Annotated in this window: 45 protein-coding genes and 2 pseudogenes; 19 read left to right on the forward strand and 28 right to left on the reverse strand. The window is 71.2% G+C overall.

The features are described from left to right. The 11 genes and pseudogenes from ACZ573_RS36105 to ACZ573_RS36155 all read right to left on the reverse strand — a co-directional run. Positions 1-311: pseudogene (locus ACZ573_RS36105) on the reverse strand (sulfate ABC transporter substrate-binding protein); the annotation flags it as partial. A 214-nt stretch (positions 312-525) separates the two neighbouring features. Beyond that, positions 526-1866 carry a sulfate adenylyltransferase subunit 1 gene (locus tag ACZ573_RS36110; RefSeq protein WP_471312734.1) on the reverse strand — a complete coding sequence of 447 codons (1341 nt, stop codon included), beginning with the start codon at positions 1864-1866 and terminating at the stop codon, positions 526-528. A gap of 2 nt (positions 1867-1868) precedes the next feature. After that, positions 1869-2807 (reverse strand): sulfate adenylyltransferase subunit CysD, encoded by a 939-nt coding sequence (gene cysD / locus ACZ573_RS36115; protein ID WP_471312736.1) that lies wholly within the window; start codon positions 2805-2807, stop codon positions 1869-1871. Further along, on the reverse strand, positions 2804-3349 hold the full coding sequence (gene cysC, locus ACZ573_RS36120) for an adenylyl-sulfate kinase (protein WP_471312738.1): 546 nt from the start codon (positions 3347-3349) through the stop codon (positions 2804-2806). The genes cysD and cysC overlap by 4 nt, the downstream gene beginning before the upstream one ends. A 38-nt stretch (positions 3350-3387) precedes the next feature. Next, positions 3388-4101 (reverse strand): phosphoadenylyl-sulfate reductase, encoded by a 714-nt coding sequence (locus tag ACZ573_RS36125; RefSeq protein WP_471312741.1) that lies wholly within the window; start codon positions 4099-4101, stop codon positions 3388-3390. Then, positions 4098-4286: a hypothetical protein gene (locus ACZ573_RS36130; protein ID WP_390173573.1), complete on the reverse strand. Its 189-nt coding sequence runs from the start codon at positions 4284-4286 to the stop codon at positions 4098-4100. The genes ACZ573_RS36125 and ACZ573_RS36130 overlap by 4 nt, the downstream gene beginning before the upstream one ends. Next, the gene (locus ACZ573_RS36135; protein ID WP_471312743.1) at positions 4283-5989 is read right to left on the reverse strand and encodes a nitrite/sulfite reductase; all 1707 of its coding nucleotides are present in this window, start codon (positions 5987-5989) and stop codon (positions 4283-4285) included. The genes ACZ573_RS36130 and ACZ573_RS36135 overlap by 4 nt, the downstream gene beginning before the upstream one ends. A gap of 215 nt (positions 5990-6204) precedes the next feature. Then, positions 6205-6288 carry a putative leader peptide gene (locus ACZ573_RS36140; protein ID WP_471312811.1) on the reverse strand — a complete coding sequence of 28 codons (84 nt, stop codon included), beginning with the start codon at positions 6286-6288 and terminating at the stop codon, positions 6205-6207. A 225-nt stretch (positions 6289-6513) separates the two neighbouring features. Continuing rightward, positions 6514-7077 (reverse strand): GNAT family N-acetyltransferase, encoded by a 564-nt coding sequence (locus tag ACZ573_RS36145; RefSeq protein ID WP_471312745.1) that lies wholly within the window; start codon positions 7075-7077, stop codon positions 6514-6516. Positions 7078-7082: 5 nt separating this feature from the next. Further along, positions 7083-8345, reverse strand: a complete 1263-nt coding sequence (locus ACZ573_RS36150; protein ID WP_471312813.1) for a GAF domain-containing protein — start codon at positions 8343-8345, stop codon at positions 7083-7085. A 358-nt stretch (positions 8346-8703) separates the two neighbouring features. Further along, entirely contained in the window at positions 8704-10347 is a 1644-nt protein-coding gene (locus ACZ573_RS36155; protein WP_471312748.1) for an acyl-CoA dehydrogenase family protein, read from the reverse strand. A 17-nt stretch (positions 10348-10364) separates the two neighbouring features. On the opposite strand from ACZ573_RS36155, the gene ACZ573_RS36160 reads away from it, so the two are divergent. Then, positions 10365-11480 (forward strand): YihY/virulence factor BrkB family protein, encoded by a 1116-nt coding sequence (locus ACZ573_RS36160; protein WP_471312750.1) that lies wholly within the window; start codon positions 10365-10367, stop codon positions 11478-11480. 53 nt (positions 11481-11533) lie between these two features. Here the strand turns inward: ACZ573_RS36160 and ACZ573_RS36165 are convergent, their stop codons facing one another. Continuing rightward, a complete protein-coding gene (locus ACZ573_RS36165) occupies positions 11534-12367 on the reverse strand; it encodes a class I SAM-dependent methyltransferase (protein ID WP_471312752.1) in 834 nt (277 codons plus the stop codon). A gap of 187 nt (positions 12368-12554) precedes the next feature. Between ACZ573_RS36165 and ACZ573_RS36170 the strand changes: the two genes are divergently transcribed. After that, positions 12555-13292: a helix-turn-helix domain-containing protein gene (locus ACZ573_RS36170; RefSeq protein WP_471312755.1), complete on the forward strand. Its 738-nt coding sequence runs from the start codon at positions 12555-12557 to the stop codon at positions 13290-13292. Here the strand turns inward: ACZ573_RS36170 and ACZ573_RS36175 are convergent. Then, complete coding sequence (locus ACZ573_RS36175; RefSeq protein ID WP_471312756.1) at positions 13223-13624, reverse strand: VOC family protein; 402 nt, start codon at positions 13622-13624, stop codon at positions 13223-13225. The genes ACZ573_RS36170 and ACZ573_RS36175 overlap by 70 nt on opposite strands. A gap of 76 nt (positions 13625-13700) precedes the next feature. Next, a complete protein-coding gene (locus ACZ573_RS36180) occupies positions 13701-14168 on the reverse strand; it encodes a hypothetical protein (protein WP_471312760.1) in 468 nt (155 codons plus the stop codon). A gap of 177 nt (positions 14169-14345) precedes the next feature. Here ACZ573_RS36180 and ACZ573_RS36185 point away from each other — a divergent pair, with 177 nt between their 5' ends. From ACZ573_RS36185 to rsgA, 4 genes are all read left to right on the forward strand, one after another. Then, positions 14346-15623, forward strand: a complete 1278-nt coding sequence (locus ACZ573_RS36185) for a sensor histidine kinase (protein WP_471312762.1) — start codon at positions 14346-14348, stop codon at positions 15621-15623. Next, on the forward strand, positions 15611-16267 hold the full coding sequence (locus ACZ573_RS36190; RefSeq protein WP_471312764.1) for a response regulator transcription factor: 657 nt from the start codon (positions 15611-15613) through the stop codon (positions 16265-16267). The genes ACZ573_RS36185 and ACZ573_RS36190 overlap by 13 nt, the downstream gene beginning before the upstream one ends. After that, complete coding sequence (locus ACZ573_RS36195) at positions 16264-17097, forward strand: DUF4097 family beta strand repeat-containing protein (protein WP_471312766.1); 834 nt, start codon at positions 16264-16266, stop codon at positions 17095-17097. The genes ACZ573_RS36190 and ACZ573_RS36195 overlap by 4 nt, the downstream gene beginning before the upstream one ends. A 261-nt stretch (positions 17098-17358) precedes the next feature. Continuing rightward, the gene (gene rsgA, locus ACZ573_RS36200) at positions 17359-18474 is read left to right on the forward strand and encodes a ribosome small subunit-dependent GTPase A (protein ID WP_471312768.1); all 1116 of its coding nucleotides are present in this window, start codon (positions 17359-17361) and stop codon (positions 18472-18474) included. Positions 18475-19127: 653 nt separating this feature from the next. Here the strand turns inward: rsgA and ACZ573_RS36205 are convergent. The 5 genes from ACZ573_RS36205 to ACZ573_RS36225 all read right to left on the reverse strand — a co-directional run bounded on the left by ACZ573_RS36205 (position 19128) and on the right by ACZ573_RS36225 (position 23115). Further along, entirely contained in the window at positions 19128-19499 is a 372-nt protein-coding gene (locus ACZ573_RS36205) for a PPOX class F420-dependent oxidoreductase (RefSeq protein ID WP_301365351.1), read from the reverse strand. Positions 19500-19552: 53 nt separating this feature from the next. Next, positions 19553-20956 carry a hypothetical protein gene (locus tag ACZ573_RS36210; RefSeq protein ID WP_471312771.1) on the reverse strand — a complete coding sequence of 468 codons (1404 nt, stop codon included), beginning with the start codon at positions 20954-20956 and terminating at the stop codon, positions 19553-19555. A 402-nt stretch (positions 20957-21358) separates the two neighbouring features. Beyond that, the gene (locus ACZ573_RS36215; protein ID WP_471312773.1) at positions 21359-21544 is read right to left on the reverse strand and encodes a hypothetical protein; all 186 of its coding nucleotides are present in this window, start codon (positions 21542-21544) and stop codon (positions 21359-21361) included. 86 nt (positions 21545-21630) lie between these two features. Further along, positions 21631-22113, reverse strand: a complete 483-nt coding sequence (locus ACZ573_RS36220; RefSeq protein WP_471312774.1) for a DUF456 domain-containing protein — start codon at positions 22111-22113, stop codon at positions 21631-21633. A gap of 24 nt (positions 22114-22137) precedes the next feature. Continuing rightward, complete coding sequence (locus ACZ573_RS36225) at positions 22138-23115, reverse strand: helix-turn-helix domain-containing protein (protein WP_471312815.1); 978 nt, start codon at positions 23113-23115, stop codon at positions 22138-22140. 197 nt (positions 23116-23312) lie between these two features. Between ACZ573_RS36225 and ACZ573_RS36230 the strand changes: the two genes are divergently transcribed. Then, a complete protein-coding gene (locus ACZ573_RS36230; protein WP_471312776.1) occupies positions 23313-23465 on the forward strand; it encodes a hypothetical protein in 153 nt (50 codons plus the stop codon). A 102-nt stretch (positions 23466-23567) separates the two neighbouring features. Then, on the forward strand, positions 23568-24953 hold the full coding sequence (locus tag ACZ573_RS36235; protein WP_471312778.1) for a protein phosphatase 2C domain-containing protein: 1386 nt from the start codon (positions 23568-23570) through the stop codon (positions 24951-24953). 41 nt (positions 24954-24994) lie between these two features. On the opposite strand, the gene ACZ573_RS36240 is transcribed toward ACZ573_RS36235, so the two are convergent. Both ACZ573_RS36240 and ACZ573_RS36245 read right to left on the reverse strand, forming a co-directional pair. Next, positions 24995-25432: a glutaredoxin domain-containing protein gene (locus ACZ573_RS36240; protein WP_471312780.1), complete on the reverse strand. Its 438-nt coding sequence runs from the start codon at positions 25430-25432 to the stop codon at positions 24995-24997. A gap of 25 nt (positions 25433-25457) precedes the next feature. Further along, on the reverse strand, positions 25458-26723 hold the full coding sequence (locus tag ACZ573_RS36245; RefSeq protein ID WP_471312782.1) for an MFS transporter: 1266 nt from the start codon (positions 26721-26723) through the stop codon (positions 25458-25460). Between the two features lie 79 nt (positions 26724-26802). Here ACZ573_RS36245 and ACZ573_RS36250 point away from each other — a divergent pair, with 79 nt between their 5' ends. The 3 genes and pseudogenes from ACZ573_RS36250 (at position 26803) to ACZ573_RS36260 (ending at position 28531) form a co-directional block, all read left to right on the forward strand. Then, positions 26803-27324 (forward strand): CGNR zinc finger domain-containing protein, encoded by a 522-nt coding sequence (locus ACZ573_RS36250; RefSeq protein ID WP_471312784.1) that lies wholly within the window; start codon positions 26803-26805, stop codon positions 27322-27324. A 6-nt stretch (positions 27325-27330) separates the two neighbouring features. Further along, positions 27331-27943 (forward strand): annotated as a pseudogene (locus ACZ573_RS36255) (thiamine pyrophosphate-dependent enzyme); the annotation flags it as partial. A 129-nt stretch (positions 27944-28072) separates the two neighbouring features. Beyond that, the gene (locus tag ACZ573_RS36260) at positions 28073-28531 is read left to right on the forward strand and encodes an ATP-binding protein (protein ID WP_471312787.1); all 459 of its coding nucleotides are present in this window, start codon (positions 28073-28075) and stop codon (positions 28529-28531) included. 40 nt (positions 28532-28571) lie between these two features. Here the strand turns inward: ACZ573_RS36260 and ACZ573_RS36265 are convergent, their stop codons facing one another. Both ACZ573_RS36265 and ACZ573_RS36270 read right to left on the reverse strand, forming a co-directional pair. Beyond that, positions 28572-29630 (reverse strand): DUF2637 domain-containing protein, encoded by a 1059-nt coding sequence (locus ACZ573_RS36265; RefSeq protein ID WP_471312789.1) that lies wholly within the window; start codon positions 29628-29630, stop codon positions 28572-28574. 208 nt (positions 29631-29838) lie between these two features. After that, positions 29839-30699 (reverse strand): (2Fe-2S)-binding protein, encoded by an 861-nt coding sequence (locus tag ACZ573_RS36270; RefSeq protein ID WP_471312791.1) that lies wholly within the window; start codon positions 30697-30699, stop codon positions 29839-29841. Between the two features lie 101 nt (positions 30700-30800). On the opposite strand from ACZ573_RS36270, the gene ACZ573_RS36275 reads away from it, so the two are divergent. Then, on the forward strand, positions 30801-31505 hold the full coding sequence (locus ACZ573_RS36275) for a GntR family transcriptional regulator (RefSeq protein ID WP_471312817.1): 705 nt from the start codon (positions 30801-30803) through the stop codon (positions 31503-31505). A gap of 52 nt (positions 31506-31557) precedes the next feature. Here ACZ573_RS36275 and ACZ573_RS36280 read toward each other — a convergent pair whose 3' ends face one another. Both ACZ573_RS36280 and ACZ573_RS36285 read right to left on the reverse strand, forming a co-directional pair. After that, a complete protein-coding gene (locus ACZ573_RS36280) occupies positions 31558-32334 on the reverse strand; it encodes a hypothetical protein (protein ID WP_351154413.1) in 777 nt (258 codons plus the stop codon). A 177-nt stretch (positions 32335-32511) separates the two neighbouring features. Beyond that, on the reverse strand, positions 32512-34191 hold the full coding sequence (locus ACZ573_RS36285; RefSeq protein WP_351154389.1) for a PucR family transcriptional regulator: 1680 nt from the start codon (positions 34189-34191) through the stop codon (positions 32512-32514). Positions 34192-34444: 253 nt separating this feature from the next. Here ACZ573_RS36285 and ACZ573_RS36290 point away from each other — a divergent pair, with 253 nt between their 5' ends. The 7 genes from ACZ573_RS36290 (at position 34445) to ACZ573_RS36320 (ending at position 44175) form a co-directional block, all read left to right on the forward strand. Next, positions 34445-35341 carry an FAD binding domain-containing protein gene (locus ACZ573_RS36290; protein WP_030715117.1) on the forward strand — a complete coding sequence of 299 codons (897 nt, stop codon included), beginning with the start codon at positions 34445-34447 and terminating at the stop codon, positions 35339-35341. Between the two features lie 2 nt (positions 35342-35343). Continuing rightward, positions 35344-35949, forward strand: a complete 606-nt coding sequence (locus ACZ573_RS36295; RefSeq protein ID WP_030010045.1) for a (2Fe-2S)-binding protein — start codon at positions 35344-35346, stop codon at positions 35947-35949. A gap of 2 nt (positions 35950-35951) precedes the next feature. Next, positions 35952-38354, forward strand: coding sequence for a xanthine dehydrogenase subunit D (pucD, locus tag ACZ573_RS36300; protein ID WP_471312794.1), 2403 nt, complete (start codon positions 35952-35954; stop codon positions 38352-38354). Positions 38355-38674: 320 nt separating this feature from the next. Continuing rightward, complete coding sequence (locus ACZ573_RS36305) at positions 38675-40138, forward strand: NCS2 family permease (RefSeq protein WP_030010047.1); 1464 nt, start codon at positions 38675-38677, stop codon at positions 40136-40138. 104 nt (positions 40139-40242) lie between these two features. Next, positions 40243-41394, forward strand: coding sequence for an XdhC family protein (locus ACZ573_RS36310; protein ID WP_471312798.1), 1152 nt, complete (start codon positions 40243-40245; stop codon positions 41392-41394). 130 nt (positions 41395-41524) lie between these two features. Then, positions 41525-42790, forward strand: coding sequence for a YncE family protein (locus tag ACZ573_RS36315; RefSeq protein WP_471312800.1), 1266 nt, complete (start codon positions 41525-41527; stop codon positions 42788-42790). Between the two features lie 152 nt (positions 42791-42942). Beyond that, entirely contained in the window at positions 42943-44175 is a 1233-nt protein-coding gene (locus ACZ573_RS36320) for a GNAT family N-acetyltransferase (RefSeq protein ID WP_471312802.1), read from the forward strand. Between the two features lie 55 nt (positions 44176-44230). On the opposite strand, the gene ACZ573_RS36325 is transcribed toward ACZ573_RS36320, so the two are convergent. From ACZ573_RS36325 to ACZ573_RS36335, 3 genes are all read right to left on the reverse strand, one after another. Then, a complete protein-coding gene (locus ACZ573_RS36325) occupies positions 44231-46447 on the reverse strand; it encodes a terpene synthase family protein (protein WP_471312805.1) in 2217 nt (738 codons plus the stop codon). A 538-nt stretch (positions 46448-46985) separates the two neighbouring features. Then, positions 46986-47753, reverse strand: coding sequence for a barstar family protein (locus ACZ573_RS36330; protein WP_471312807.1), 768 nt, complete (start codon positions 47751-47753; stop codon positions 46986-46988). A gap of 32 nt (positions 47754-47785) precedes the next feature. Next, positions 47786-55057 carry a ricin-type beta-trefoil lectin domain protein gene (locus ACZ573_RS36335; RefSeq protein ID WP_471312809.1) on the reverse strand — a complete coding sequence of 2424 codons (7272 nt, stop codon included), beginning with the start codon at positions 55055-55057 and terminating at the stop codon, positions 47786-47788. Positions 55058-55703: the final 646 nt, after the last annotated feature.

Consider the following 55703-nt stretch of genomic DNA (forward strand, 5'->3'; position numbering starts at 1 on the left):
GCTTCGATCTCGGACGGGCCGGCGTTGAAGGACTGCGGCTTGATCTTGGTGCCGCTCAGTTCCTTCTCGATCAGGCCTTCCTGGAGGCCGACCAGCGCGGTGGCGTGCGTCAGGTTGGGGAAGTACCCGATACGGACCTCGGAGGCGGACAGCTTCTTGCCCGCATCGGCCGCGTCGGCGGCCTTCGGCTCGTCCTTCTCGGCCTCGGAGCCGTAGCCGCAGGAAGCGAGCGCACCGATCAGGAGCGGCAGGGCGGCGGCGGCGACGATGCCGCGGCGGAGGGCGGTGCGGGTGCTGGCGGTGGCAGGCACGGGAGGACTTCCTCTCGTGACGGCGTCATCTCATGACGCGCGTCTTCGTTCGTGGAGCAATGGCGGATACGGCCGGTGGGGGGTGTGGGCGCGCGTGCGGTGCGCGTACGTCATCGCGCACATCGCGCAACCCCTCCCTGGCCGCTGCCGAGGGCGCCGCTGCCTACGCGGCCGCCCTCCTTCGCGAAGCTGGAGAAGATGTCGGGGAGCATGGCTAGAAGTCCCAGCCTTCCTCGTCGGCCTGAACGGTCGTCTCGGCCTTGGAGGCGAAGGACTCGCCCGCCATGCCGGCCGCCAGCGTCGTGCCGTCGGCCGGGTCGATCAGCAGGAAGGACCCGGTGCGGCGGGAGTCGGCGTACGCGTCGAGCGCGAGCGGCTCGGCGGTGCGTACGACGACACGGCCGATGTCGTTGGCCACCAGCTGCCCGGGGTCCGGGTGCTGGGACAGGTCGTCCAGGGTCAGCCGCGAGGGGATCTCCTTGACGATCGCCTTGACCGTGCGCGTCGTGTGCTTGATCAGCACCCGGGCGCCGACCGAGAGGGGCTGGTCGGCCACGTGGCAGACCGTCGCCTCGACGTCCTGCGTGGTGGCCGGGGCGTTCGCGGACGGCGCGATCAGGTCGCCGCGCGAGATGTCGATGTCGTCCTTCAGCCGCAGGGTCACCGACTGCGGGGCCCAGGCGATGTCGACGCTCTCGCCGAGCGCGTCGATGCCCTCGATGACCGAGGTCCGGCCGGACGGCAGGACCGTCACGGCCTCGCCGACGCGCAGCACGCCGGAGGCGATCTGGCCCGCGTAGCCGCGGTAGTCGGGGTGCTCGGCGGACTGCGGACGGATCACGTACTGGACCGGGAAACGCGCCGGGCAGGCGGTGAGGTCGTGGCTGACCGGGACGGTCTCCAGGTGCTCCAGCACCGTGGGGCCGCCGTACCAGTCCATGTTGGCGGAGGGCTCCACCACGTTGTCACCGGCCAGGGCCGAGATCGGGATCGCGGTGATCTCCGGGACGCCCAGGTCCGAGGCGTACGCGGTGAACTCCTCGGCGATGGCCGCGAAGACCGACTCCTGGTAGCCCACCAGGTCCATCTTGTTGACGGCCAGGACCACGTGCGGGACGCGCAGCAGCGCGGCCACGGCCGCGTGCCGGCGGGTCTGCTCGATGACGCCGTTGCGGGCGTCGACGAGGACCACGGCCAGGTCGGCGGTGGAGGCGCCGGTGACCATGTTCCGGGTGTACTGCACGTGCCCGGGGGTGTCCGCGAGGATGAACCGGCGGCGCGCGGTGGCGAAGTAGCGGTACGCGACGTCGATGGTGATGCCCTGCTCCCGCTCGGCCCGCAGCCCGTCGGTCAGCAGCGCGAGGTCGGGGGCGTCCTGGCCGCGCTGGGCGGAGACGGCCTCGACGGCCTCCATCTGGTCGGTCAGGACCGACTTGGAGTCGTGCAGCAGGCGGCCCACCAGGGTGGACTTGCCGTCGTCGACGGAACCGGCGGTCGCGAAGCGCAGCAGCGTGGTCGCCGACACGTCGGCGAACTGCTCGGTGGTGCTGGTCATGTCTAGAAGTACCCTTCGCGCTTGCGGTCTTCCATCGCGGCCTCGGACATCTTGTCGTCGGCGCGGGTCGCGCCCCGCTCGGTGAGGCGGGAGACGGCGATCTCGGCGATCACGGCGTCCAGCGTGACGGCGTCGGAGTCGACGGCGCCGGTGCAGGACATGTCACCGACGGTCCGGTAGCGGATGAGACGCGTCTCGGGCGTCTCGCTCTCCTTCGGGCCGCCCCACTCGCCGGCCGTCAGCCACATGCCGCCCCGCAGGAACACCTCGCGCTCGTGGGCGAAGTAGATCTCCGGCAGCTCGATGCCCTCGCGGGCGATGTACTGCCAGACGTCCAGCTCGGTCCAGTTCGAGAGCGGGAAGACGCGCACGTGCTCGCCGGGGGCGTGGCGGCCGTTGTAGAGCTGCCACAGCTCGGGGCGCTGGCGGCGCGGGTCCCACTGCGAGAACTCGTCGCGGAGGCTGAACACCCGCTCCTTGGCGCGGGCCTTCTCCTCGTCGCGGCGTCCGCCGCCGAAGACGGCGTCGAACTTCAGGCTCTGGATCGCCTCGGTCAGCGGCACGGTCTGCAGCGGGTTGCGGGTGCCGTCGGGGCGCTCGCGCAGCTTGCCCGCGTCGATGTACTCCTGGACGGAGGCCACGTGCAGGCGCAGGCCGTGCTTGGCGACCGTACGGTCGCGGTACTCCAGCACCTCGGGGAAGTTGTGGCCCGTGTCGACGTGCAGCAGCGTGAACGGCACCGGCGCCGGCGCGAACGCCTTCAGCGCCAGGTGCAGCATGACGATGGAGTCCTTGCCGCCGGAGAAGAGGATCACCGGCTTCTCGAACTCGCCCGCCACCTCGCGGAAGATGTGCACGGCCTCCGACTCGAGGGCGTCCAGGTGCGACAGCGCGTAGGGCGCATCCGTCTCGTCGTGGACGTGTGCGACGGTCGTCGTCATGCCAGACCCCTCTCGGTGAGCAGCGCGTGCAGGGCCGAAGCCGACTCCTGCACGGTCTGCGTGTGCGACTCGATACGCAGGTCCGGGGATTCCGGAGCCTCGTACGGGTCGTCGACCCCGGTCAGACCGGAGATCTCGCCCGCCGCCTGCTTGGCGTACAGGCCCTTGACGTCACGCTCGGAGCAGACCTCGACCGGGGTGGCCACGTGGACCTCCAGGTACGAGGTGCCCCCGGCGGCGTGCCGCCCCCGGACGGCCTCACGGCTGTCGGCGAACGGTGCGATCACCGGCACCAGCGCCTTGACCCCGTTGGACGCGAGGAGCTCGGCGACGAAGCCGATCCGCTGCACGTTGGTGTGCCGGTCCTCGCGGGTGAAGCCCAGGCCCGCGGAGAGGAACTCGCGGATCTCGTCCCCGTCCAGCACCTCCACACGGTGGCCCTCGGCGCGCAGCCGCCCGGCCAGCGCGTAGGCGATCGTGGTCTTGCCCGCGCTCGGCAGCCCGGTCAGCCACACGGTGGCGCCCTGGTCGCTCACGCTCATCTGCTCTGTCTCCGTAAGTTCTTCGCCGGTCGTCGTCATCAGCCGTGCAGCCCGCACTCGGTCTTGCCCCGTCCGGCCCACCGGCCGGCCCGCGCGTCCTCGCCCTCCACCACGCGGCGGGTGCAGGGGGCGCAGCCGACGGAGGCGTAACCGTCCGTCAGCAGCGGGTTGGTGAGTACGCCGTGCTCGGCGACGTACGCGTCCACGTCGTCCTGCGTCCAGCGGGCGATCGGGGAGACCTTGACCTTCTGCCGCTTCTCGTCCCAGCCGACCACCGGGGTGTTCGCCCGGGTCGGGGACTCGTCGCGGCGCAGACCCGTCGCCCAGGCGGTGTACGCGGTCAGGCCCTCTTCCAGCGGCTTGACCTTGCGCAGCGCGCAGCACAGGTCGGGGTCCCGGTCGTGCAGCTTCGGCCCGTACTGGGCGTCCTGCTCGGCCACCGTCTGGCGCGGCGTCAGCGTGATGACGCTGACGTCCATCACGGCCTCGACCGCGTCACGGGTACCGATGGTCTCCTCGAAGTGGTAGCCCGTGTCGAGGAAGACCACGTCCACACCGGGCAGGACCCGCGAGGCCAGATGGGCGACGACCGCGTCCTCCATGGAGGACGTCACGGCGAACTCCTTGCCGAACGTGTCGACCGCCCAGCGCAGGATGTCCAGCGCCGAGGCGTCCTCCAGGTCCCGGCCCGCCCGCTCGGCCAGCTCCTTGAGTTCCCCGGCCGTGAGACGCACGTCTTGAGTGGTGGTCATATCCCGTCCCCTCCCGCTGATCCCGCTGAATCCGACCGAACGCCCCGGGCCAGCAGCCCGAGGTACTTCAGCTGGAAGGCTCGGTTGCAGGCCCTGCATTCCCACGCGCCGTGACCCGTCTCGTTGGGAAACAGGTCCTCGTCGCCGCAGTAGGGGCAGTAGAACGGTGCGGCGCGCTCGCTCACGAGAGGCTCTTCTCGTCCGCGCGGGCGACCCACGCCGCGAAGCGCTCGCCCTCCTCGCGCTGCTCCTCGTAGTGCTTGACGACCCGCTCGACGTAGTCGGGCAGACCGGCCGAGGTGACCTTGAGGCCGCGGACCTTGCGGCCGAAGCCGGCCTCCAGGCCGAGGGCGCCGCCCAGGTGGACCTGGTAGCCCTCCACCTGGTTGCCGTCGTCGTCCAGGACCAGCTGCCCCTTGAGACCGATGTCCGCCACCTGGATACGGGCGCAGGCGTTCGGGCAGCCGTTGATGTTGATGGTGAGCGGCTCGGCGAAGTCCGGCAGGCGGCGCTCCAGTTCGTCGATCAGCGAGGCGCCGCGCGCCTTGGTCTCGACGATGGCCAGCTTGCAGAACTCGATGCCGGTGCAGGCCATCGTGCCGCGGCGGAACGGGGACGGCTTGACCCGCAGGTCCAGCGCCTCCAGCGCCCCGACCACCGAGTCGACCTGGTCGGCCTCGATGTCGAGCACGATCATCTTCTGCTCTGCGGTGGTCCGCAGGCGGCCGGAGCCGTGCTGCTGGGCCACATCCGCGATCTTGGTCAGGGTGGCACCGTCCACGCGGCCCACGCGGGGCGCGAAGCCGACGTAGAACTTGCCGTCCTTCTGCTGGTGGACGCCCACGTGGTCGCGCCACTGGCCGCTCGGCTGCGCGGGCGCCGGGCCGTCGGTCAGCTTGCGCTTCAGGTACTCGTCCTCCAGGACCTGGCGGAACTTGGCCGGGCCCCAGTCGGCGACGAGGAACTTCAGGCGGGCGCGGTTGCGCAGCCGGCGGTAGCCGTAGTCGCGGAAGATCGAGATGACGCCCTCGTAGACGTCCGGAACCTCGTCCAGCGAGACCCAGGTGCCCAGGCGCACACCCAGCTTGGGGTTGGTGGACAGCCCGCCGCCGACCCAGACGTCGAAGCCGGGGCCGTGCTCGGGGTGCTCCACGCCCACGAACGCGATGTCGTTGATCTCGTGCGCCACGTCGAGCAGCGGCGAGCCGGAGACCGCGGACTTGAACTTGCGGGGCAGGTTGGAGAAGTCCTTGTTGCCCACGATGCGGCGGTAGATCTCGTCGATGGCGGGCGTGCCGTCGATGATCTCGTCCTGGGCGATGCCGGCGACGGGCGAACCGAGGATGACGCGGGGCGTGTCACCGCAGGCCTCGGTGGTGGACAGGCCCACGGCCTCCAGCCGGCGCCAGATCTCCGGGACGTCCTCGATCCGGATCCAGTGGTACTGCACGTTCTGGCGGTCGGTGAGGTCGGCGGTGCCGCGCGCGAACTCCTCCGAGATCTCGCCGATCACGCGGAGCTGCTCGGTGGTCAGCCGGCCGCCGTCGATGCGGACGCGCAGCATGAAGTACTCGTCGTCCAGCTCCTCCGGCTCCAGGATCGCGGTCTTGCCGCCGTCGATCCCGGGCTTGCGCTGGGTGTAGAGGCCCCACCAGCGCATACGGCCGCGCAGGTCGTTGGGGTCGATCGAGTCGAAGCCGCGCTTGGAGTAGATCGTCTCGATGCGTGTCCGCACGTTGAGACCGTCGTCGTCCTTCTTGAACTGCTCGTTGCCGTTGAGGGGCGTGTGGTGTCCGACGGCCCACTGGCCCTCGCCGCGGTGACGGCCGGTCTTGCGGCGCGCGGCGGCTGCGGGTGCGGCTGCGGGCGTTTCGGGGGTGGCGGCCATGGCGGTACGTCCTTCTTCGGCGGCTCGAGGCAAGGGCAGGGGGAGGCGGCGGCGCTCCCCTGCGGGCTCGGCGGCTCCGAGCGGGTGTGGCTGATTCCCGCTACGCGCCGGGGTTGCCGGCGGGCAGGGCGGTACTACGGCCTCAGGGGGCTGGCGGGTGATCGGCGCGTCCGCGGCGGCGGGGACGACGGCGATGTGCGGCGTGGCTGGTTCCGTCAGCGCGGCGGACAGATGGCGCTGGACATGCGGCCGAGGTCGACGTGCCGCCGACTCACCAAGGCAATCCCAGCTCCATTCATGGCGGAAGCGTGTCATGTGCCGATTGGAGGAGTCCACTACTGTCCACGATTCGGACGAACTCGTCTCGAACAATGGGACGATGTGACAGGGGTCACGCGTCGAAGCCGGCTCCGCCGGGCCCGGGGCTCCGCCCCGGACCCCGCGCCTCAGTCACCGGCGGGGCTGAAATCGAGCCCCGCCGGCGATCGAGGCGCGGCGGTTCTGCCGACCGGCCCCCGGAGGGGCTACGCGCCGGGCCACGGGCCGGGGGGCGGGGTCTCTTCCTTCTCTTCCGTCTCCGTCTTGAAGACCTTGAAGCCGCGCCGCTCGTAGTTGCTCATCGCCGTCGGCCCGTCCTGGCTGCACGTGTGCACCCACACCCGCCGGGTCGGCTCCCGGTCCGGCCACCGCTCCGCGAGGGACCACGCCCGGGCGACACCCACCGACAGCAGGTGCCCGCCGATGCGGCGGCCGCGGAAGTCGGGGAGGAGGCCGAAGTACATGATCTCCACCACGCCGTCGTCCTGCGGGTCGAGCTCCACGTACCCGGCCGGCGTGCCCCGGTCGTACGCGACCCACGTCTCCACCCCCGGCCGCTCCAGCTGCTCCACCCACTGCGCGCGGGTCAGGGAGAGCCGGTCCGTCCAGTGGATGTCACCGCCCACGGAGGCGTACAGGAAGCGGCTGAACTCGGGGGAGGGGACCTCCGCCCGTGCGATGGATATCTCCGGGCCCGCCGGAGCCGCCGGGACGAGGTCCGCCGGAGAGGTCATCTCCAGCGCCCATGTGGTGAGAGTGATGGTGCTCATGCAGCTCAGGGAATCATGCCGGGCCCGGTCCGGCCCAGGCGGGCCCGGACCACCGCGGGCGCGGTCGAGTGCGGGAGCAGCGCGGCCGGGTCCTCGGGCCGGATCAGCTCCACCTCCACGTCCTCCGCGAAGCGGTACGGCCGGTGGGCGAGGACGCCCGCGAGGTGGCGGCGTACGCGGGACAGCTCCGCGCGGACCGTCACCGTGCGCGTCGGATCCCCGAACAGCTCCCCGGCCAGCTCCGCCGCCGAGCGCCCCCGCGGGCTCTCGGTCAGCAGGAACAGCAGCTCCGCGTGGCGCGGGCTCAGCTCCTGCGACCAGCTCCCGGAGGGGCCGTACACCGTCGCCGACCAGCATCCCGCCCGGCTGAGGTCCAGGACGATCCGGGTCGCCGCCGTGCCGTGACGGTCCTGGGTGACCCGCAGCAGCCAGCCGCCGGGCAGCGGCTCCACCACGCACTCCCCGAGCCGCGGTACCCACACCCGGCCCGGCCCGAAGGCCTTCGGCAGCGGGATCCGCTCCGCCGGGGCCAGGCCCGTCACCGCCGCCGTCCAGCCGTTCGGGTCCACGGCCAGCGCCCGTCCCGGCAGCCGGGCCAGCAGCGGGGCCGCCACCGTCCGCAGCCGCTCCAGCGACTCCAGGTGCCGCAGCCGCAGCTCCCGCTCCGCGAGCCGGGCCACCGAACTCACCCACGCCAGCGTCGCCGGGTGCATGGTGGCCAGCGGACCGCTGACGTCGACCACGCCCAGCAGCCGCCCGTCGCGCGGGTCCCGTACGGGCGCCCCGGCGCAGGTCCAGTCGTGGTGGCTGGAGACGAAGTGCTCGGCCGAGAACACCTGCACCGGGCGCCGGGCCACGAGGGCGGTGCCCACCCCGTTCGTACCGACGACGGCCTCGTCCCAGTCGGCCCCGACCGCGAAGCCGAGCCGGTCCGCCTTGCGCAGGATGGAGGAGTGGCCCTCCCGCCACAGCAGCCGCCCGTCCGCGTCGGCGACGACCATGATGTGCAGGGCCTCGTCCAGGGCGGGCAGCAGCCCCTCGCGCAGCACCGGCAGGATCTCCCGCAGCGGTGACACGTGCCTCCGCTCCTCGGTCTCGGCGGCCGACAGCATCCGCGAGCGCGCGTCCCGGTCCGGGTGCACCCCGCCGGCCAGCATCCGGCGCCAGGACTCCGCGATCTCCGGCCGGGGCGCGGCCGGCGGGTGGTCCCCGGCCAGCGCCGCCGCCCGCACGCCCTTGAGCAGACGTGCCGCGGCCCGCGCGTCCATGGCCGAGATGCGTGCCACATCGACCGTGCTGCCTGTGGTGTCGGCCACCGGAACCTCCCCGTGCGAACAGGACGTACGACGCAAGCCGCCCGGGCGGCTTGCGCGTACCGCTTCCCCAGGCACCCCGACGGACGGCTGCCGACTCAAAGGTTGCAACGGTATGCAACTCTCGCCAAGTCCCGGTCGGCCGACCGAAACTGTCCGGACGCCGCAGAGCGGCGTGCAGGCTCCTCCTCGGGGCTTCGGATCAGGGGTGGTGCCGAGTCGGCGCGGCGCCACCCCTGTACCCGGTCGACGGGCCCGGATCCCGGCTGGGAGCGGTTTGGGGACCGCCGTGGAGCCCGACGGGGGCTCTCTCCTAGCCCTGGATCCGCGCCCGTTCCACCACCGACCGCAGGTCGAGCGTGTGCGGCAGCGTGCCGAAGGCCGCGCCCCAGTCACCGCCCAGCCGCGAGGCGCAGAAGGCGTCCGCGACCTCCGGCGGGGCCCACCGCACCAGCAGCGATCCCTGGAGCACCAGCGCCATGCGCTCGACGACCCGGCGGGCCCGTGCCTCGATCCCGTCCAGATCGGCGAGATCCGTCAGCAGGTCCTTGATGGCCGAATCCAGCCGGTGGTCCGCGCCCCGGGCCAGGCCGACCTCCTGGAGGAAGGCGTTCAGTGCGTGCGGTTCGCGCTGGAGGGCGCGCAGTACGTCCAGCGCCTGCACGTTGCCCGAGCCCTCCCAGATGGAGTTCAGCGGGGATTCGCGCAGCAGTCTGGGCAGCCCCGACTCCTCTACGTAGCCGTTGCCCCCCAGACATTCCAGGGCCTCCGCCACCATCGGCGTACAGCGCTTGGTCACCCAGTACTTGGCGGCGGGCACGGCGAGGCGCAGGAAGGCCTTCTCCTGCTCCGTCCCGGCGTCGTTGGCGCCCGCCAGGCGCAGGGTCAAGGTGGTGGCGGCCTCCGACTCCAGGGCGAGGTCGGCGAGCACGTTGCGCATCAGCGGCTGGTCGATGAGCGGTGCTCCGAAAGCAGAGCGGTGCTCCGCGTGGTGCACGGCCTGGGTCAGGGCCTGCCGCATCAGCGAGGCCGAGCCGATCACGCAGTCCAGCCGGGTCGCCGCGACCATCTCGATGATGGTCCGCACCCCGCGGCCCTCCTCACCGACGCGCCGCGCCCAGGTCCCGTCGAATTCCACCTCGCTCGACGCGTTCGACTTGTTGCCCAGCTTGTCCTTCAGCCGCTGGATCGCGAAGACGTTGCGCGTCCCGTCCGGCAGGACCCGCGGCACCAGGAAGCACGTCAGGCCGCCCGGGGCCTGCGCCAGCACCAGGAAGCCGTCGCACATCGGTGCCGAGCAGAACCACTTGTGCCCGGTCAGCAGGTACTCGCCGGACGCGTCCAGCGGCACCGCGGCCGTCGTGTTCGCCCGTACGTCGCTGCCGCCCTGCTTCTCCGTCATCCCCATGCCGAAGAGCACACCGCCCTTCTCGGCGGCCGGCCGCAGTCCCTGCTCGTACACGTGCGAGGTCAGCCGCGGCTCCCATTCGGCGGCGAGCACCGGATCGGTGCGCAGCGCCGGCACGGCGGCGTGCGTCATCGAGACCGGGCAGCCGTGCCCCGCCTCGGCCTGCGACCAGATGAAGAACCCGGCGGCCCGGCGCAGATGCCCGGCCGGACGCCCCCAGGCGTCGGTGAGCCCGGACGTCACGGCGTGCCCGAGCAGCCGGTGCCAGGACGGGTGGAAATCGACCTCGTCGATCCGGTTCCCGTACCGGTCGTGCGTCCGCAGCTTGGGCGGATTCTCGTTCGACTGCACACCCCATTCCTGGGCCTGCGCGGAACCGGCCGCGTGCCCGAGGTCGGTGAGCTCCTGCCGTACCTCGCCGAGGAGTTCGGGATCCGCGGACGCCAGGTGACGCTCGACGCCCTCGGTGAGGGCCCGATCGCCGCCGTAGACGTCGTACCCCACCAGGGGAGGGGCCTGGTTGCTGACTGTGTGGGTGGTGGCTGCCATGCGGATACCGTAAGGACGTGCAGCCAGCAAAAGAAACACCCGAGCGGATCCCAGGACGGCTCCACCGGGCCCGTGCCCTTTACCGCAACGTCTCGATGCGGAAGATGGGCTGGCTGCTGCTGAAGGACACCGTCAACTCGTGCATCGAGTACCGGATCCTCGGGCTCGCGGCCGAGGCGGCGTTCTTCACGCTGCTCTCGCTGCCCCCGCTCTTCCTGGGCCTGCTGGGTCTGCTCGGCTACGTGGACGGCTGGACGGACACCCGCACGGTCGAAAGCATCGAGGAGAACATCCTGGCGGCGGTCGGCACGGTCCTGTCCGACCGCGGCGTCAACGACATCGCGCGGCCCCTGCTCGACGACGTCACCGGGCGCGGGCGCCCCGACCTGATCTCGCTCGGCTTCGCCTTCGCCCTGTGGTCCGGATCGCGCGCCGTGAACGTCTTCATCGACACCATCACCGTGATGTACGGGCTCGACGGCCAGCGCGGCATCGTCAAGACCCGGCTGCTGGCCTTCCTGCTCTACGTCATCGCCCTGCTGATCGGCGCGATCGTGCTGCCGCTGATGGTGGTGGGGCCGGACGCGGTCGTCCGGCTGGTGCCCTGGGGCACCGAAGTGATCGCGGTCCTGTACTGGCCGACCGTGACCTTGCTGTCCATCGTCTTCCTCACGACGCTCTACCACGTGTCCGTACCCGTGCGCTCGCCGTGGATCGAGGACGTGCCGGGGGCGCTTGTGGCCCTCGCCATGTGGGTGCTGGGCTCGTTCCTGCTGCGGATCTACCTCACCAACACGGTGGAGGGACCGACGATCTACGGATCACTGGCCGCGCCCGTGGCCGTACTCCTGTGGATCGGCATCTCGGCCTTCGCGGTGCTCGTCGGGGCCGCCGTCAACGCCGCGATCGACCGCGTCTGGCCCTCCGTGGCCACGGCGGCGGCGCGCGAGGCGAACGAGCGGGCCCGGGAGGCGGAGGCCGCCCAGCTGATCGCGCGGGCCGCCGCCTGGCGGGCGATGTCGGAGGGCGAGTCGGAGGACGACGAGGACGACGCGATGCCGTCGGAGTTCCCGGAGCGGTGGTCGAAGTTCCTGCCGCCCGAGGACTACCACTCCCGGCTGCGCAAGCACTGAGCCCACCGGGCCGGACACCGGGGCGGACACCCCTCTGGGGATTGTCTTCCCGGTCAGGCCGGGCCCTTCACACCCCAGGCGGTGAGCAGGCCGGGAGAGAGTGCGGCGCACTCCGGTGACTCCAGGTAGCGGATCGCCGCGTCGATCTCCGCGTCGTCGACCAGCCCGGTGGCCGTCATCGGCCCCCGCGCGCGCTCCCACGTACCGGCCCAGAACCGGCTGATGGGGCTGCCGGGCAGCAGCGGGGGGACGAGGATCTCGGCCCCCACGGACAGCAGACCGGCCTCCCGCAGGTGCTCGGGATAGCCCGGTACCCAGGAGACGTCCGTGCCCAGGCTGTCCCCGAGCCCCTGCCACATCGCCCGCATCACCCGGCCGTACGTGGTCGCCGGCGCGGCCGGGGTGGTCAGGTCGACCGCGTCGCCGAGGACCAGGACACCGCCCGGGGCGACCAGGGAGGCGAGCTTGCCGATCATCCGCGGCCAGTTCCGCAGGTGCATCAGCACGAACCGGGCGTGCACCAGCTGGAACCGTCCCGGGCTGAAGTCCAGGGCGGTGACGTCCGCCTCCAGCGGAGTGAGCCCGGGTGCCGGATGTGCCCTGAGGAAGGCCGTGTCCCGGTCCACGGCGAGGACCTCCGAGACCCCGGCCCGGTCCAGGAGGAGCCGGGCGACCGTACCCGTTCCCGCGCCCACGTCCAGGCAGCGCCAGCCCGGCCCGGCGCCCAGCGCGCGCAGCCGTGCCAGCGTGAAGTCGTCGTAGGCGAGCGCGCCGAGGTCGATGCGGTCGTCCTCGCCCGCCAGCTCCGGCCGGAACACCGCCTCGCCGTAGCGGCCGCCGGCCGCCCCGTCGGGACGCGGCGGCGGGTCGTCGTCGGGCAGGTTCACGTCCGGACCTCTTCACGGGGCGGGGAAAGGGGATGCCGCGGACGCGGCGGATGCGGCCCGCATCGGCCGCATCCGCCGCCCCACCGATCCTCCACCGGCACCCTCCCGCCCCACCGAGGCGCGCCGGGCCTGATCCGAAAGAGCCGGCCCTGATCCGAAAGAGCCGCCCGGTCCTTAACCTGGAGTGGTGTACGAGGAAGCCGTGTCCGCGGCCGTCCCCGGAGCCGTGCTGTGGCGCGCCACCGCGCGCGGCGGCGCGGTGGTGCTCCCCGACGGCTGCATGGACCTGCTCTGGGTGGAGGGGCGGCTGCTGGTGGCCGGACCCGACACCGGGCCGCATCCGGCCGGGGAGGTCCCCGGCGGTGTCTTCGCCGGGATCCGGCTCGCGCCCGGCACCGCGCCCGCGCTGATCGGCGTACCGGCGCACGCACTGCGGGACCGGCGCGCCGAGCTGGCCGACCTCTGGCCCGCCCGCGCCGCACGCCGGGCGTCCGGGCTGGTCGAGGGGTACGGGGACGCGCGTGCGGGACTCGAAGCGCTGGCCCGTGCCCGCGCCGCCGATGCGGGGGCGCCCGACCCGCTGGCCGCCGAGGTCGCGGCCCGGCTCCGCGCGGGGGAGGCGGTGGCCGCCATCGCCCGCGCCGTCGGCCTCGGGGAGCGGCAGCTGCACCGGCGCTCGCTCGACGCCTTCGGGTACGGCCCCCGGACGCTCGGCCGCATCCTGCGGCTGCGCCGCGCCCTGGCCCTGGCCCGCGCGGGCCTGCCGTACGCCGCGGTCGCCGCGGTCGCCGGGTACGCCGACCAGGCGCACCTCTCGCGCGAGGTGCGGGCGCTGGCCGGGACGACCCTGCGGGCCTATGCCGCCGGAGCCGACGGGGCGAAGAGCGAGACCCCGCAGCCGTCCGGGTCGAGGACGACGGCGTAGCGCTGGCCCCAGAAGGCGTCCCAGGGCTTCAGGTGTCCGCTGTGCCCGGCGGCGGTCAGTTCGGCGTAGAGCGCGTCCACCTCGGCGGGGGAGTCGCACAGGAAGGCCAGGTCCCGGCGGCCGTCACCGGTGGGCGGGGTCCATGACGGGTCGAAGGAGCGGACGGTGTCCTCCGTGTCCCACGCGATCCGCAGGCCCCCGGGCAGGACGGCCTCCACGTGCGGCAGGCCGTCGGCCTCGGCCGGGATCTCCAGCCCGAGGCGGCGGTAGAAGGCGAGCGAGGCAGCCATGTCGGAGACCACCATGCCGATCAGGTCGAGTCGAGGAGTCATACCAGCAGGCTAGGCGGGCACCGGGCGTCCGTCTTGAACGAATCGGACACCGGCCGCGCCGTGTCAAGGGCCGCCGTCAGCGCGGCCGGCGCGCCGCCACCACCGCGCAGGCGACCGCCAACGGCAGCTCCGCGCCCGCCGCCAGCAGCAGCGCCATCCCCTGGCCGCCGGTCCCGGCCGAGGTCGTGACGTCGAACCAGGCGTCCATCACCAGCAGCGCGGCCGTCGCCGCCGCGACCGGGGACGCCCGGGGATCTCGGCTGCGCAGCAGCGCCCCGGTCCCGGTCAGCCCGGCGGCCAGCATCAGGTCCAGGCCGATCCACGCCGTGGACCAGTGGGAGACCTCGGTGGTCTGCGGCATCGTCTTCGCCAGCACCACCACCCAGGGCAGCAACACCAGTCCGGCGCCGGTGAGTACGGCCGCCGTCCCGGGGGTGCGGAGCGAGCGGACGGTGCGGGCCGTGCGAGCGGCGCGAGGGATACGGGCGGTGCGAGGGGTACGGGCGGTGCGCCAGGCGCGCGGCTGCGGGGCGACGAAAGCCATGACGAGGGTCTCCTTCCGGCCCGGCCGGTCCGTCCCCCGGGCACACCACCAGCCTCGTCGGCCGGGCTCGCCGGATCAGTAGCCCCATGATCCGGATCGGGGGTGGCACCAGGTACACCCCCGTGCGGGTGCCCGCATGATGGCAGGCCCCTGATCAGTGCGATTAGCGTACGGGGCATGGCAATTCGCGGGGACGCGCCGAGGCGTACGTACACCTGGATCACGGCGCACGCGCCCTGGTCGGCATGGGCCTGGCGCAACACCGCCTTCACCGCGGCGGCCGTCCCGGCCGCCCTGCCCGTGCTCCTCGGCCTCACGTGCACCGTCACGGCGCCCGGGCCCGGCACGATCCCGCCGCTGCTGATCCTGCTGCTCGGCCCGCTCCTCACCCGGCTCCAACGCAGCCGGTTCCGGGCCCTGCTCGGCCTCGAAGTGCCCAAGGTCGCCCGGGAGGGCGGCCGGTTCACCCCGAGCGCACTGGTGAAGCGGATGCGCTCCGAGGCGACCTGGCGGCAGTACGGCTACCACCTGCTGGTCAGCCCGCTCGCGGCCGTCGCCGGCGCGCTGGTGGTGCTCGCCTGGGCCTTCGGCGTCGCCGCCACCTGCGTCTACGGCTGGATCTGGATCCTGCCCACGGAGACCCGGACTCCCGCCTGGGGCAACGACTACGACACCATCACCGGCGGCGGCGTCCTGCTGCTGATCGCCGCGCCCTGGCTCGCCGCCCTCTTCGCCCGGCTGGACGCCGTCGCCGCGGCCGCCCTCCTCGGCCCGAACCGGGCCCGCGAACTGGAGCGGCGGGTCGAGGACCTCGCGGAGAGCCGGGCCGGGGTGCTGGACGCCGCCGACCTCGAACGCCGCCGGATCGAACGGGACCTGCACGACGGAGCCCAGCAGCGACTCGTCGCCCTGGCCATGAACCTCGGCATCGCCCGCGCCACCCTCCCCGACCTGCCGGCCGAGGCCAAGGCGGTCATCGACGAGGCGCACCGCGAGGCGAAGGAGGCCATCGAGGAGCTGAACAGCCTGGTACGGGGCCTGCATCCGGCCGTACTGGAGGACCGCGGACTCGACGCCGCGCTCTCCGGGATCGCCGCCCGGGCCCCGTTCCCCGTCGAGCTGACCGTGGACATCGGGCAGCGGCCCGGGGCCACCGTGGAGGCCGTCGCCTATTTCGTGGTCTCCGAGACCCTGGCCAACGTGGCCAAGCACGCCCGGGCGGAACGCTGCCGGGTGCACGTCGTACGCGGTCCGGCGGCCGCCGGACCCGGCCGCGGCGGAGACCTGCTGCGGATCACCGTCACCGACGACGGGGTGGGCGGCGCCGATCCCGCCCGCGGCACCGGTCTGGTGGGGCTGCGCAAACGCGTAGGGTCCGTCGACGGAACCATCAAGATCGAAAGCCCCCTCGGGGGTCCGACCGTCATCACCGTGGAGCTGCCGTGCGGGCTGTGATCGCCGAGGACTCCGTCCTGCTGCGCATAGGACTCGTCAAAGTCCTCGAAATGGCCGGATTCGAGGTGGTCGCCGAGACCGGCGACGCCGAGGGTCTGCTCGCCGCCGTCGGCGAACACCGCCCCGAACTGGCCCTCGTGGACGTGCGGATGCCGCCCGGCTTCACCGACGAGGGCGTCCGGGCGGCCCTGATGATCCGCCAGGAGAGCCCCGCCACGGCCGTGCTGCTGCTCTCGCAGTACGTGGAGGAACGCTACGCCGCCGATCTGCTGGCCACCCAGACCCGCGCCGGCATCGGCTACCTGCTCAAGCAACGGGTCGCCGACGTCGAGGAGTTCATCGACGCCCTGCGCCGCGTCGCCTCCGGCGGTACCGCCCTCGACCCGCAGGTCGTCGCCCAGCTCCTGGTGCGCCGCGGCGGCGGCCCGGACCCGCTGGGCCGGCTCACCCCGCGCGAACGCGAGGTATTGGCCCTGATGGCCGAGGGCCGCTCCAACGCCGGGATCGCGGCCGAACTCGTCGTGAGCGAGAGCGCGGTGGCCAAACACATCAACAGCATCTTCGCCAAGCTCGACCTGCCGCCGGCCGACGGCGACCACCGCCGGGTCCTCGCGGTCCTGCGCTTCCTGGAGCGCACGCCGTGACCCCGGACGAAGGGCCCCGCCGCAGGCACCGCAAGGCCTGGATCACCGCGGCCCTGCTCAGCGCGGTCCTCGTCGTGGCACCGGCCACCTGGCAGGTGTGGTCCTGGGGGAGCACCCGCAGCGACATCCTGAGCGGCGGCAGCGACGGCCGCCCGGTCACCGCGCTGGAGATCGTGGGAGGCGACGCGGACATCACCGTCACCCCCCGCGGGGACCGCCAGGTCGGCTACCGGGCCACGGTCAGCTGGTCCTTCAAGGCGCCCACCATCGAGGAGAGCCGGCTCGGCGACACCCTGCGGCTGACCCCGCACTGCTCCGGCGAAGACTTCTGGCCCGCCGCCGGGGCCGGCTGTTCGGTCCGGCTGGCCGTCACCGTACCCGTGGACATCCCCGTCAAGGTGACGACCCGTTCCGGCCGGATCGCGCTCAGCGGCCTGGGCGGCACCGTCGACACCGAGGCCGACTCCGGCCAGGTCGAGATCGCCGGGCTGCGCGGCGCCCTGCGCGCCAGGATCGGCTCGGGCCACCTGCACGCCACCGGACTCTCCTCGGACCGGGCCGAAATCCGGGTCGGCTCGGGGCGGGCCGTCGCCACCTTCGTCACCCCGCCCGACGAGGTCACGGCCCGCGTCGGCTCCGGCCGCCTGGCGCTCACCGTGCCCGCGGCCACCCGCTTCAAGGTCCGCTGCGAGGCCGGAGCCGGCCGCTGCGACGTGCCCGACGCCCTGCGCGACGCCTCCTCGCCCCGCAGCCTGGACATCGAGGCGGGCGCCGGCCGCGCCCAAGCGGCGTACCCGGACGGGCCCTGGGCGGCGCCCGCCGAGCCGTAGAACAAAGCTGCCGGAAAAAGAAGTGGCCCCGGCGGGACCGGGCTTGTTACGGTGGATCAGTTCCCGCCGACCGGTGGGGGACGACCAGCATGTGCATGGACCCGGAGGTGAGTTCGTTGATGACTGTCATCGCGCAGGGCGCTGCCCGCACTCAGAAGACCATCAATGTCACTTCCGTGGTCTCCGGCTGACCTCACACCTCTTCGCGCGCCGCCACCGAGCGAGCGCCCGCGGCCGGGGCCACCCTGTGAAGGGTTTCCCTTGTCTTTCTCCGCTCTCCCGTCCTTCCCGCAGACCTCGCTCCCGCACGCCCTCGCCCCCTTCGGCTGGGACGACGCATGGGAGGCCGAGTTCGCCCCGTACGCCGAGCAGGGCCTCCTGCCCGGCCGCGTCGTACGCGTCGACCGCGGCCAGTGCGACGTCATGACCGCGGACGGCATCGTCCGCGCCGACACCGCCTTCGTCACCCCGCACGACCCGCTCCGGGTCATCTGCACCGGGGACTGGGCCGCCGTCGAGGCGGACGGCAACCCCCGCTACGTGAAGGCGTACCTGCCGCGCCGGACCGCCTTCGTACGGTCCACCTCCTCGCAGCGCTCCGAGGGGCAGATCCTCGCCGCCAACGTCGACCACGCCATCATCGCGGTCTCCCTCGCCGTCGAGCTGGACCTCGGGCGCATCGAGCGCTTCCTGGCCCTGGCCTGGGAATCGGGGGCGCAGCCCCTGGTCGTCCTCACCAAGGCGGACCTGGTCCCGGACGCGGAGACGCTCGGGCACCTGGTCCAGGACGTCGAGGCCACCGCGCCGGGCGTCCAGGTGCTGACCGTCTCCTCCCTCACCGGGGAGGGTACGGACGTGCTGGCCGCGATCGTCGGCGACGGCACCAGCGTGCTGCTCGGCGTCTCGGGCGCCGGCAAGTCCACCCTGGCCAACGCGCTGCTCGGCGCCGAGGTCATGGAGGTGCAGGCGGCCCGCGAGGTCGACGGCAAGGGCCGGCACACCACCACCACGCGCAACCTGCTCGCCCTGCCGGGCGGCGGCGTCCTGATCGACACGCCCGGACTGCGCGGCGTCGGGCTCTGGGACGCCGAGACCGGGGTCGGCCAGGTCTTCTCGGAGATCGAGGAGTACGCGGAGCGCTGCCGCTTCCACGACTGCGCGCACGAGGCGGAGCCGGGCTGCGCGGTGCTGGCCGCGCTGGACTCCGGCGAGCTCACGGACCGCCGCCTGGAGAGCTACCGCAAACTCCTGCGGGAGAACCAGCGGATCGTCGCCAAGACGGATGCCCGGCTGCGGTCGGAGATCCGCCGCGACTGGCGCCTGAAGTCGGCGGAGGGCCGGGCCAACCACGCTGCGAAGCGGGGCGGCCGGGTCTGAGGCGCGGCAGGGGCCGGGGTGCCGTCGGCCGGGACCCCGACCCCGCCCCCGCCCCCGCCCGGGACAGCCCTCGGCGGGCGCTGTGGGTGATCCGCCGGAGCGGCGACAGGGCGTACCCGGCGGTCACGTATCCCACGGCGGCCGACAGAGGGGCGAGAGCGGCCAGGACGAGCGCGGTGGACGCCGCCAGCGAGTCCTGGGGCCGCTGCCGCACGGGGGCCGGACAGGGGGCCGGCCCGCTGTCCGGTGACCCCGGACAGCCGGCGGGCGCCAGTACGATCGCGTACTCCGAACGCACTTCGAGGACGGGATCATTGCCCCTGCTCACGGCCTGCACCGCGAGCAGGTGGACCACGGCCGGCAGCGCCGTCCCGGCCAGCATGAACACCCCGCCGTAGAGGCAGGTGAGACGTAAGCGGGTCACGGACGGCCGCTGTGGCGCCATGCCGTGCGAGGCCGTGGAAACGGCACTCCCCACGGCATCGACGACGGCGCGGCCCCTGATCCGGATCGGCACCGGTACTCCCCCCTCAAGGCGTCATGAGCCCCGACCCCTCACTGTCACCCTTCCTCCCCTGAGCAGAGCGTCAGCACCGGGCGCCGTACGGGGATGCGCGGCCCCCGCACACCGGCGGAGCGCGCTCCGGGGTCGGTCAGAGCCCCCACGCGTGGACGCGTTCCGGATGGATCCGGATCACCTCCGGGCTGAAATGGGGGCCCAGCTCGTGCGGGCCCGTCTCCAGCGTGGCGCGGCCCCGGATCTCGATGCCGCGCACCCGCCACGGCCGGACGCTCACCAGGTCGTCCACGACCAGGGACAGCCGGGGATTCCCGTGCAGGTTGCGCCACTTCTTCGTCGTGCCCATCGCCATTCCGCCCACCAGGATCGTCCCGTCCTCCTGCGGGAAGAAGCCCACCGGGTTCGCCTGCGGCTGCCCGGCCGCGTCCACCGTGGCCAGGCGGCCCAGATGCTGGGAACGCAGATACGCCAGTTCAGCCTCGCTGAAACCCTTGAAGTCCGTCATACCGCCCACCCTCGCAGCCGCTGCCGGTCCCCGCATCGGGCTGCGGACCTAGGTCAGCGCGGACGGTGGGCCTGGGCCTCCTTCAGGAGTTCCGTGTACGGCATCTGAGCCATGGAACCGCGCACGAATGCCAGACCGTATCGGTCGACAGCCCGCCTCTGCTCGGTGGGGCGGATGAGGTCGAAGCGCTTCCGGTCATCCGGACTCGCCACATCCACGTAGACGACCGGCCGGCGGCGGTACAACCACCAGACCGTCACGCGCTCCCGGCCTCGCGTCAAATTCAGGAGCTCACTGCTCTGGGAGATCGCAGACTGATACCTGAAGTATTCCTTGTTGGCTGGCGGGGGCCCTGGCGGGTCGTCGTCCTTTCCTTCCTTCTTGAGCTTTCCGCGCCACTCCCCGGAATCCTTGTAGGCGGCATCTATGGTCATCCGGTCCTGCCTGAACGCGTAAGCCTCGACCTGGGCGGTGACCGCTTCGTAGTCGGACTTTCCGGGGTCTTTGATCTCGACGACCACATCCTCCGAAATTTCCTCTTGCGGACTCAGCTCCCGCCCCGGCGGCTTGACCAGCTCACCGGGTTTGAGCAGCTTGTACCTGTCTTTCGGGTCGCTCGCGAGCTTGAGCTGGATCCAGTAGATGCTGCCGAGGATGTGGACCGGAACCTCGCCGGAGTTCTTGAGCGTCAGCCGGACCCGCAGGTACATCTTCGTCCCGTCCTTGTTCAGGCTCGGCATTCCGATATCGGCCGAACCCTGCACCAGTGGACGGGTCATGGAAGGAAGGTAGATCTGTGTGTACGCCAGGTTGGTGATGACGAGGAGGGTGGAGACGATCGCCCCGATCGCAATGCGCCCCGGATAGCGGAGCACCTTCCACACCCGGCGGCGGCAGAGCACCAGAAGAGACCAAGAAGCGCACAGCACCATGCCTGTCCAGAGCAGCAGGCAGAGCGTGTAGGACGGCCTGTCCCTGTTGGCGAAGTACATCAGGAGCAGCACCGAACCGACGAAGAATTCGATCAGTGCTCCGAGGAGAAGCACCGGACCCGAGTACTTTTTCTTGTGGTTGCGCCAGTAGTCGAAACCGGCAACCAAAGCGACCAATTCCACTGCGGCCATGAACAGGAAGAGGAATCCGGTCACCCGGCCGGCGAAGGTGAGGGCGTCGAGGGAGTCCTTCATGCCTATCCAGAGGCACATGACCGCAGTCGTCAGGAAGCCGACCGCCATTACGGTGCCGGTGATGCGTCGTCCCCAGCTGTGAGCTGGCCACACCATGCAGCTTCCGCCGCGCCATTCGATGTCGGCATCGGGTGCCACGCGGGCGCGTTGCAGGACTTTCTGCAGTTCGTGGTGGCTCCACACCTTGCCCGCGGGTTTGCCGTCGATCACGACCTTCCGCAAGCCGTTGTCATCCGGTGGCTCCACGACCACGGCGGGTCTGGTCTCCATGGCATCAGGCTGCTCCCACACGGGCGTGAACGCCCCTGGAGTGTGCCTCCCCGGGAGTGCCTACCGTGCAATGACGGGGATGCGGGCGTCACCCGAATGGAGTAACAGGGTGCGCGCCTCGGCGCGGTGGGGGGCGAGGCTGGTGACGACCGTGCCGCTCGCTCTTGTCGGAGGTCCTGATGCGTACACGTACACGCCTTCTCGGGGTCATCGCTGCCGTGATAATGGCTGGCCTTGGCTCCACGGCCCCCGCCGCGCAAGCTGCCGTGCCCACCATCGACGGGCAGACGTGCATGGACGGCGGCGGATCGGTCGAGTACGAATCGGCCCAGGGTTCGTGGATCTGCGTCGACGGCAGTTACAACGGCAAGCCGATCGACTGAACCGGTCTCGGGACAGCCCTCAGGGGACCACCGGGTTCCCGTCGGCGCGTGAGGTGCCGCATCGGGTGCAGCACCCGGCGTCGCGTTCGGTGTCCAGGCCTCCGCACGCGTCGCAGACGAGGTGCAGCAGGCAGGCCGGCTCGCCGGCGTCCGCCGACAGCTGCCGGGCGGGGGAGGCCGGCGTGCCCGGAACGGACGTACCCATGGCGGCTCCACGACTGATCGAGTCAGGGGCCGAGAGCATAGCCACCGATCGCGAGGGCCGCATCCGGGACGGCGCCCGGCGGGCGCCTACCCCGCCACCGCCGCCCCCACCCACGCCCCCACCACCAGCAGGCACGCGAACAGCTCCACCAGCACGCTCGTCCCCACGGCCCGCATCACCGCCCGCACCGACGCCCAGGCCTCGCCGTGCGTCCCCAGGCGGAGCCGCTCGCACAGGTAGATGCCCCCGACGAACCCCGGTACCGCCCCCACCACCGGCACCAGGACGAAGCCCAGGAGCGCCCCGGCCCCCGCGAACACCACCATCCGTGTGGTGATGCCCAGCCCCCGCACATGCCGGGGCGGCAGCAGCCACTTCACCACATGGACCACCAGCAGCAAGGCCGTCGCCGCGACCAGCAGGGACCACGCCGTCGCCGAGCGCACGTGCAGCGCCCACCACAGCAGCCCCGCCCACACCAGCCAGGTGCCCGGCACACCCGGGATCAGCACACCGACCACCCCGAGCAGCAGCACCAGCCCCACCAGCAGCAGCCGAGGCAGATCCATGCGCTCAGCGTGACCGACCAGGGACTATCGGGCCACCCAGCCCCGCTCGTACGCGTGCCAGCCCAGCTGCAGCCGCGTCGTCACCCCTGACAGCTCCATCAGGCCCTTGACCCGCCGCTGCACCGTCCGCAGCCCCAGCTCCAGGTGCTTCGCCACGCTCGCGTCCGTCATGCCCGCCAGGAGCAGCGAGAGGATCTCCAGGTCCGTGGCGTCGGGGCTGCCCCCGGCCTCCTCCGCCGAACCGGCCGCCCCCAGCCGCAGCGGCAGCGACTCCCGCCACACCGCCTCGAACAGGCCGGTCAGGGACTCCAGCAGCCCCGACGCGTGCACCACCAGCGCCGCCGGCTCGGCCCCGCGGGCCGTCAGCGGGACCATGGCCAGCGTCCGGTCCGCGATCACCAGCTTCGTCGGGACCTCCGCCGTCACCCGGATCCGCTCGCCGCGCGCCAGCGCCGTCGACGCCTCCCGGATCCCGCTCGGCAGGGTCAGTACCTCCCGCTCGATGACCACCCGGTAGTCGACCCCGCGTACGGAGGCCCGGTCCTCCGCCTCGTTGTCGGTCCCCGTCACCACCTGCGGCCGGCCGGTGACCAGCGCGCAGACCTCCTTCTCCGCGCCCAGCTGGATCTGGTGGAAGCGGTGCGCCACCGCGCTCGCCCCCTGCACCACCTCCACGAGGTCGTGCACCGCCGGTTCGGACGCCTCCGCCCGGTACTCCTCGGCCAGCAGCGCCGCCGCCAGCTCCGCCTGCTCCAGCTCGTGCCGCTGCTGGGTCAGCAGCGCCCCGAGGGCCACCCCCGGCGGGGCCGCCACCCAGCGCCCGGGCCGGGCCGAGGACTGAGCCGCCAGCCCGTGCCGCTCCAGGTGGCGCAGGGCCCGTTCGGTGTGCGGCACCGGCAGTGTCAGCCGGTGCGCGAGATCGGGTACCTCCGCGGCCCCCAGCGCGACCAGCGCGCGGTACGCCGACTCCTGGCCCTCGTCCAGGCCTAGGGCACCCAGCAACTCGTCCACCCACCTTTCGACACGCGCCCGGCAGGAAGCGGCCACGGCGCAAACCCGCCGCGGACATCATCGCCGCACCCGATGCCACTCTGCCAAGGTGACGCCACCGCAGCACCAACATCCGCCGGCCAGAAGCCATTTACGCGGCGCTTCGCCGTGCAATGCAGCAGTTGGCCGGAATTCACCTGGGGAGAGCGATGCGTCCGATATCGCGTACGGCACTCGGGGCGGCCACCGCGGCCGTCCTGGCCGTCACCGCCATCGGCCCGACGGCGGCGCAGCCGGCCGACGGAACGCCCGGAGCGGGGACGGTGACCCAGACGGTCGTGCGGGCGTACGACGTGCGCTGAGCTGTACGGGTGCGATACGAGGGGTCCACCGGACGGCGGTCCGGTGGACCCTTTTCGTGCATTCGGCGTTTTCCGCCCCCATGGGAGGCCGAGAATGAAGCCATGAGTCAGCAGGGCGCGGACGACTGGTGGCAGAAGCTCTACGAGGCCCCGGACGCGGGAGCGGAACCCGACCCGGGGGACACCCTGGACAACCGGTTCCGCTCGGCGGCGGGCGTGACGGCGGACCCGGCACCGGCACCGGCGTCGGCACCGGCCACGGCACCGGCCGCGGGCACGGCACCGGGCCTCGTGCCGGACCCGGGCCCGCCGGAACCTCCGCGCGCCCCGGAGCCGCTGCTCCCCGGCCCCCGGCAGGGGGAGCCGGCGCCGACCCCGGCCTTGCCCACCCTCCCGCCGCCGCGGGATCCCCGGGCGGGCGACGCCACGGGGTACGCGCTCGGGGGCGTGGCCGTACCGCCGCTGCGCGGGCCCGAGCTGCCGGTGCGGCACCGGGATGCGCCGAGTCCGGAGACTTGGTTCGACCCGGCCCCGCAGTCGCCGCCCCCGCAGTCGGCGTCCGTGGCCGAGTCCGAGCCGGGTCCGGAGCCCGGGCCGGGTCCCGAGCCGGTGGCGGCCGGACCCGAGGCCGTCCGGCCCCAGGTCTCCCACCTGGGCGACCGCGCCCCCACCTACGCCCCCGAACCCGGCGCCCTCCCGCCCGCCGACCCGGCCGCCGTCGAGGAACTGACCCCGGACACCGTCCTGGAGGGGGCCCGCTACGGCACGTACACCCTGCGCGCCGCCTCCCTGCGCGGGGACTCCGCCCGCTACCGGGGCGAGGCGCGCCGCGACTTCCTGCTCACCGCCCGCTTCGGCAGCGGTGACGACGCGCTGGTCCTGGTCGCCCTCGCGGGCGGGGACCGGGCCGCCCCCGGGGCCGCCGAGGCCGCCGCCGAACTGTGCCGCACCGTCGCGGCCGCCGTCGGGCGCAGCCAGGAACGGCTGGCCGACGACATCCGCGCCGGGCGCCGCGACGCCCTGCGCTCGGGCCTGCAACGACTCACCGACCGGGGCTACGGGCGACTGCGGGCCCGCGCCGCCGAGCTGGGGCTCGAGGAACCCGCGTACACCGCCGGACTGCGCGGGCTGCTGCTGCCGTTGGACCCGGCATGCCGCACCCGGGTGTGCTTCGGCGCGGGCGCGGGCGGCCTGTTCCGGCTCCGCTCGGGGCAGTGGCAGGACCTGGAACCCGCCGGGCAGCAGGCCGAGGACACCGAGGGCGGCTTCCGCTTCCGCGCGGCCGTGGCCCGGCCCGGCGACACCCTGCTCCTGTGCTCCGGAGGCCTGGCGGAACCGATGCGGGAGGAGGCCGCCCTCCCGGCGGAGCTCGCCGCCCGCTGGGCCGGTCAGGAGCCGCCGGGCCTCGCGGCCTTCCTCGCGGACACCCAGCTCCGCCTCAAGGGGTACGCCGACGACCGCACGGCCGCCGCGGTCTGGGAGGCCTGACCGGCGCGGCACGGCGCGGCACGGCGCGGCACGGCTTCCGGTCACCCGGAAGGCAGGAGCTGTCCGCGCACCCACTCGGGATCGGGGTTGGTGTGTGGCCGGCCCGCCACGAGGACGGTCGGCACGGTCTCGTTCCCGTCGTTGGCCGCCCTCACCACGGCGGCTCCTGCCGGGTCGCGCCAGATGTCCACCCAGTGCAGTCGGTGCGCGCTGCGGCCCAGCCGGATGCGCAGCCGTATGCAGTACTTGCAGCCGGGCCGCCAGAAGACGACCGCCCGGCCGTCGGCCGCGCTGCGCCGCTGTGCCTCCTGCGCGCCGATCGACCGCGGGAACAGCAGAGGTGAGTTCACGCCTGCCAGCAGCACGAACACCAGCAGCAGCGCCGCGGCCGTGCCGGGACTCCCGCCCAGCACCAGGCCGGCCGCGACGACCGATCCGCAGACCCCGAACAGCATCGGCACGATCCAAGCACGCATCATGAGGACGCAGGCTACCGACGAGCCGTCAGGCTCCCCGGACCAGGGGTGAGGCCGCGGCGGGCGCGCCGGGCGCGGCGGGAGAACCCTCGCCGCCGGCCGCCCCCGGCCTGCGGCGCTCCGCCCAGCGGACCGCGGGCGGGGCCACGAGGCCGCTGAGGGCGAGGACGGCGCCGAGGACGAACCAGCCGGGTCGCCCCCAGCCGATGCACAGGGCGATCAGCAGGGACGGGCCGAGGGCCTCGGCGAGTCCGGCACCCATACCGAAGACGCCGAGGTACTGGCCGGTGGCATGCTCGGGAGCGAGGGCGAAGGAGATCTCGAACCCTCCCGCAGCATGCCAGAGTTCGCCGACGGTGTGGACGACGACCGCGACCAGGAGCAGGGTGGCGGCAGCCCAGGCGGGCGCTCCCGCCGACAGGGAGACCAGGGCGCAGGACACGAGGAACGCGGCGCCGGCCCGGCGGTAGGCGCGGGCGCCGGTGGCGGGGGCGGCGATGTTCCGGCTGGCCCGTAACTGGAAGGCGATGACGATGGCCGTGTTGGTCAGCATGCAGGCGGACACCAGCCAGCGCGGTGCGGTCGTCTCGCTGATGATCCACAGCGGGACGGCCACGGTCAGGACCTTGAACTGGACGGCCATGACGCCGTCCAGGGCGGTGATCCCGAGGTAGGGCAGGTCACACAGCGCGGCCCACCGGCGGCCGCCGCCGCTGGGCAGGGGACGGATCGGGGCGAGGCGGACCAGGAACGCGGCGGACACCGCGAAGGAGACGGCGTTGCCGGCGATCAGGAGCCGGTACGCGGTCTCCGTGCCCGACTGGACGGCCCAGCCCGCGCATACGGCGCCCAGGGAGATCCCGGTGTTGCTGACGGACCGCAGGTACGCACGGAGCTCCTGGGGGCGCTCGCCTCCGTGCCGTCTGATGATCGGGCCGCGCGCCGAGAGCCCTGCGGCCTGGGCCGACGCGGCCAGCGTGACGACCAGCACGAACGGCCAGAACCCGTCGGCCGACACGAAGCCGGCCGTGGCCAGGGCGCGGACGACCAGCGTGGCCGCGTACACGCCGCGCGGGCCGTGGCGGTCGGCGAGGTGCCCGGCTCCGATGCCCACGCCGAGCGCCACGAGTCCGGCGATGCCGAGACCGAGTCCCACCTGGTCCGCGGGGAGCCGGACCGCCTCGGTGAAGTAGAGGACTCCCGCGGTCAGATACATCCCGCTGCCGATCGCGTGGGCGAACGTCGATACGGTCAGGACGCGTTGGGGACCGGGGGCGGGCAGCAGCCGCGGCATGGTGGACTCCGCTGGTCGGGGGTTCAGGTGCGGGTGAGAGCCCCTTTCCGGGGTGCGGACAGCCTGCTGTAATGGTCTTGTGCACCTCAACCCTTACGGGACGGACGCGGTGAAGCTGGCCGCCGACCTCGCCAACCGCCGCCCTTCGAGCCCAGGGGAGCTCGCGGACCGCTGCCGCGCCGCCGGGCTGGCGGTGCCGGGGCCGGTGACTCCGGAGGATCTGGACCGTGCGCACCGGGCCCTGACGGCATGGGAGGAGGTCGTCGACGCCGTCGGCGAACCGGAGCGCGCCGCGCTGCTCAACGGCATGCTGGAAGACATCGCCGCCTTCCCGAGGCTGACCGACCACGCCGGCGACGGCTGGCACCTGCACTACCGAGACGAACAACAGCCCTTCGGTGCCCAGCTGTTCTCCTTGATCATCGTCGGGACCGCACTGCACCTCGCGGGCCGGGGCATGCACCGGCTCCGGCGATGTGCCGTGTCCGAGTGCGCCGCGGTCTTCGCCGACACCTCGCGCACGGGACGCCGGCGCTATTGCTCGCCCCGCTGCGCCAACCGCGACGCCGTCCGCCGCCACCGCGCGCGGCACACCGCCTGACCCGAGTTCGCCGTCGGCACCGGCATGTGCAACGGGTGGGCGGCGCGCTATCTTTCCCCGAACGGCGAACGGCGAACGGCGCATCATCGGCTCCTTCGGCCACGGCTCCATGGCCGGCGCCCTTCCGCCGGTCATCGGCGCACGGTTCACCGACCGGAACCGTCAAGTGGTGTCGAGGCCGGGCGACGGCGGTTTCTCGATGCCGAGGGGAGATTTCCTCACCTTGGTGCAGTACGGCCTGCCCGTCAAAGTGGGTCTCTTCACCAGCTCGTCCCCCGGAAGGGCCGCGTGGGAGGTGCCGGTTTCCGGCCTGCCCTCCCGCGGGGCGGCGGACAGGAACCCCGGCTTCGCCGCCCTCGCGCGCACGGTGGGCGCGCAAGGGTGCCACGTGAAGAAGCCCCAGCAGCTCACAGGGGCTTTGAAGGACGTATTCCCGTGTCGGGGACCCGTTCCGGTGGACGGGGTGACGGTCCCGGCCGCCCTGTCGGATCCTCCGAAGACCGGTGCCGTCGCGGTGACCGGATCCGCGCGGTCCCACAGCAAGATCGTGTGGGGAGGAGAGGCGGGCCGCATGATCCGGATGGCTCGATCCGGCCTCCGCGAGGTGCCCCGCCCCTAAGCCCGCAGGAGTGCGGAACCGCCCGGGGGGCATGCATCCCGTAGACCTGTTCGAGAGCAAGGACACGGGAGGGACATCGCCGTGCGGGTGGGGGCGAAGACCGGGAAGCTGTGGGGGAGAGGGAGGCCGGTGCCGCGCGAGCCGTCCGCCGACGAGGACGGGGAAGCGGTGGACACGCTGCGGATCACCCGGAGCGTACGCCGGGCCGACCTGAAGGCGGTCGGCGAAGTCCGCCGGGCTCTGCGGGAGTTGATGCGCCACCGGTGCAGGACCGATGCCGCCGAGGTGGCCGAGCTGCTGATCACCGAGCTCGTCACCAACGCGCTGGTCCACACCGACCGCGGCGCGGAGGTGCACGCGAGTCTCGCCGCCACCCGCTTACGGGTGGAGGTCCGGGACTACGCCGCACGCCGTCCCCGGCCGTACGTACCGACCGCCGACGACGGTACGCACGGCCGGGGACTCGTGCTGGTGCAGGAGCTCGCCGACGACTGGGGTGTGGACGCGCTGGCCCTGGGCAGCGGCAAGGTGGTCTGGTTCGAGCTCGACGGACGGCACGACGGGCCGTACGACGGAGGGCCCGCCTGAACAGGCGGGCCCCGCGGGATTCCCGTCAGGGCGGACCGGGTCAGCCGAACTGCTGCTCCAGGTCCTTCAGTTTGCGCTCCAGCGAGTCCAGCCGGGGAATGGTCTGGGTGTCGTCCTCGGCGGTGAGGTCCACCGTCCGGGTGCCGGTCACATCAATGGATTCGGTTCGGTGGACGGCCTGCAGGGAGGGCCGGCGTCGCAGGGGCAGCTGTCCTGATTCCGGTATGGCCGGCTCCGCGCCGGCCGGCGCGGAGCCCGCTCCCTGCGTCAGTTCCGGGAGCTCGACCTGGCGGCCGCGCGACCGCCCGAACGCCCGGTTCTGCCGGCCCAGCGCCTTGATGCGCGCCCGGTCCAGCCGGTTCTGATCGCGCCTGCGGTGCCGGTCCTGCTCCCGCTCCTTCTTGTCCTCGCGCACCTCGTCCACGGCCTCGTCGAGGGTGCGCACCCCCTCCAGCAGCATGAGCGACCAGGCGCCGAAGGTCTCCCGGGGGGCCCGCAGCCAGCGGACCATCCGGATCTGGGGCAACGGCCGCGGGATCAGGCCCTGTTCGCGCAGCGCCGCCCGGCGGGTCTGCTTGAGGGCGCGGTCGAAGAGCACGGCGGCCGAGAGCGACATCCCCGCGAAGAACTGCGGGGCCCCGTCGTGGCCCATGCCCCGCGGAGCGTGCACCCAGTTGAACCACGCCGCCGCGCCCGCGAACAGCCAGACGAGCATGCGCGAGCCCAGGGCCGCGTCGCCGTGGCTGGCCTCGCGCACGGCCAGCACCGAGCAGAACATCGCGGCGCCGTCGAGGCCGAAGGGGACCAGATACTCCCAGCCTCCGGAGAGGTTGAGGTTCTGCCGGCCGAAGCCGACCAGCCCGTGGAAGGAGAGTGCGGCGGCGACCGCCGCACAGCAGAAGAGCAGAACGTACGAAGCGGTCCCGTAGACGGCTTCCTTGCGCCGCCGCCGTTCCTCGCTGCGCTCCCAGCTGTCGTCGGCCGCGGCCTTCTCGCTCTCGCGCTTGCCACGGGCCAGTACCGCAACTGCCGCAAGTACGCCCAGGATCAGCAGGCTGCCGGGCAGCAGCCAGTCCAGCGATATGTCGGTCAGTCTCATGCGGATGTCCCTTGCCTCGCGTGTGCGGCCATGCGGCTGTACGGCTTTCCGGGCGCCATAGTGGCGTAGCCGGTGAGCCGTGCACGCGGGTTTCGGGGCAAGTGGACGCCATCGGGGGGCGGGGCCCGCCGGATAGGGTGTTGTCACTCGAACTGGCGCCCGTATGAGCTGAGTTGTGTTCGATTACAGTCAGCCGTACGGGGTGGGTTCAGACTGCGGTCGCCGCGAGGCGGGCGATACGGTCGGTGTCACAGGTCCGGGGACAGGTGACACAGGTGTCCTCGGGGCGGATGGTGTAGAAGAAGCAGCAGCCGGCCCGGTCCCGGGTGGGCACCTCCTCGCCGGCGGGCCCGGTGAGCGTACGGAACCCCGCGCCCCCGGTGTACGGGGCGGTGGACCCCGGCAGGAGCGCCTCCAGCTCGGCCATGGCCCGCTGCTCCTCGCCGAGCAGGCTGCCGATGTACCAGAGGCTCTCGACGACCTCGTCGGTCACCATGCCCCACAGGGCGCGCCGGCCGCGCCGCATGCGCGGGCCGAAGCCTTCCAGGAGCGGTCCGAGGTGCTGGGCCACCGCGGCCCGTACCTCCTCGCGCAGCGCCTCCTCGCCGGGCACGACACGGGCCCCCGGCAGTGCGGCCGCCGGATCGTCCGGCAGGCAGGCGAACTCGCCGATGCGCACGCTGAGGCGGCCGCGGGTCCGGTGGAAGGCCACCTCGGCGACCGGGAGGCGGGGGACCCGCCGGTGCAGGAACCACGGCAGGGTGATCAGGAGGCAGGCCGGCCACGCGTACCGGTGCAGCCCGAAGCCCGCGATCACATCGGGGCGGGCGTGGGTCCCGTAGTCCTGCAGGACCTGGGCGTCGTCCCAGGCGAGGTAGGCGTCCAGGGCCGGACCGCCGGCCGCGAGCTCGTCCGCGCCGACCCATCCCGCACCGCGAGGGAGAGGTTCGTCAGCGGTTCGCTCGATCACCCGCAGCCCTCCGTACGCCTCGGCCAGCCTGGCGAACGCATCCGTCACCGCAGAGCCGGGCGGGGCGGATGTGGCGGCCGGGATGGTCGTGACGGTCATGGCGGGCCACCGAATCACAGAATCACACGATCGTTAACAGGGTAGCCTTACCTTACTTGATTCGGATCGATCCGCACCCCTCCCCGCGCGCGCCGTCACCTATTCTCAGGACAGGTCGAGACCCGGAGGAGGAGGACCGAGTGCACGAAACGGCCCACGCCCGGGTACCGGCACAAAGGCAGAAGGTGTTGCGCCATTCGGTGCGCGGTCAGGTGCTCGACGCGCTGCGCGCGGCTCTGATCGACGGAGAGCTGGTGCCGGGGGAGATCTACTCGGGGCCGGCCCTGGGGGAGCGCTTCGGGGTCTCCGCGACCCCCGTGCGCGAGGCGATGCAGCAGCTGGCCGTGGAGGGGGCGGTGGAATGCCTCCCCAACCGGGGCTTCCGCGTGGTCTCCCGCACGCCGGGGGAGCTCGCCGAGCTGGCCGAGGTACGGGCGCTGCTCGAGGTCCCCGTGATGATCCGGCTGGCCCGCACGGTTCCGGCGGACGCCTGGGAGGCCCTGCGTCCGGCCGCGGCCGCCACGGCCGAGGCGGCGGCCGCCGGTGACCTGCCGGGGTACGCGCAGGCGGACCGGGACTTCCACCGGGAGGTGCTGCGGCTGGCCGGCAACGCCCAGCTGGTGCAGGTGGCGGGGGAGCTCCACCGCCGGGCCCAGTGGCCCCTGCCGGGCGCTCCGCGGGTTCGGCGGGCCGATCTCGTCGCCGATGCGGCGGAGCACTCGGCGCTGCTGGAGGCGCTGATCGCGCGGGACCTCCCGGTGGTGGAGTCCCTGGTCCGCGAACACTTCGCAGGCTCCCCCGCCTGACCGGGGCTCCGCCCCGGACCCCGTGCCTCAACCGCCGGCGAGGCTGAAGACGCTACGCCGCCGGTGAGGGGGTCGGGTGGAGCTGGTCCGCCAGCCAGGTGGGGATGCCGCCCAGCAGGTGGAACAGGCGGCGGGCCTCCGCGCGGAGCCGGGTGGCCTCCGGTTCCGGTTCGGCCTCGGCCAGCGCCGCCAGCGCCGGGGCCGTGCCGATCAGGAAGCCCAGGTCCTCCCGGATGCGCAGGGACTCCGCGAAGCCCTTGCGGGCCTCGGCCACCTCCCCGTCCCGCAGGGCCAGCGCGGCCAGGTGCCGCCAGGTGAAGGACAGCAGCAGGGTGTCGCCGTGCGCCTCCGCCCCCGCATGGGCCCGGTGGTAGGCCGGCCGGGCGGACTGCGGGGCGTCCGCCAGGTGCTCCGCGACGAGCCCCCGCCGGAAGTCCAGCAGCGGGCGGGTCCGGGACTCCGGGGACAGCAGGGCCGCGGCACGGCCCAGCGCGGAGCGGGCCTCGTCGGCCCGGTCGCGTACGCCGAGCACGGTGGCGGCGTACGCCAGCTGGCCCCGTTCGCACGCGGCCGCGCCCCGGTCGTCGTCGTCCTGGGACACCGCCTCGGCGATCCGCAGCGCGTCCTCGGCCTCGGCCCAGCCCTGCCCGGTGAACAGGCAGCGCTCCACCAGCAGCGCGGTCCGCTGCACGGCCGCCCCGGCACTGCCCGCCTTGCCGACGTGCGGCGTCAGCAGCGCCGCCGCATCGGTCCAACAGCCGCGCGAGCGCAGCCGCCATATCGCCCGCTGGAGGGGGTCGTCTCCTCCGGTTGTTCCGGCACCCGACATGGCGGTGTCCGCCACATTGCCCTCCCCAAAGCAAGCAGCACATCGTTGAGCCCTGGGGCGAAATGAGAGCACGGATTCACGGCATCGGCCAAGGGGTTGGGTGAACTTTTTCACAAAGTCCGGACGGATCATCAGCCGCCCCGTGGCCGAACCCGGACGGCCGCGGGGCGGATCTTCTCAGCTCATCCGCAGTGCCAGGAAGAAGTCGAGCTTGTCCTCCAGCCGGGACAGGTCACGCGCCGTCAACTGCTCGATTCGCCCGACGCGGTAGCGCAGCGTGTTGACGTGCAGGTGCAACCGCGTCGCGCAGCGGGTCCAGGAACCGTCGCAGTCCAGGAACGCCTCCAGCGTCGGGATGAGCTCCGCGCGGTGGCGCCGGTCGTAGTCCCGCAGCGGGTCCAGCAGCCGGGCCGTGAAGGCGCGGCGGACGTCGTCCGGGACGAACGGCAGCAGCAGCACGTGCGAGGCGAGCTCGTGGTGGCCCGCCGCGCAGACCCGGCCCGGGCGGGCCGCGGCCACCCGGCGGGCGTGCCGGGCCTCCTCCAGCGCCCCGCGCAGCCCCTCGGCGGAGTGCACGGCGGCGCTGACGCCCAGCGTGAGCCGGCCGTCGTCGGCCAGACCGGCCGCCAGGGGATCCCGTACGGCCGCGAGCAGCTCGTCGGCGTGCAGGGCGGAGTCCGGGCCCTTGTCCTCCCCGGCGTCCCCGGAGAGCGAGGGCAGCGGTACCAGGGCGATGGCCTCGTCACCCGCATGGGCGACCGCGATCCGGTCCGAGGGCTCGGGCCCCGAGACGGACGGGTCGACGAGGATCTCCTCCAGCAGCGACTGGGCCACCGGGCCGCCGGGGATGTCCCCGCCCTCCCAGTCCACCCGGGCCACGACGACCTGCCAGTGCGGGGCGGCGCCCAGCCCGGGCAGCAGCACCGGGGCCGCGACCCGCAGACGGGCGGCGATCTCGGCGGGCGGGGCACCCGTCTGGACCAGTTCGAGGACCTCTTGTGCGAGGCGGCGGCGCACGGTGCGGGCCGCGTCGCGCCGGTCCCGCTCCACCGCGATCAGCTGGGTGACGCCCTGCAGCAGGTCAAGGCGCTCGGCGGGCCAGTCGCCGGCGTCCGCCTCGACGGCAAGCAGCCAGTCCGAGAGCACGGTCTCGCGTACGTCCCGGGCCCCCGGACCGGCGGCCCCGCGCCCGTGTCCCCTGATCGGGAAGAGCGAGTAGGTAATACCCTGGATGGAGATCCGATGCGGCCCCCTGCGGCCCGTCCGGACCGCCGCAAGGTGCTCGCTCGCCAGTGCTGCGCACACGCCCGGCGCCAGCGGCTCGCCCGCCCCGGCGATCTGCCGGCCGGTGGGGGACAGCACCCAGGCCCGGAGATCGAGGTCGGTGGTGAGCAGATCGAGCACCACGTCGGGGCCGCCGCCGGCCGGACCCGAGGTCATCAGCCGGCGGTGCCGGTCCACGACGGCCGCGAGGTCTCCGGCGCGCTCGCCCGAGACCTGCCGGACGACGTACTCGGTGATCGTGGCGAATGCAACGTCCTCGTTCACGGCGAACAGCGGCAGCCGGTTGCGCACGCAGGCCGAAACGAGATCATCCGGAATGGCCTGCAGCTCCGCCTCGCCCGCGGCGAGCCCGGCGACGCCCGCGCTCGCCAGGATTCGTACGAATGGCTCGGAGTCGGCTGAATTTCGTCTCCAGGCCAGGCCGGTCAGGACGAGTTCGCCCCCCGACAGGTACCGGCTGGGATCACGCAGGTCGGTCGTCATGACCCCGCGGACCGTCCGGTCGAGTTCTCCCTCGCCGCCGAGCAGCCGCAGCCCCAGCGCCTCGGTTTCCAGCAGTGCGCGCAGCCGCATGATGTCGCCGCCGATCTGTCTCGAATGTTGCCGTTGGAAATCGGGCAGGTCGTCGCATCCTGCCTTTCATACGAATCTACAAGACGGGGAAGGCCGTCAGCCAACTCCTTCATGGTTTCAGTGACTGCACCGGGGGGCGAGCGGCTTGTGTACTGGGTCCACACCGCGTTAACAGCACGTGAACGACCAGTCGAGGACTCTCAGGCCTCCTGGCTTGAAGTAAACGACACGATGAAGAAGAAGAGAGCCGCTCATGGACTTCCTTCGCCCCGCCAGCTGGGAGGAGGCGCTCGCCGCTAAGGCCGAGTTCCCCTCAGCTGTGCCGATTGCGGGTGGCACCGACGTGATGGTCGAGATCAACTTCGACCACCGCCGGCCGGAGTACCTCCTGGACCTGAACCGCATCGGTCTGCTGCGGGAATGGGAGGTCGGCGAGGATGTGGTTCGCCTGGGCGCCTCCGTCCCGTACACGCAGATCATGGAGAACCTCCGTACGGAGCTCCCGGGACTCGCGCTCGCCTCGCACACGGTCGCGTCCCCGCAGATCCGTAACCGCGGCGGCGTCGGCGGCAACCTCGGTTGCGCCTCGCCGGCCGGCGACTCCCACCCCGCGCTGCTCGCGGCGGGCGCCGAGGTCGAGGTGGAGTCCGTACGCGGCTCCCGCCTCATCCCGATCGACGAGTTCTACACCGGTGTGAAGCGCAACGCGCTCGCCGCCGACGAGCTCATCAAGACCGTTCACGTCAAGAAGGCGGACGGCCCCCAGCAGTACTCCAAGGTCGGCTCCCGCAACGCGATGGTCATCGCGGTCTGCGCGTTCGGTCTGGCGCTGCACCCGGAGACCCGCACGGTCCGCACCGGCATCGGTTCGGCCGCGCCGACCCCGATCCGGGCGAAGGCCGCCGAGGAGTTCCTGAACGCCGCGCTCGAAGAGGGCGGCTTCTGGGAGTCCGGCAAGGTCATCACCCCGTCGATCGCCAAGCAGTTCGGTGACCTCGCCTCCGGCGCGGCCAACCCGATCGACGACGTCCGCGGCACGGCGAAGTACCGCCGTCACGCGGTCGGCATCATGGCTCGCCGCCAGCTCGTCTGGACCTGGGAGCAGTACCGCGGTACCGGCAACGGCCGCTCGCTTGAAGGGGCTGCGTAATCATGCGCGTCAATTTCACGGTCAACGGCCGTCAGCAGGAAGCCGACGACGTGTGGGAGGGCGAGTCCCTTCTCTACGTCCTGCGCGAGCGCCTGGGCCTGCCGGGTTCGAAGAACGCTTGTGAGCAGGGCGAGTGCGGTTCCTGCACCGTCCGTCTCGACGGCGTGCCGGTCTGTTCCTGTCTGGTGGCCGCCGGCCAGGTCGAGGGTCGCGACGTCGTGACCGTCGAGGGCCTGGCGGAGTTCTCCAAGCAGCGCGAGGAGCACGGCCACGGCGGTGCCTGCGGCACCGGCGGCGGCTGCGGCAGCAAGGGCGTGTCCCTGGACGCGGCCAAGCAGTGGCAGGCCAAGCCGGGCGACTCGCAGACCGGCGAGGGCGTGGAGCTCTCCACCATCCAGCAGGCGTTCATCGACGCCGGCGCCGTCCAGTGCGGTTTCTGCACCCCGGGTCTGCTCATCCAGGCGGACGCGCTCCTGGAGGAGAACTCCTCCCCGTCCGACCAGGACATCCGTGAGGCCCTGTCCGGCAACCTCTGCCGCTGCACGGGTTACGAGAAGATCCTCGACGCGGTCCGCCTCGCGGCCGCCCGTCAGGGAGAGGCGGTCTGACCATGGCGCAGAACACCCGCACCGTGCCCGCCGGTACGCCGACGAACGTCACCCAGAAGCACAACAAGGGCGGCATCGGCGAATCGATTCTCCGTCCGGACGGCACCCTCAAGGTCACCGGCGAGTTCGCGTACTCCTCGGACATGTGGCACGAGGACATGCTCTGGGGCCAGACGCTGCGCAGCACCGTCGCCCACGCCGAGATCGTCTCCATCGACATCTCCGAGGCGCTCGCCATGCCCGGCGTGTACTCGGTGCTGACGTACGACGACCTGCCGGCCGAGATGAAGAACTACGGCCTGGAGATCCAGGACACCCCGGTGCTCGCCAACGGCCGGGTACGTCACCACGGTGAGCCGGTCGCCCTTGTGGCCGCCGACCACCCGGAGACCGCCCGCCGCGCGGCCGCCAAGATCAAGATCGACTACCGCGAGCTGCCGCTCGTCACGGACGAGGCCTCCGCCCTCGCCCCCGGCGCGCCCCTGATCCACGAGAACCGCGACGACCACCACATCGGTCACGTCCCGCACCCGAACATCGTGCACCGCCAGCCGATCATCCGCGGCAACGTGGAAGAGGCCCGCAAGCGCGCCGACGTCATCGTCGAGGGCGAGTACACCTTCGGCATGCAGGACCAGGCCTTCCTCGGCCCGGAGTCCGGCCTGGCCGTGCCGTCCGAGGACGGCGGCGTCGAGCTGTACGTCGCCACCCAGTGGCTGCACTCGGACCTCCAGCAGATCGCCCCGGTCCTGGGCCTGCCGCCGGAGAAGGTCCGCATGACGCTCTCGGGCGTCGGCGGTGCCTTCGGCGGCCGCGAGGACATCTCGATGCAGATCCACGCCTGCCTCCTGGCCCTGGCCACGAACAAGCCGGTCAAGATCGTCTACAACCGGTTCGAGTCCTTCTTCGGCCACGTGCACCGCCACCCGGCGAAGCTGTACTACGAGCACGGCGCCACCAAGGACGGCAAGCTCACGCACATGAAGTGCAAGATCGTCCTGGACGGGGGCGCGTACGCGTCGGCCTCCCCGGCGGTCGTGGGCAACGCCTCCTCCCTGTCGGTGGGTCCCTACGTCCTGGAGGACGTGGACATCGAGGCGATCGCGCTCTACACGAACAACCCGCCCTGTGGCGCGATGCGCGGCTTCGGCGCCGTCCAGGCCTGCTTCGCCTACGAGGCCCAGATGGACAAGCTCGCGGCGAAGCTGGGCATGGACCCGGTCGAGTTCCGCCAGCTGAACGCCATGGAGCAGGGCACGATCATGCCCACCGGCCAGGTCGTGGACGCCCCGGCGCCGGTCGCCGAGCTGCTGCGCCGGGTCAAGGCCCGCCCGCTGCCGCCGGAGCGCCAGTGGGAGAGCGCCGGCGAGAGCGCGGACGTCCGCGCGCTGCCCGGCGGTCTGTCGAACACCACCCACGGCGAGGGCGTCGTCCGCGGCGTCGGCTACGCGGTCGGCATCAAGAACGTCGGCTTCTCCGAGGGCTTCGACGACTACTCCACCGCCCGCGTGCGCCTGGAGGTCATCAACGGCGAGCCCGTCGCGATGGTCCACACGGCCATGGCGGAGGTCGGCCAGGGCGGTATCACCGTCCACACGCAGATCGCCCGTACGGAGCTGGGTGTCACCCAGGTGACCATCCACCCGGCCGACACGCAGGTCGGCTCCGCCGGTTCCACGTCCGCCTCCCGGCAGACGTACATGACCGGTGGTGCCGTGAAGAACACCTGTGAGGCGGTCCGCGAGGCCCTGCTGGAGATCGGCCGCCGCAAGAACGGCTCGTACCACCCGGCGTGGGCCACGGCCGAACTGCTCCTCGAAGGCGGCAAGGTCGTCACCGACGGCGGTGAGGTCCTCGCGGACATCGCCGACATCCTGGGCGACGAGGCCATCGACCTGGAGCTCGAGTTCCGTCACGCGCCGACCGAGCCCTTCGACCTGGTCACCGGCCAGGGCAACGGCCACGTCCAGTACACCTTCGCCGCGCACCGCGCGGTCGTCGAGGTGGACACCGAGCTCGGCCTCGTCAAGGTCGTCGAGCTGGCGACCGCGCAGGACGTCGGCAAGGCGCTCAACATGCTTTCCGTGGTCGGCCAGATCCAGGGTGGTACCACTCAGGGCCTCGGCGTCGCGATCATGGAAGAGATCATCGTGGACCCGAAGACCGCGAAGGTGCGCAACCCCTCCTTCACGGACTACCTGATCCCGACCATCCTCGACACCCCGACCATCCCGGTGGACGTCCTGGAGCTCGCCGACCCGAAGGCCCCCTACGGCCTGCGCGGTATGGGCGAGGCCCCGACCCTCTCGTCCACCCCGGCCGTCATCGCGGCGATCCGGCAGGCGACGGGTCTTGAGATCAACAAGACGCCGATCCGTCCGGAAGCCCTTACCGGGACCCTCTAGGACGGCGTGGTCCGGGGGCCGCGAGCCCCCCGGACCCCTCAGACTCTCCGGGCGGTGTGCATGGGAACGTCACACTTCACGCCACACCGCCCGGAGGACATACGAAGCACCGCACCGCTCGCGGTCCCTTCACCTGGCAGTACCCCTGCAAGAACCTCCGTAGTACCAGCGGTCACCCCCGCACTACCCGCAGTACACGCAGTGAACATTCGCGTCGCCTCGGGCCGTCACCCCGGGTCGTGCAGCCAAACGCAGCATCCCAAATCCCGCATCTCCAATCTCCAAGCGGGTGCCCCTTTGAACCTTGGGAGTTAGGCACCATGACCCAATCGTCAGTAGAGCCCAAGACCACCGCGGAGGAGGCCGGCGACGGCTCCCAGCCGCCCGCCGGACGGTCCTGGCTCGACCGCTATTTCCATATAACGCACAGAGGCTCAAACGTCGGCAACGAGGTTCGTGGCGGTATCACGACCTTCATGGCGATGGCGTACATCCTCCTGCTCAACCCCCTGCTCCTGTCGGGCAAGGACGTCGCCGGCACGGTGATGGACGGGTCGGCGATCATCACCGCCACCGCGTTCGCCGCGGCCGTCACGACGCTCCTCATGGGCTTCGTCGGCAAGGTGCCCCTCGCCCTCGCCGCCGGTCTCTCCGTGTCCGGCGTGCTGGCCTCGCAGGTCGCCCCCCAGATGACCTGGCCGCAGGCCATGGGCATGTGTGTGGTCTACGGTGTCGTGATCTGTCTCCTGGTCGTCACCGGCCTCCGCGAGATGATCATGAATGCGATCCCCCTCGCGCTCAAGCACGCGATCACCATGGGCATCGGCCTCTTCGTCGCCCTGATCGGCTTCTTCAAGGCCGGTTTCGTCGGCAAGGGCCCGGAGTTCGGTCCCCCCGTCCAGCTCGGTGCGGTCGGTGAGCTGTCCGGCTGGCCCGTGCTGCTCTTCTGCATCACCCTGGTCGCCATCTTCATGCTCCAGGCCCGCAAGGTGCCCGGCGCCATCCTGATCGGCATCGTCGGCGGCACCGTTCTGGCCGCGATCCTCAACGCCGTCGTGGACATCGACCCGAAGGCCTGGAAGAACGGCCCGCCGGAGCTCGACGGCTCCGCGGTCTCGATGCCGAACTTCTCGCTCTTCGGCGACGTCTCCTTCGGCGGCTGGGGAGATGTCGGCTACATGACGATCGGCATGATCGTCTTCACGCTGGTGCTCGCCGGCTTCTTCGACGCCATGGCCACCATCATCGGTGTCGGCACCGAGGCCAAGCTGGCCGACGACAAGGGCCGCATGCCGGGCCTGTCCAAGGCGCTCTTCATCGACGGCGCCGGTGGCGCCATCGGTGGCATCGCGGGCGGCTCCGGCCAGACCGTCTTCGTCGAGTCCGCGACCGGCGTCGGCGAGGGCGCCCGCACGGGTCTCGCCTCCGTGGTCACCGGCCTGTTCTTCGCCGCCTGCCTCTTCTTCACCCCGATCACGCAGATCGTCCCGGGTGAGGTCGCCTCCGCGGCCCTGGTCGTCATCGGCGCGATGATGATGCAGAACGCCCGCCACGTGGACTGGGCCGACAGCGCGACCGCGATCCCGGTCTTCCTGACCGTCGTGATCATGCCGTTCACGTACTCGATCACGGCCGGCGTCGCCGCCGGTGTGATCTCCTACGTCGCCATCAAGATCGCTCAGGGCAAGGCCCGGGAGATCGGCGGCTTCATGTGGGCGCTCACCGCGATCTTCGTGGTGTTCTTCGCCCTGAACCCGATCGAGCACTGGCTCGGGGTCGGCTGACCCCGAACGGCCTGATCACTACGTACCCGCACCTCCACGTATCCGGTGCACGTACCCGATGTACGTGTCAGATACTGGAACCGAACCTCTCCGAGGAGGCCCCCATGCTGGACATCGCCGTAGAGCTGAACCGGTGGGTCGAGCAGGGGCGTGACTTCGCCGTCGCCACCGTCGTGGCGGTCGGCGGGAGCGCCCCCCGGCAGCCCGGGGCCGCACTCGCCGTCGACGGCGAGGGCACGGCCATCGGCTCGGTCTCCGGCGGATGCGTGGAAGGTGCGGTGTACGAGCTGTGCCGGCAGGCGCTGGAGGACGGCGAGACCGTCCACGAGCGCTTCGGGTACAGCGACGACGATGCCTTCGCCGTGGGCCTGACCTGCGGCGGAATCATCGACATCCTGGTCACCCCGGTCCGTGTGGGCTCTCCCGCACGGGAGGTGTTCGCGGCCGGGCTGGCCGCCGCGGCCCGCGGCGAGGCCGCGGCCGTGGCCCGGATCGCGCAGGGCCCGGCGGAGCTCATGGGCCGCGCCGTGTTCGTCCGTACCGAAGGCGCCCACCAGGGCGGCTTCGGCGGACACCCCGAGCTGGACCGCACCATCGCCGAGGAGGCCCGCGCCATGCTCGACGCCGGCCGGACCGGCGTGCTGGAGATCGGCGCCGACGGCAGGCTCTGTGGAGAGCCGCTGAAGGTGCTGGTCGAATCCAGCGTCCCGCCCCCGCGGATGATCGTCTTCGGCGCCATCGACTTCGCCTCCGCCCTCGTGCGGATCGGCAAGTTCCTCGGCTACCGGGTGACCGTGTGCGACGCGCGGCCCGTCTTCGCGACGAAGACCCGTTTCCCCGAGGCGGACGAGATCGTCGTCGACTGGCCCCACCGCTACCTGGAGACCACGGTCGTGGACGGCCGGACCGTCCTGTGCGTGCTCACCCACGACGCCAAGTTCGACGTCCCGCTCCTCGAACTGGCGCTCAGGCTGCCCGTCGCCTACGTCGGCGCCATGGGCTCCCGCCGCACGCACGAGGACCGCAACGAGCGACTGCGCGCGGTCGGGGTGACCGAGCTCGAACTGGCCCGGCTGCGTTCCCCGATCGGCCTGGACCTCGGCGCCCGCTCCCCGGAGGAGACCGCGCTGTCCATCGCCGCCGAGATCGTCGCGAACCGCCGCGGCGGCACCGGCGCGGCCCTGACCGGCGCGCACATCCCGATCCACCCGGACATCTCGCACACGATGCTCGACCGGATCGGTTCCGTCGCCTGAAGGCGTGACGGCCGAACGTGAGAAAAGGGCGCACCCCGTGAGGGTTGCGCCCTTGTGCCGTTCCCCCTATTTTACCCGCCGGTAATAGGAGGCACCCTCTCCATCCCTTCCCCGTAGCGGAGTTGAGCGGATGTTGCGTACCGTGCGAACCCTGGGCCTGCTGGCCGCGGCCACCCTGCTCACCGCCTTCACCCCGGCCCCCGCCGGCTCCGTTCCCGGTTCCGGGCCGGGCTCCGGCCCGGGTGGCGGTCTGCGCGAGGTGCTCTTCGTCGGGAACAACTGGGAGGGGACCGCCGACGTCCTCGCCTCCACCGGCGATCTCGCCAGGGTCGGCCGGATCGACATGGTCCCCGACAAGGCGGAGCGGCTGCGGGAGATCTACCTCAACCCCGTCAAGCTCGCCTTCTTCCTCGGCATCCGGGAGAGCGCGGGCGAGGGGCACGACCAGTTCGTCGACGACATGTTCACCACCCCGGACGGCTCCGCGGTCGTCGCCTCCCGCCCCAGCTTCGCCGACGTCGTGTCCATCGACGTGGCCTCCGGGCGCGTCAACTGGCGCTTCCCGGTGTCCGGGTACCGCTCCGACCACATGGCGGTCTCGCCCGACGGGACCCGCGTCGCCGTCTCGGCATCCACCTCCAACACCGTGCACGTCCTGGACATCACCACCGGGCGGCAGGTCGCCTCCTTCGGCACCGGGGACAAGCCGCACGAGAACACCTTCACCCGCGACGGCCGCTTCCTGTGGAACAGCTCCATCGGCGAGGTGAACACCGCCCTGGACGCGCCCTGGCTGGACTGGACGAAGGGCGACCGCAAGATCACCGTGGTCGACGCGCAGACCTTCCGCACGGTCCGGGTGATCGACATGCGGGAGCGGCTGGACGCCTTTGGTCGTCGCGACCTGTCCGACGCCGTCCGCCCGGTGTCCTTCAGCCCCGACGAGTCGAAGCTCTACTTCCAGGTGTCCTTCTTCAACGGCTTCCTGGAGTACGACGTCCCCTCCGACCGGATCACCCGCCTCAAGACCCTCCCGATGAACCCCGCCACCAGCACCGACCGCACCACCTGGGTCAACGACTCCCGCCACCACGGCATGTCGATGAGCCCCGACGGGGCGAAGCTCTGCATCGCGGGCACCATGGACGACTACGCGACCGTCGTGGACCGCGCCACCCTCGCCGAAGGCCCGCTCGTGCCCGCCGCCAAGCCGTACTGGGCCACGGTCTCCGGCGACGGCAGCGCCTGCGTGATCTCCGAGAGCGGCGCCGACCGGGTCACGGCCATCGACTTCGCCACCGGCACCAAGCGGGTCTCCGTCCCCGTCGGGGACCATCCGCAGCGCGTCCGGCTCGGCCGCGTCCCGGCCGGCTGGACCGGTCCCGCCGCACGGTAGTCCGTGGCAGGCGCGTGGCAGGCCCGCGGCGGGTCGGCGGCAGGTCGGCAGCGGGCCCGCAGCCGGTCCGCCGGGTCCGCACACCGGCCGGACGTGCGGACCGGGCCGCTATGAGGTGACCGGTCCATCGATGACCGATTAGTCTCGCGATCATGGTGGACATCCGCGAGGTACCCGAGTCCGACATCGACCGTGCTCTGGAGCTCGCGTACCTGGTCTTCCACGACCGGCCCGAGAAGGAGGTCCGGGAGAAACACCACGCGCTGCTCGTGAGTTGCGACCGGCTCGGCGCCTACGACGGCACGGTCCTGGCCGGCTTCATGGCCGCGCACGGCTTCCGGCTCTCGGTGCCCGGGGCGGACCTGCCCTGCCCCGGGCTCACCTTCGTCGGCGTCGCCCCCACCCACCGCCGGCGCGGCGTGCTCACCGGGCTGATGGGCGAGATGCTGCGGCGGACCGCCGGCGCGGGCAGCCCGCTCGCCGCCCTGTGGGCCTCCGAGGCCGCGATCTACGGCCGCTTCGGCTACGGCAGCGCCACCACCGGCGCCACCATCGAGATCGACTCCGCCCGCCCGCTGGCCCTGCGCATCGACCCGGACCGGCGCCCGCTGCGGCTCGTCGACCCGGAGGAGGCCGTCGCCCTCATCGGTCCCTTCCACGAGGCGGCCCGCGCCGGGCGGGCCGGCCGCCCCACCCGCAGCGCGGAGCGCTGGACCGAGGAGTGGCTGGCCGAACAGGACGAGGAGGACGAGGAGCTGAGCCCGCCGCGGATCATCGTCCTGGGCGACCCGGACCAGCCGATCGCCGGGTACGTGCTCTACCGCACGAAGCCGGAGGACGGCGCCGGGCCCGCCCGGGTGCCCGGCCTGGTCCGGGTCGACGAACTGGAGGCCGACACCCCGGCGGTGGCCGCCGCGCTGTGGGAGTGCGTGGCCTCCCTCGACCTCACCGGCAAGGTCTCCGCGTGGGGCCGTCCGGCCGACGACCCGCTGCTGCACTTCGCCGCGGACCGGGACCAGGTGCGGGTCACCGCACAGTTCCCGGCGCTCTGGCTGCGCCTGGTCGACGTACGCGCGGCCCTGACGGCGCGGTCCTGGGCCGCGCCGGTGGAGGTGGTGCTGGAGGTGCACGACGGGCTGATGCCCGCCAACGCCGGGCGGTTCCGGCTGGCGGCCGGGCCGGACGGGGCCACGTACGAGCACGAGGACTCCGCCCCCGACCTGACCCTGGACGTACGCGAACTGGCCGCCTGCTACCTCGGCGGGACCCGGGTCGGGGAACTCGTCGCCGCCGGGCTGGTACGGGAGCACACGCCCGGCGCGGCGGCGGCGCTGGACGCGGCCCTGCGCACGGCCGTACTCCCGCACACGAGCGACGAGTTCTGACGTACGGCCGTGTCCCGGCGGGGTGTGTCCCGCCCCGCCGGCACGGCCGACGGGATCAGGCGGGCCGTGTGATCCGGGCGGCCGACATGCCGAAGCCGGCGCCCAGGACGGCGGTGGACAGCAGATCGGGCCGCGCGTGCAGGTCCTCCGGACGATAACGGCGGATCTGCTGGTGCCAGTTGAGGATCCCGGCGTGCCAGTCCTTCAGCTCGCCCACGTACGCGTCCAGGGCCTGCCGGGCCTGCCGGCCGAGCTTCCAGTCGTCGTAGAGCAGCGGCAGCTGGTTCGCCACGATGTGCTCGAACTCCTCGGTCCGCCGGGTCATCAGCTCATGGCAGATGTGCAGGGCCTGCGGGTAGCCGACGTCGAAGAAGTTCCGGGTGACCAGGATGTAGTTGTGGACCTCGCCCTCGACCTCCACCTCCTTCTGGTAGGAGTAGATGTCGTTGATCAGGCAGGCGGCGTCCGCGACCGCGTTCTCCAGGGAACGGATGGTCCCGGAGGCGTAGATCTCCTCGGGGATGCCCCGGCCCCGGTGCCCGAGGCGGCACAGGTACATCGTGAGGTGGCTGCCGAAGGTGTGGCGGCGCATCTCCGCGTAGTCCACCGGGTCCGGGATGCGGTTCTGGATCTGGTTGTCCACCTCCCACAGCCAGCTCTCCAGCATGCTCACCAGGGTGGCCCGGAACTCGGTGCGCTGCCCGGCGGACATGGCCACGCTGGTGCGTACCCACAGGTCGGCGAGCGCGCGCTCCATCGCGGTCACCGGCTCCGGCTGTTCGGCGTGGTCGACCGGGACCATGGCGATCAGGCGGGCGGTGGTCGCCTTGGCGGCCGGAAGGTTCTTGCCCTGGGCGAAGACCACCGGGTAGTAGTCGTCCCCGTACGTGCCCCAGGTCAGCCAGCAGGCATTGAGGACCAGCTGCTCCGGCGTCGCGTCGGGGTCGATCCCGGCGGAGCAGAGCGCGAAGTCGAAGCCCCGCAGCCGCTCCTCGGTCCAGATCGCCGAGCCGGGGTCGCCGGGCTGCGGGTCCAGCAGGCCCATCCGGCGGGACCAGGCCACGGACTCCTCGCGCGCGTGTGCCAGGTGCGGGCTGAGGGCGAGCCGGTGCGGCATGTAGATGTCGGGGATGACGGAGGGGCCGGTGGGCTCGAACGGGACGTGGGTGAAGGAGCGGTGGCGCAGCTCCATGGAGCGCCGCGTGAACACGGACCGCAGGTCGAGCGAGGCGGTGCCGAGCCCGGACGGCAGGAAGGGCAGGGTGGCCGGGGCGGTGGGCCGGGCCTCCTTGTTCATGTAGCGGCTGGAGACCATGTGCCACTCGTGGCCGCCGGACTGCCAGTCCTGCAGGCCCTTGGCGTAGGCGAGGACGGCCGCGATCTCCGCCGGGTCCAGCGCGTGGTCGGCGAAGAGCTGCGGGAGCTCGACGAGCGCGGTCTGCTCGAACTGCTGGAGGCGGGAGGTGAGCAGGTCGTTGGAGGCCTCGGCGGCCTCCTGGGTGGTGCAGTCCAGGAAGGTCTCCAACACCAGCACGGCGTTGGAGAGTTCGCCCTCGTCGGCGACCTCGCGCTGGTAGGAGAAGATGTCGTTCCGGATGTGCACGGCGTCGGCGAAGGCGTCGCGCAGCACGGCGAGCGGGCGCGCGTGCGCGACGCGCGCGGGGACCTCGGCGCAGACGTACTCGATCAGGCCGGCCGACCAGGGGGCGCCGCCCACCTTGCGGCGCATCTCGATGTATTCGAGCGGGTTCGCCACGCGCCCGATGTCGATGTTGGCGAGCTCCCACATCGACTCGTCGAGGAGGTTCTTCGTGGACAAGGAGAACCGTTCCCGCCAGTCGGCGGACATCGCGGGGACCGTCCGCGCCCAGAGGTCCGCGAGGCCCGCCTCCACCGGGTTGGTGGGCTCGGGGAAACCGACGGACAGGTCCATGGGCATGAAGGCGGCGAGCCGGTCGAGATACGCCTTGGCACCGGCACGGTCCTGGGAGCGCTTGAACATCTCCAGGAAGTGGTCGTCGAAGAAGAACACCCACACGTACCAGTCGGTGACCAGGGCCAGTGCGTCGCGGTCACAGTCGGGGTGGGTGTACGAGCAGAGCAGCGCGTAGTCGTGCGAGTCGAGGTCGCTCTCCTCCCAGACCCCGGAACCCTCCAGCATCCCGAAGGCGCGCGCCCACTTCTTGGTGTGGGTCCGCGCGTCCTCCAGGTGGGGGTTCAGTCGCGCCGGATAGGGCACGTAGAAATCCGGCAGTTGGAACGGCTGCGTCACGGCGGGGTCGGCCTTTCGTCCATGGGTACGGGGCCCGGCGGCCCGGTCTCCCGCACACGAGATCAGCACTGCCCTACCCCTGGTGCCCGTGGGACAAGGGTGATTTCACTGCTTCAGGTGACGGGGTCCGCGTCACCCGGCGTGGGGGACCCCGCAGGGGATAAGGGCCTGCTCCGCGGCCCGGCCGGGTGTACGGCCACCCCATTGAACCCGCCACCCTCACCCGCCACTTCAACGCGCTCCTCCGCCGAGCGCAGCACCCGTCCGCCGGCGCTGCCGTCAACTACTGCCGTCAAGGCACGCAAGGAGCCCCACCGAGAAGAAATTCGGTGGAGCTCCTTGGTATCTCTCAAGCCGCGACAGGCCACCCAAGTGACGGATTGTGGCCTGCCCATCAGACCAGATTCAGGTCATCAATGGAGACGTCATTCAGCGAGTTTCCGTCCTGCAACTCCCAGGGATGGTGGCCGAGGAGACGTGAGTTTCTACGGCGACGTGCCGGACCGAGTCCGGTGGATTCTCCCAGGAGGCATGTGCGCTATCCAGGAATGACGTCAACATTATTCTGCGACAGAATATCGAGAAGCAAATCGAATTTGGAAATCGACCCACCAGGGATATCCATTACTGCAGACAAGGAAGAACGCGCGACGGACATGTTCCGCCAAATCAGCCGAACCGGGGCGCCTTGGAGGTGATCCTGAAGGGACTCTTCCAATTCGGTGAAACTCTGCCCGATATACCCTCCTGGGCCGCGGAAAGCCTCGCCAATCGCGCAAAAGAAACTCGCGACATCCTTGATTTCATCACCTCCCATAACGATCTCTCGAGGGGGAGCTGAATATTCCCCTTCAGAAGCAGATTCGGCGTACCTGAGCCCGGCTACTTCTAGCCACGCTTCCCGGGATCCGACCTGAAGCGTGCGCCATTCACCACGCCGCGGTTCGGAAACGCGGAACCTGTCCCACAACCTGCGGGCCTCGGCATGCGGAGGCAACCCCGTTTGTGCCGTGACGACTAGATATTCCGGCGCATCTCCGACTGCTAGCTTGGCGCCCCACAGCGCGTAGCGCCCCATGGGCCGACCTTCGGCGTCGAGGACAAGGACCTCGATGTCACCCCTAAGCGTCTCGATCGGCGCGTCGAGGGTCGGCCGCACAAGCCTGAAGGTGACTCGGGCGTTCTCGGCTTCGAGGAACGCGCCGAAGTCGTCGTAGCTGAAGCGCCCGACAAAAAACCCTTCCAGATCGCAGGCGAATGCGAATGCGTCGCTTTCCTCGAACCGGACAGAATATTTAACCGACAAGGTCGCCCACCTTCCACTGGGAACACGTCGAATCAACAGGTAGGAAGAACGGTGATCTTCTGGTACTTGACTTTCGGGTCCGTGTAGCCATACTCCCCAAAGCGGTTCGGACCGACAATCCTGTACGTATCGCCCTTCCCGGCAACTTCCCATTCGGGCGAACCCTGGAAACCCGACTGCGCGTGAGGACCCCACTTGGCCAGGTGCTTCGCCGATTCGCGCCCTTGATAAAGCTTTTGAGTGGGATCCGTGAGGCTTTCCGTGCGTGGGGTCCCCTGCCCGGCCTTGATCCTGGCAAGCTCGTCTGCGGCCCACCCAGGAACACTGTTGTCGTTGTGCACCAGCACCGGCGTTGTGCCGGCGAGCACATAGTACGTGTGCAGGCCGGAAACGGTCAGGTTGTACGTAGGCTGGACGGCCTGGTAGGTGCGCGTACTGGCCACCATGGCGGCGGCGCCCTGGTCCGTGCGCAGGGTCATGCCTGGCTTGAGCTTGTCGGCATTGAGCCAAAGCTGCTCGGATTCCACCCAGAACGGGTGGTGGCCCGTGGCAGTGACGGTGCTTATGCCGTCGACCGTCAGGACACCGATGTTCACATAGGTCTTGTCGTCCTCCGTGCGAATCGTCGCCGTGACGGGCTTGCCCGCACTCTCGTCGGATTCGGGGTCGGTGGCGAGCACGAAATCGGTGGGTGCGAGTTCTTCGATGGGCTTCGTCGACCCGTCAGCCATGAGGACCTCGGTCCCGGCAGCGAAGCTGTTCGGGCAGAACCTTTTGGGTTTCCCGCCACCGGCAGCCCGATAGGCAAGACCTGCGGCGATTTCCCGTCCTACGCGTTCGGACTCGTTCGGTTCGTAGAGGGGAGTGTCGACGTTGTTTCCGGTCAGCGCCGCCTCGACCGGCCCGTTGCACGTCAGGAAGTCGCAGTAGTGGCCGCTGAAGTACTCGATGTCCTCGATCGACGCCCCGTACATGTACATCTTGTACGCGACCTGCTTGGTGACGCTGCCGCTCGACGGGTCGTACTTGACCTGGATCTTGTGCAGCTCCTCCTTCGAGGTATTGCTCGTGTTGCGGATGTACTTCTGACCCGAGGTGTAGAGCTTCACGGCGCGGTCGTACGACTGCTGTGCCTGGCCGGCCTTCGCTGAGCCGTAGTGCTCGGCGTACAGCCGCCTGATCCTCGCCTGCTCCATGGCGGCGATGTTCTCGGAGACGATCCTGTCGTAGTTCTTGCCCTTGCTGATGGGCTGAGTACCACGGTTGGTGCACACGTACATGCCGCTCATGCACTCTTCGAGCTGCTCACCCGACGGGTCCCAGTTGCTGACGGGGTTGCCGTTGGAGTACGTGTACCCGTTCATCTGGAGCGGGTCGGTGATGTCGAGTACCGGGTCGACCGACATGAAGCGGCCGGTGCTCTGGTCGTACTCGCGCGCCCCGATGTGCGTCAGGCCCGTGGTGGAGTCGTCGACGCCCGTGCCGAGGAAGCTGCGGTCGCCGGGCCAGTCGGCAGGCACCGTCCCCCGGACGTTGCCGTACGGGTCGGACTTGCGACGGTAGACCTTCTGGCCCGCGGCCTGCTCGACGGAGGTGGTCGCGGTGTTGTGGTGGTCGGACAGCAGAACGTTGAGCTTGTGCCCGGTTGCCTTGCTCCCCGTGCGGCGGGTGGTGGTGACACCACCGGGGCCGCCGTAGTAGCGGACGGCGTCGATGGCCTGACCGGCCTTGTTGACGGTGACCTCGGCGTCGGCGAGGTAGAGGGTGCGGGAGCCGCCGGTCTCCTCGATCAGGCGGTTGCCCGAGGCGTCGTAGATGTAGGTGGTGGTGTTCTCGAAGCTCCACTGCTGGGCGACGGCGCCCGCGACACAGGTGTAGATGTCGAGGTCGTTGCCGTCGACGGGGTTGTCGTTGGGGACGGTGACGCAGGCGTTGGCCGCAGGGTTGTAAAGCGTCTTGTCTGCGGGACGGTAGGTGAACTTCTGCTTGGCGCTGCCGTCGCAGGTCGCCAGGACCGCATCTGCGCCCTGCGCCGTCAGGCACTTGCCGAGGGCGCGGACGGTGTCACCAGTCAGCTTCCACTGCTGGGCCTTGGTCGTGTTGCACGGGTACAGCTGGACGGCCGTGCCGTCCGCGCTGGAGCCCTCGGCGACGTCGATGCACTTGCCCGCCATGCCGGTGACGGCCACCGCACCGATGCCGGGGCTGCTCGCCGAAGTGAGCTTGTTGCGGCGGTCCCAGTTCAGGGCCTGGGTGTCACCGTCGATGCGCCGGGACTTGGTGTTGCCGGAGGCGTCATATGCGTAGGTCGAGAGCGAGTTGACCGTGGACGCTGCCGTCTTGGTGGTCTTCTCGGCCTTGGACAGGGCGTGGGGCTGGACGGTGACGGGAGGCAGGGAAGCGTTCCCGCCGACCTGGACGCCGTAGGTGTACTTCGTCTCGTCGTCCAGCGCCGGGTTGGTGAGGTCGTGGTCGATCAGCTTGGTGCGGTTGCCGATCTTGTCGAACTGGTACTCCTGCCAGTAGCCGTCGCCGTCCGGACCGGCGGTGACGTCGTTCAGCGAAGGCCCGGCGCATGCGGCGGTCTTGCCCGTCCACGCCTTGGTGAGCTGGCCCACCGCGTCGTACGCGAAGCACTGGCGGTCGACGCGGCCACCGGCCTGGGTGTCCGTGATGGAGGTCGGGTTGCCGACCGTGTCGTAGGTGTAGGAGAGCGCGGAAACGCGGTTCGGGCTGGCGGTCTCGCGGTCACTGATCGACTGCTCGACACGGCCGGTGTTGCGGTTGTGGAGGTTGGTGGTCCACACGCGGTTCGGCGCATTGCCGGACGCCGTGCGCAGGACTTCGCCGTACGGGCTGTACACGACGTCTGCGGTGTACCAGGACAAGCCCGAGACGGTCTTGGCCATTCCGTCGGCGTCGTACCGCGTGATCAGCTTCTCGGCTGCCAGGCCACCCGGAGTGGCCGGCAGCGTCGTCGACTGGACCTGGCCGCGCGGTGTGTAGGCGGTGCTGTACGCGTACGTCCCGGCGAGACCCTTGGCGGCAGGCACGTCCGGGATCGTGATCTTGGTTCCGGTCGGCCGGTACTCACTGTCGTAGGCGGTGACCTCGCTGGTGTAAGCCACCAGGCCCTCGTAGCGCGTGGACGCCACGGGCAGTCCCTTGGCGCCGATCAACGTGTCGAACGTCCAGGAAGCGACGAGGGGGCCGTCCGGGGCATCGTCGCGTACGTGGGTCGTACGGCCGAGCGCATCGTACGTCGTGTACTGCGCCTGCCCGGAGGAATTTGTGACGGACACCTTTCGGTCGAGGTTGTCATACGTGTACGTCATGGCGCCCACGTCAGGGTCGCCCGACGAGGTCATACGGCCGCGGGCGTCGTAGGTGTACGTCCACTCGTTGCCGACCGGGTCGGTCACCTTGGCCAGCTTGCCGCGTACGTCGTACGCGTAGGTCGTGTCCTTCCACGTCGTGAGGTCGGTCGCCGTGTAGTGCTGGATCAGGGACGTACGGCCGGACGTGTCGGTCCAGGTCTTGACCGCGCGGCTGCCCGAGAGCGGCGCCTGACCATCGGCCGACATGCCGGTACGGGTCAGCGTCCAGTCGCCCTCGTACCTGCTGGTGCTGGAGTGCTGTGCCACATCCGCGTACAGCGTGGTGGCGCGCACGGGGCGGCCGAGGCCGTCGTATGCCGTCTTCGTCGAGTTCGGAACGTGGAAGACGCTCTCCGGGACGAAGATCTTTCCGTCGGGGCGGCCCTCGGCGTAGTAGCCGTTGTTGGTCTGCCGGACGGTGCCGTTCGCGTTGTAGAGGGTGTCCGTGATCAGACGGCCGCCGCCCAGGGCGTCCGCCTGGGTCTGGCGCGGCCTCAGCTGGCCGTCGTAGATCGCGATGGACGTGGCGTAGCTGCCGTTGTCCCGGAGGGTCTTGGTGGTGACGACCGGGGGCTCGTGCTCCGAGATCTGGTACGCGAAGGTCTGGGACGCCGGGTCGGTGGTCTTCTGCGACGGCGTCCAGACGGCCTTGGAGCGGCCCAGGTTGTCGTAAGCCTGGCTGAACTTGCGGTTGTTGGTGTCGATGTCCTCAAGGACGGTGCCACGGCCCGGGTCGGTCTTGACGACGCGCGTGTGCCCGAGAGGGTTCGTCGTCTTCGTGCTGAAGGGCACGCCGGTGGCGGGGGTGAACACGGTGGAGGTGGGGTTGCCGGCCGGGTCGTAGACCTTGACGGTCCGGCCCAGTGCGTCGTACTCGGTCTTCGCGGTGGTGACCCAGCCGGTGCCCGCCGCGTCGTTGCTGTCCACCTGGAAGGGCAGCCCCTTGACCGGAGCGGTTCCGAAAGCGTTGAGCGCGTCGTACGACGTGCGCAGGTCGGAGAGCATCGCGGCGGTGCCGGCCTGGGCGCAGGCGCCCGTGGTGGCCCGTACCCGCTGGGGCAGGCCGATCAGGTGCTTCGCCGGGTTGTGGACGTAGGTCGTCACCGTGCAGATCTGGTCGGCGATGACCGAGCTGCCGCTGCCGTCCTCGGCGCGCGATTCGGTCTGGGCCGACTCCAGGAGACCGTAGGTGGACTCGAACGTGTTCTGGGAGCGCCCCACGCGGAAGCGGCCGCCGCTGATCGACTGGATCGTGTCCGTGCGCGAGTCGTTGACCCGGTAGGCCTCGAGAGGGGTGGTTCCGTCCCGGGGCCGTGTCGCGGTCTTCTGGCTCGAGGGCCAGGTGAGGACGCGCTTGTCGACGCTGCCGCCGGCCTGGGTGTAGGTGATCACCTCGGCGGTTCGGCCCTGGTATTGGGTCAGGTCCTCACCCAGGGTCTCCTTGCCCGTGGAGTCCTTGATCGTGACCTTCGGCCGTCCCGCGTCACCGGACATGCCGCGGAAGAAGTGGGTGCGGGTCTGGGATTCGGCCGTCGCATCGCTCTTGCCGGCGTTCGCCGTCACGCCGCCCTTGGTGACGACGGACGAGTAGCCGCGCCACTGTCCGTACGTGCGCAGTTCGGGCTTGGTGAATTCGTCGATGTCCTTGGCCCAGGCCGCGCCGCCCTCGTAGGTGTAGCTGGTGGTGACGTCGGGCTGGCGGGCGACGCGGTCCTTCTCGACCACGCGCTCGACGACGTACTTGTTGAACCAGGCCAGCGGGGGCTTCTCGAGATCACTGTCGGGTGACCAGTGGACCGGGAAGCAGCGGGTGGTGTTCTCCTCCGGCTTGGGGTGCGTGGTGCCGACCGCGCAGGGGTCGGAGTAGTCGACGTAGATCTCGTTGCCGGTCTCCGTGCGGATGGTCTCCACGCGGAGGCGGTCGAAGTCCGGGGTGGCGTCGTTGGGACCCGTGGCGACGCGGTTGGGCATGTCCTGGACGTTCGCGAGGAAGGAGACCGGCGGGAGCGACGTGCTCTCCTGGTTGCCGTTGGTGTCCTTGGTGGTGCCGTAGCCGGTGCGGGTGATCGACTCGAGCCACAGCGGCGGGTGGGTGTCGGTGCGCTGCTTGGGGAAGGACTGGGTCAGGTTCCAGCGGTCGACGAGCGAGAGGTCGGTGGAGCCGTCGGTGCGCTGGCCGTACGTGGTGACGGAGGCCAGGCGCTTGCGCGTCCAGAAACTCGGCGAGGTACTGAAGCAGTCCTTCGCGTCGGCCTTGCAGTGCAGGGACGACGGGGTGTCCCACCAGGCCTGCTTGTCACCGTAGTTCTTCGACTCGAACTCGGTGTCCGTGCACTTGGCCGAACCCTCCTTGATGCACCGCTCGTTGACGGTGAACTCCACCTTGCCGGCCGGAGCGCCGGAGAGGTTGGTGGAGCGCAGGCCGTAGGTGATCTGGCTGGGGTAGCCGCCGCGGGTGTAAGGGACCTTCGCCTGGAACTTCTCGTTCTTGGCGTAGTGGTTGGTCTCCTTCTTCCAGTCGATGACCATCGCGTTGCCGTGGAGGTCCTCGACGTAGTCGAGGTTCCAGCGCCAGCCCTGGTTGCAGGAGGAGTCGGCGAAGGCAGCTTGGTAGCACGGCTCGCCGGGGTGATTGCCGAACACCGGGACGGTGAATACCGAGTCGGTCACGGCTCGGGTACCGGCGCCGTCGACGTCGTGGCGACCGAAGTGGTAGCGGACACCGTCACGGGTGGTGACGACCCAGTACTCGCCGTCCTTCGCGCCGTTGGCGACGTTCGCGTCGGTCATGCGCTCGACCTTGGAGCCGTCGTCCCCGGCGGGGACCCACTGGCCCGAGGCGGCGTCACGGACGAGCTCGGTGCTGCTACCGCCGAGCGACATCACCATGTTGTCGCCGGCCCAGCACAGGTCGTTCTTCTTCTTGTCCGTGGAGTTGTCGTTGTTCGGCTTGCTGGGCGTGGCCTTGAGGTCATCCGAACAGGTGCGGTACCGGCGCTCGATGAAGCCGGGGTGGTAGTCCCAGCCGTCGCCGAGCCAGGAGGCCTGGCTGTTCGCGACGGACGTTTTCCCGTCCACGGACTGCGAGGAGTACGTGAACGCGAGCTTCGGCACGGGCCCGGCCGCCGGGGCGGGTGTGCCCAGCGGATAGGTCCACGAGAAGTCACCGCTGTTGCCGCCGGCCGACCAGCTGCCGGAGGGAGTGAGGGGGGTGGCGCTGTAGGTTCCGCCGGGGCCCGACCCGGAGTCGGAGGCGGCCAGGACCATGGGGCCGCCTCCACCGACGGCCATGGTGCGCATGCCCTGGCCCGGCGCGGTCGCCGGGTCGACGGTCGCACGGACCGTTCCCGTCGCCGGGTCGTTCGTGCTCGGGACGGCCTTCGCCGTGTTGCATTCGGGCACCAACGGGGTGGTCAGGAAGCACTGCGGGAGCATCCTCAGCTCCAGGCGCGACGACCATTCGGTGCCGTACAGGTCCTTGAACTGCTTGTAGTCGAGCTGCACGTCGACCGGGGTCGAGCCTTCGGCCGGAGGCGTGACCTTGATGAGAGCGCCGTCGATGTTCGCGGCTTCGGTCACCGCCCGGGCCTCGACCGCCACCGACCACGTGCCCGACGGGGCCGGAGGGGTCGGGTTGGTCTCCGTCGGTGAGGCCTTGCCGATGCTGATCGGCAGAGATCCCGCCTGGACCAGCTGGTCGCCGGCCAGAGCGACGTTCGCCGTACCGGCGGTGGGCGGAGTGACCTTCGACGGTTCGTACTCGGCCGGAGGCTGGACCGGTGCTCCGGACCAGCCCTCCAGCTTTGCGGCTTCGACCTTGTCGAGCTTGGCCTTGAGGTCCTCCTGGAGGCCCGGTAGCTGCACTCCGGCGCGGTCACCCGGTGGTGCGGCCCAGGCCTGAGTGGGCAGAAGAGATGCAACCAGCATCACGGAGACCGTGATGCTGGTGCGCCCGGCAAGGCCCATGCGTCTCGCGCGGGCCTTCCTGATTCCGGGCAGGCGAAGACTGTCGGCCGACAACGGCGACATGTGAACCCCCCACGATCTGCCACCGCGGCAAAGGCGCGCGCGTGACAGGAAACTGACAAGTAGCCACGTGATTCTGTGGTCCGGCGTGACTTAAAAGCCACCTCGGACCTGCCCGTGTGGCGTTAATCACCTGACGGTCCGTATACCTTGGGGCAATTCGCCCGAACTAGTAGTAAGCGATGGTCAGTTGCGGTGCGATGTGGTGTGACGATCCGCGTCGTATGGCTCATGCTCAGCTCGCGCGTTCATCGCGTGACGGCCGAGCGGGGGAGCGGACGCCGAGCCTCTTGGCCGATGGCCGAAATACGAGCAAGTACCGAGGGTTGCGGAAGCGTGCGCCCGCGGGGGGAGAGAACAGAAGAGATGGCTGTCAGCGAATCCGTGGACTCCAGTCCGCCAACAGACGTGACAGAAACACCACCTGCTGCTTCGGAGCGTCGCTGGTATCAGCGCCGCAGGGCTGTGGGTGGCTTGGCCGCTCTGCTCGCGGTGGCTGTTGCGGTTCCGGTCGGTGTGCAGCTGGGTGGGGGCGAGAAGCCGGAGG

It is taken from the genome of Streptomyces sp. NPDC040545 (assembly GCF_055595065.1).

Coding starts and splice junctions, on each gene's coding strand:
- ACZ573_RS36210 (WP_471312771.1), bottom strand. CDS start 20,956: ATGGAGACCAGACCCGCCGTGGTCGTGGAGCCACCGGATGACAACGGC.
- ACZ573_RS36270 (WP_471312791.1), bottom strand. CDS start 30,699: ATGACCGTCACGACCATCCCGGCCGCCACATCCGCCCCGCCCGGCTCT.
- ACZ573_RS36180 (WP_471312760.1), bottom strand. CDS start 14,168: ATGGCTTTCGTCGCCCCGCAGCCGCGCGCCTGGCGCACCGCCCGTACC.
- ACZ573_RS36265 (WP_471312789.1), bottom strand. CDS start 29,630: ATGAGACTGACCGACATATCGCTGGACTGGCTGCTGCCCGGCAGCCTG.
- ACZ573_RS36175 (WP_471312756.1), bottom strand. CDS start 13,624: ATGACTCCTCGACTCGACCTGATCGGCATGGTGGTCTCCGACATGGCT.
- ACZ573_RS36285 (WP_351154389.1), bottom strand. CDS start 34,191: ATGCGGCTGCGCGCACTGCTGGAAACCGAGGCGCTGGGGCTGCGGCTG.
- ACZ573_RS36155 (WP_471312748.1), bottom strand. CDS start 10,347: ATGGCAGCCACCACCCACACAGTCAGCAACCAGGCCCCTCCCCTGGTG.
- ACZ573_RS36290 (WP_030715117.1), top strand. CDS start 34,445: ATGGACTTCCTTCGCCCCGCCAGCTGGGAGGAGGCGCTCGCCGCTAAG.
- ACZ573_RS36280 (WP_351154413.1), bottom strand. CDS start 32,334: ATGTCGGGTGCCGGAACAACCGGAGGAGACGACCCCCTCCAGCGGGCG.
- cysD (WP_471312736.1), bottom strand. CDS start 2,807: ATGACGACGACCGTCGCACACGTCCACGACGAGACGGATGCGCCCTAC.
- ACZ573_RS36320 (WP_471312802.1), top strand. CDS start 42,943: ATGGTGGACATCCGCGAGGTACCCGAGTCCGACATCGACCGTGCTCTG.
- ACZ573_RS36220 (WP_471312774.1), bottom strand. CDS start 22,113: ATGGATCTGCCTCGGCTGCTGCTGGTGGGGCTGGTGCTGCTGCTCGGG.
- ACZ573_RS36110 (WP_471312734.1), bottom strand. CDS start 1,866: ATGACCAGCACCACCGAGCAGTTCGCCGACGTGTCGGCGACCACGCTG.
- ACZ573_RS36135 (WP_471312743.1), bottom strand. CDS start 5,989: ATGGCCGCCACCCCCGAAACGCCCGCAGCCGCACCCGCAGCCGCCGCG.
- ACZ573_RS36295 (WP_030010045.1), top strand. CDS start 35,344: ATGCGCGTCAATTTCACGGTCAACGGCCGTCAGCAGGAAGCCGACGAC.
- ACZ573_RS36305 (WP_030010047.1), top strand. CDS start 38,675: ATGACCCAATCGTCAGTAGAGCCCAAGACCACCGCGGAGGAGGCCGGC.
- ACZ573_RS36185 (WP_471312762.1), top strand. CDS start 14,346: ATGGCAATTCGCGGGGACGCGCCGAGGCGTACGTACACCTGGATCACG.
- ACZ573_RS36335 (WP_471312809.1), bottom strand. CDS start 55,057: ATGCTGGTTGCATCTCTTCTGCCCACTCAGGCCTGGGCCGCACCACCG.
- ACZ573_RS36230 (WP_471312776.1), top strand. CDS start 23,313: ATGCGTCCGATATCGCGTACGGCACTCGGGGCGGCCACCGCGGCCGTC.
- ACZ573_RS36205 (WP_301365351.1), bottom strand. CDS start 19,499: ATGACGGACTTCAAGGGTTTCAGCGAGGCTGAACTGGCGTATCTGCGT.
- ACZ573_RS36240 (WP_471312780.1), bottom strand. CDS start 25,432: ATGATGCGTGCTTGGATCGTGCCGATGCTGTTCGGGGTCTGCGGATCG.
- ACZ573_RS36310 (WP_471312798.1), top strand. CDS start 40,243: ATGCTGGACATCGCCGTAGAGCTGAACCGGTGGGTCGAGCAGGGGCGT.
- ACZ573_RS36315 (WP_471312800.1), top strand. CDS start 41,525: ATGTTGCGTACCGTGCGAACCCTGGGCCTGCTGGCCGCGGCCACCCTG.
- ACZ573_RS36245 (WP_471312782.1), bottom strand. CDS start 26,723: ATGCCGCGGCTGCTGCCCGCCCCCGGTCCCCAACGCGTCCTGACCGTA.
- ACZ573_RS36215 (WP_471312773.1), bottom strand. CDS start 21,544: ATGGGTACGTCCGTTCCGGGCACGCCGGCCTCCCCCGCCCGGCAGCTG.
- ACZ573_RS36125 (WP_471312741.1), bottom strand. CDS start 4,101: ATGACCACCACTCAAGACGTGCGTCTCACGGCCGGGGAACTCAAGGAG.
- ACZ573_RS36235 (WP_471312778.1), top strand. CDS start 23,568: ATGAGTCAGCAGGGCGCGGACGACTGGTGGCAGAAGCTCTACGAGGCC.
- cysC (WP_471312738.1), bottom strand. CDS start 3,349: ATGAGCGTGAGCGACCAGGGCGCCACCGTGTGGCTGACCGGGCTGCCG.
- pucD (WP_471312794.1), top strand. CDS start 35,952: ATGGCGCAGAACACCCGCACCGTGCCCGCCGGTACGCCGACGAACGTC.
- ACZ573_RS36145 (WP_471312745.1), bottom strand. CDS start 7,077: ATGAGCACCATCACTCTCACCACATGGGCGCTGGAGATGACCTCTCCG.
- ACZ573_RS36140 (WP_471312811.1), bottom strand. CDS start 6,288: ATGAATGGAGCTGGGATTGCCTTGGTGAGTCGGCGGCACGTCGACCTC.
- ACZ573_RS36150 (WP_471312813.1), bottom strand. CDS start 8,345: ATGGACGCGCGGGCCGCGGCACGTCTGCTCAAGGGCGTGCGGGCGGCG.